Origin of the sequence: Novosphingobium sp. HII-3 (assembly GCF_002916655.1) — a bacterium.
GTDB lineage: Bacteria > Pseudomonadota > Alphaproteobacteria > Sphingomonadales > Sphingomonadaceae > Novosphingobium > Novosphingobium panipatense.
On sequence record NZ_PPSM01000009.1, the window covers coordinates 1 to 54,374 of the forward strand.

At 63.5% G+C, this 54,374-nt stretch carries 61 protein-coding genes, 1 tRNA gene and 1 pseudogene (1 of these 63 running past the window's edge); 18 read left to right on the forward strand and 45 right to left on the reverse strand.

Translation table 11 applies throughout. The features are described from left to right. Positions 1 to 104 precede the first annotated feature (104 nt). Positions 105 to 890 (reverse strand): DUF6538 domain-containing protein, encoded by a 786-nt coding sequence (locus C2R25_RS21250; RefSeq protein ID WP_146049602.1) that lies wholly within the window; start codon positions 888 to 890, stop codon positions 105 to 107. Between the two features lie 11 nt (positions 891 to 901). After that, positions 902 to 988, reverse strand: a tRNA-Leu gene (locus tag C2R25_RS02275). 245 nt (positions 989 to 1,233) lie between these two features. Here C2R25_RS02275 and C2R25_RS02280 point away from each other — a divergent pair. Beyond that, positions 1,234 to 2,190, forward strand: a complete 957-nt coding sequence (locus C2R25_RS02280; RefSeq protein WP_103727741.1) for a complex I NDUFA9 subunit family protein — start codon at positions 1,234 to 1,236, stop codon at positions 2,188 to 2,190. Positions 2,191 to 2,193: 3 nt separating this feature from the next. On the opposite strand, the gene C2R25_RS02285 is transcribed toward C2R25_RS02280, so the two are convergent. Then, the gene (locus tag C2R25_RS02285) at positions 2,194 to 2,673 is read right to left on the reverse strand and encodes a cupin domain-containing protein (RefSeq protein WP_103727688.1); all 480 of its coding nucleotides are present in this window, start codon (positions 2,671 to 2,673) and stop codon (positions 2,194 to 2,196) included. A gap of 98 nt (positions 2,674 to 2,771) precedes the next feature. Between C2R25_RS02285 and C2R25_RS02290 the strand changes: the two genes are divergently transcribed. The 3 genes from C2R25_RS02290 to C2R25_RS02300 all read left to right on the forward strand — a co-directional run bounded on the left by C2R25_RS02290 (position 2,772) and on the right by C2R25_RS02300 (position 6,009). Continuing rightward, positions 2,772 to 3,032, forward strand: a complete 261-nt coding sequence (locus tag C2R25_RS02290; protein ID WP_233203721.1) for a DUF2171 domain-containing protein — start codon at positions 2,772 to 2,774, stop codon at positions 3,030 to 3,032. Positions 3,033 to 3,132: 100 nt separating this feature from the next. Then, positions 3,133 to 3,360 carry a DUF2171 domain-containing protein gene (locus tag C2R25_RS02295; RefSeq protein ID WP_103727689.1) on the forward strand — a complete coding sequence of 76 codons (228 nt, stop codon included), beginning with the start codon at positions 3,133 to 3,135 and terminating at the stop codon, positions 3,358 to 3,360. Positions 3,361 to 3,588: 228 nt separating this feature from the next. Continuing rightward, a complete protein-coding gene (locus C2R25_RS02300) occupies positions 3,589 to 6,009 on the forward strand; it encodes a PQQ-dependent dehydrogenase, methanol/ethanol family (protein ID WP_103727690.1) in 2,421 nt (806 codons plus the stop codon). Between the two features lie 84 nt (positions 6,010 to 6,093). On the opposite strand, the gene C2R25_RS02305 is transcribed toward C2R25_RS02300, so the two are convergent. Further along, complete coding sequence (locus tag C2R25_RS02305; RefSeq protein ID WP_233203726.1) at positions 6,094 to 7,968, reverse strand: ribonucleoside-diphosphate reductase subunit alpha; 1,875 nt, start codon at positions 7,966 to 7,968, stop codon at positions 6,094 to 6,096. 796 nt (positions 7,969 to 8,764) lie between these two features. Between C2R25_RS02305 and C2R25_RS02310 the strand changes: the two genes are divergently transcribed. Next, complete coding sequence (locus C2R25_RS02310) at positions 8,765 to 9,007, forward strand: GlsB/YeaQ/YmgE family stress response membrane protein (protein WP_103727692.1); 243 nt, start codon at positions 8,765 to 8,767, stop codon at positions 9,005 to 9,007. Between the two features lie 51 nt (positions 9,008 to 9,058). Here C2R25_RS02310 and nadB read toward each other — a convergent pair whose 3' ends face one another. Beyond that, positions 9,059 to 10,660 carry an L-aspartate oxidase gene (gene nadB / locus C2R25_RS02315; protein ID WP_103727693.1) on the reverse strand — a complete coding sequence of 534 codons (1,602 nt, stop codon included), beginning with the start codon at positions 10,658 to 10,660 and terminating at the stop codon, positions 9,059 to 9,061. Between the two features lie 105 nt (positions 10,661 to 10,765). Next, entirely contained in the window at positions 10,766 to 11,716 is a 951-nt protein-coding gene (locus C2R25_RS02320; protein WP_103727694.1) for an ABC transporter ATP-binding protein, read from the reverse strand. A 127-nt stretch (positions 11,717 to 11,843) separates the two neighbouring features. Here C2R25_RS02320 and C2R25_RS02325 point away from each other — a divergent pair, with 127 nt between their 5' ends. Next, positions 11,844 to 12,392: a lipocalin family protein gene (locus C2R25_RS02325; RefSeq protein ID WP_103727695.1), complete on the forward strand. Its 549-nt coding sequence runs from the start codon at positions 11,844 to 11,846 to the stop codon at positions 12,390 to 12,392. A gap of 93 nt (positions 12,393 to 12,485) precedes the next feature. Here C2R25_RS02325 and C2R25_RS02330 read toward each other — a convergent pair whose 3' ends face one another. After that, the gene (locus C2R25_RS02330; protein ID WP_103727696.1) at positions 12,486 to 12,794 is read right to left on the reverse strand and encodes a hypothetical protein; all 309 of its coding nucleotides are present in this window, start codon (positions 12,792 to 12,794) and stop codon (positions 12,486 to 12,488) included. 47 nt (positions 12,795 to 12,841) lie between these two features. Between C2R25_RS02330 and guaA the strand changes: the two genes are divergently transcribed. Together guaA and C2R25_RS02340 are read left to right on the forward strand one after the other, a co-directional pair. Continuing rightward, complete coding sequence (guaA, locus tag C2R25_RS02335; RefSeq protein WP_103727697.1) at positions 12,842 to 14,401, forward strand: glutamine-hydrolyzing GMP synthase; 1,560 nt, start codon at positions 12,842 to 12,844, stop codon at positions 14,399 to 14,401. A gap of 318 nt (positions 14,402 to 14,719) precedes the next feature. Next, positions 14,720 to 15,976 (forward strand): tyrosine-type recombinase/integrase, encoded by a 1,257-nt coding sequence (locus C2R25_RS02340; protein ID WP_103727698.1) that lies wholly within the window; start codon positions 14,720 to 14,722, stop codon positions 15,974 to 15,976. On the opposite strand, the gene C2R25_RS02345 is transcribed toward C2R25_RS02340, so the two are convergent. Next, entirely contained in the window at positions 15,966 to 16,235 is a 270-nt protein-coding gene (locus tag C2R25_RS02345; RefSeq protein WP_103727699.1) for an AlpA family transcriptional regulator, read from the reverse strand. The genes C2R25_RS02340 and C2R25_RS02345 overlap by 11 nt on opposite strands. 417 nt (positions 16,236 to 16,652) lie before the next feature. Here C2R25_RS02345 and C2R25_RS02350 point away from each other — a divergent pair, with 417 nt between their 5' ends. Then, a complete protein-coding gene (locus tag C2R25_RS02350) occupies positions 16,653 to 16,940 on the forward strand; it encodes a winged helix-turn-helix domain-containing protein (protein WP_103727743.1) in 288 nt (95 codons plus the stop codon). On the opposite strand, the gene hisI is transcribed toward C2R25_RS02350, so the two are convergent. The 4 genes from hisI to C2R25_RS02370 all read right to left on the reverse strand — a co-directional run bounded on the left by hisI (position 16,902) and on the right by C2R25_RS02370 (position 19,957). Next, positions 16,902 to 17,303, reverse strand: coding sequence for a phosphoribosyl-AMP cyclohydrolase (gene hisI, locus C2R25_RS02355; protein WP_103727700.1), 402 nt, complete (start codon positions 17,301 to 17,303; stop codon positions 16,902 to 16,904). The two genes, C2R25_RS02350 and hisI, sit on opposite strands and share 39 nt — an antisense overlap. Positions 17,304 to 17,447: 144 nt before the next feature. Further along, the gene (locus tag C2R25_RS02360; protein WP_103727701.1) at positions 17,448 to 17,762 is read right to left on the reverse strand and encodes a hypothetical protein; all 315 of its coding nucleotides are present in this window, start codon (positions 17,760 to 17,762) and stop codon (positions 17,448 to 17,450) included. 306 nt (positions 17,763 to 18,068) lie between these two features. Beyond that, positions 18,069 to 19,415: an NAD(P)/FAD-dependent oxidoreductase gene (locus C2R25_RS02365; protein ID WP_103727702.1), complete on the reverse strand. Its 1,347-nt coding sequence runs from the start codon at positions 19,413 to 19,415 to the stop codon at positions 18,069 to 18,071. Positions 19,416 to 19,513: 98 nt separating this feature from the next. Continuing rightward, the gene (locus C2R25_RS02370; RefSeq protein ID WP_103727744.1) at positions 19,514 to 19,957 is read right to left on the reverse strand and encodes a helix-turn-helix domain-containing protein; all 444 of its coding nucleotides are present in this window, start codon (positions 19,955 to 19,957) and stop codon (positions 19,514 to 19,516) included. 77 nt (positions 19,958 to 20,034) lie between these two features. Here C2R25_RS02370 and C2R25_RS02375 point away from each other — a divergent pair, with 77 nt between their 5' ends. The 7 genes and pseudogenes from C2R25_RS02375 (at position 20,035) to C2R25_RS02395 (ending at position 24,240) form a co-directional block, all read left to right on the forward strand. After that, complete coding sequence (locus C2R25_RS02375) at positions 20,035 to 20,427, forward strand: mercuric transporter MerT family protein (protein ID WP_103727703.1); 393 nt, start codon at positions 20,035 to 20,037, stop codon at positions 20,425 to 20,427. A 29-nt stretch (positions 20,428 to 20,456) separates the two neighbouring features. Beyond that, complete coding sequence (locus tag C2R25_RS02380; protein ID WP_199183741.1) at positions 20,457 to 20,756, forward strand: heavy-metal-associated domain-containing protein; 300 nt, start codon at positions 20,457 to 20,459, stop codon at positions 20,754 to 20,756. Positions 20,757 to 20,855: 99 nt separating this feature from the next. Beyond that, positions 20,856 to 21,020, forward strand: coding sequence for a mercury resistance system transport protein MerF (locus tag C2R25_RS20800; protein WP_369825684.1), 165 nt, complete (start codon positions 20,856 to 20,858; stop codon positions 21,018 to 21,020). Then, on the forward strand, positions 21,017 to 22,450 hold the full coding sequence (merA, locus tag C2R25_RS02385) for a mercury(II) reductase (protein WP_103727704.1): 1,434 nt from the start codon (positions 21,017 to 21,019) through the stop codon (positions 22,448 to 22,450). Before C2R25_RS20800 ends, merA begins: the two co-directional genes overlap by 4 nt. 33 nt (positions 22,451 to 22,483) lie before the next feature. Further along, positions 22,484 to 23,302 (forward strand): organomercurial lyase, encoded by an 819-nt coding sequence (gene merB / locus C2R25_RS02390; RefSeq protein WP_103727705.1) that lies wholly within the window; start codon positions 22,484 to 22,486, stop codon positions 23,300 to 23,302. 8 nt (positions 23,303 to 23,310) lie between these two features. After that, positions 23,311 to 23,430 (forward strand): annotated as a pseudogene (locus tag C2R25_RS20805) (LysR family transcriptional regulator); the annotation flags it as partial. A gap of 111 nt (positions 23,431 to 23,541) precedes the next feature. After that, entirely contained in the window at positions 23,542 to 24,240 is a 699-nt protein-coding gene (locus C2R25_RS02395) for a LysR family substrate-binding domain-containing protein (protein ID WP_233203722.1), read from the forward strand. Here the strand turns inward: C2R25_RS02395 and C2R25_RS02400 are convergent. The 26 genes from C2R25_RS02400 to C2R25_RS02525 form a co-directional block, all read right to left on the reverse strand. Further along, positions 24,212 to 24,475: a DUF2274 domain-containing protein gene (locus C2R25_RS02400; protein WP_103727707.1), complete on the reverse strand. Its 264-nt coding sequence runs from the start codon at positions 24,473 to 24,475 to the stop codon at positions 24,212 to 24,214. The two genes, C2R25_RS02395 and C2R25_RS02400, sit on opposite strands and share 29 nt — an antisense overlap. Before the next feature lies 1 nt (position 24,476). After that, on the reverse strand, positions 24,477 to 25,634 hold the full coding sequence (locus C2R25_RS02405) for a TrbI/VirB10 family protein (protein ID WP_199183744.1): 1,158 nt from the start codon (positions 25,632 to 25,634) through the stop codon (positions 24,477 to 24,479). An 80-nt stretch (positions 25,635 to 25,714) separates the two neighbouring features. Then, on the reverse strand, positions 25,715 to 26,764 hold the full coding sequence (gene trbG, locus C2R25_RS02410; RefSeq protein WP_103727709.1) for a P-type conjugative transfer protein TrbG: 1,050 nt from the start codon (positions 26,762 to 26,764) through the stop codon (positions 25,715 to 25,717). After that, a complete protein-coding gene (gene trbF / locus C2R25_RS02415; RefSeq protein WP_103727710.1) occupies positions 26,761 to 27,450 on the reverse strand; it encodes a conjugal transfer protein TrbF in 690 nt (229 codons plus the stop codon). The genes trbG and trbF overlap by 4 nt, the downstream gene beginning before the upstream one ends. After that, entirely contained in the window at positions 27,450 to 28,820 is a 1,371-nt protein-coding gene (trbL, locus tag C2R25_RS02420) for a P-type conjugative transfer protein TrbL (protein ID WP_103727711.1), read from the reverse strand. The genes trbF and trbL overlap by 1 nt, the downstream gene beginning before the upstream one ends. Before the next feature lie 4 nt (positions 28,821 to 28,824). After that, positions 28,825 to 29,154, reverse strand: a complete 330-nt coding sequence (trbK-alt, locus tag C2R25_RS02425) for a putative entry exclusion protein TrbK-alt (RefSeq protein ID WP_369825682.1) — start codon at positions 29,152 to 29,154, stop codon at positions 28,825 to 28,827. A 22-nt stretch (positions 29,155 to 29,176) separates the two neighbouring features. After that, positions 29,177 to 29,941: a P-type conjugative transfer protein TrbJ gene (trbJ, locus tag C2R25_RS02430; protein WP_103727713.1), complete on the reverse strand. Its 765-nt coding sequence runs from the start codon at positions 29,939 to 29,941 to the stop codon at positions 29,177 to 29,179. After that, positions 29,938 to 32,406 (reverse strand): conjugal transfer protein TrbE, encoded by a 2,469-nt coding sequence (trbE, locus tag C2R25_RS02435; RefSeq protein ID WP_103727714.1) that lies wholly within the window; start codon positions 32,404 to 32,406, stop codon positions 29,938 to 29,940. The genes trbJ and trbE overlap by 4 nt, the downstream gene beginning before the upstream one ends. A gap of 12 nt (positions 32,407 to 32,418) precedes the next feature. Next, on the reverse strand, positions 32,419 to 32,700 hold the full coding sequence (locus C2R25_RS02440) for a VirB3 family type IV secretion system protein (protein WP_103727715.1): 282 nt from the start codon (positions 32,698 to 32,700) through the stop codon (positions 32,419 to 32,421). Next, positions 32,700 to 33,032 carry a TrbC/VirB2 family protein gene (locus C2R25_RS02445; RefSeq protein WP_103727716.1) on the reverse strand — a complete coding sequence of 111 codons (333 nt, stop codon included), beginning with the start codon at positions 33,030 to 33,032 and terminating at the stop codon, positions 32,700 to 32,702. Before C2R25_RS02445 ends, C2R25_RS02440 begins: the two co-directional genes overlap by 1 nt. Continuing rightward, the gene (gene trbB, locus C2R25_RS02450; RefSeq protein ID WP_103727717.1) at positions 33,029 to 34,012 is read right to left on the reverse strand and encodes a P-type conjugative transfer ATPase TrbB; all 984 of its coding nucleotides are present in this window, start codon (positions 34,010 to 34,012) and stop codon (positions 33,029 to 33,031) included. Before trbB ends, C2R25_RS02445 begins: the two co-directional genes overlap by 4 nt. Before the next feature lie 168 nt (positions 34,013 to 34,180). Further along, positions 34,181 to 34,621 carry a ribbon-helix-helix protein, CopG family gene (locus C2R25_RS02455; RefSeq protein ID WP_103727718.1) on the reverse strand — a complete coding sequence of 147 codons (441 nt, stop codon included), beginning with the start codon at positions 34,619 to 34,621 and terminating at the stop codon, positions 34,181 to 34,183. Positions 34,622 to 34,629: 8 nt separating this feature from the next. Then, positions 34,630 to 36,621: a conjugal transfer protein TraG gene (locus C2R25_RS02460; RefSeq protein WP_103727719.1), complete on the reverse strand. Its 1,992-nt coding sequence runs from the start codon at positions 36,619 to 36,621 to the stop codon at positions 34,630 to 34,632. A 26-nt stretch (positions 36,622 to 36,647) separates the two neighbouring features. After that, a complete protein-coding gene (locus C2R25_RS02465) occupies positions 36,648 to 38,417 on the reverse strand; it encodes a DUF3363 domain-containing protein (protein ID WP_103727720.1) in 1,770 nt (589 codons plus the stop codon). A 247-nt stretch (positions 38,418 to 38,664) separates the two neighbouring features. Then, entirely contained in the window at positions 38,665 to 39,441 is a 777-nt protein-coding gene (locus C2R25_RS02470) for a lytic transglycosylase domain-containing protein (protein ID WP_103727721.1), read from the reverse strand. 4 nt (positions 39,442 to 39,445) lie between these two features. Then, positions 39,446 to 39,781, reverse strand: coding sequence for a DUF736 domain-containing protein (locus C2R25_RS02475; RefSeq protein ID WP_103727746.1), 336 nt, complete (start codon positions 39,779 to 39,781; stop codon positions 39,446 to 39,448). Between the two features lie 47 nt (positions 39,782 to 39,828). Beyond that, positions 39,829 to 40,374, reverse strand: a complete 546-nt coding sequence (locus tag C2R25_RS02480; RefSeq protein ID WP_103727722.1) for a S26 family signal peptidase — start codon at positions 40,372 to 40,374, stop codon at positions 39,829 to 39,831. Then, positions 40,371 to 40,889, reverse strand: a complete 519-nt coding sequence (locus C2R25_RS02485; RefSeq protein ID WP_103727723.1) for a DUF2840 domain-containing protein — start codon at positions 40,887 to 40,889, stop codon at positions 40,371 to 40,373. Before C2R25_RS02485 ends, C2R25_RS02480 begins: the two co-directional genes overlap by 4 nt. Further along, positions 40,886 to 41,140, reverse strand: coding sequence for a hypothetical protein (locus C2R25_RS02490; protein WP_103727724.1), 255 nt, complete (start codon positions 41,138 to 41,140; stop codon positions 40,886 to 40,888). The genes C2R25_RS02485 and C2R25_RS02490 overlap by 4 nt, the downstream gene beginning before the upstream one ends. Beyond that, positions 41,137 to 41,775 carry a ParA family partition ATPase gene (gene parA, locus C2R25_RS02495; protein ID WP_103727725.1) on the reverse strand — a complete coding sequence of 213 codons (639 nt, stop codon included), beginning with the start codon at positions 41,773 to 41,775 and terminating at the stop codon, positions 41,137 to 41,139. Before parA ends, C2R25_RS02490 begins: the two co-directional genes overlap by 4 nt. Further along, a complete protein-coding gene (locus C2R25_RS02500) occupies positions 41,772 to 42,896 on the reverse strand; it encodes a replication initiator protein A (RefSeq protein ID WP_103727726.1) in 1,125 nt (374 codons plus the stop codon). The genes parA and C2R25_RS02500 overlap by 4 nt, the downstream gene beginning before the upstream one ends. Positions 42,897 to 42,915: 19 nt before the next feature. Further along, on the reverse strand, positions 42,916 to 43,197 hold the full coding sequence (locus C2R25_RS02505; protein ID WP_103727727.1) for an AlpA family transcriptional regulator: 282 nt from the start codon (positions 43,195 to 43,197) through the stop codon (positions 42,916 to 42,918). Between the two features lie 140 nt (positions 43,198 to 43,337). Beyond that, positions 43,338 to 43,652 (reverse strand): DUF2285 domain-containing protein, encoded by a 315-nt coding sequence (locus C2R25_RS21255; RefSeq protein WP_103727747.1) that lies wholly within the window; start codon positions 43,650 to 43,652, stop codon positions 43,338 to 43,340. A 136-nt stretch (positions 43,653 to 43,788) separates the two neighbouring features. Further along, complete coding sequence (locus tag C2R25_RS20815) at positions 43,789 to 44,103, reverse strand: transcriptional regulator domain-containing protein (RefSeq protein WP_369825683.1); 315 nt, start codon at positions 44,101 to 44,103, stop codon at positions 43,789 to 43,791. Between the two features lie 96 nt (positions 44,104 to 44,199). Next, entirely contained in the window at positions 44,200 to 44,466 is a 267-nt protein-coding gene (locus C2R25_RS02520; RefSeq protein WP_103727729.1) for a DNA -binding domain-containing protein, read from the reverse strand. Positions 44,467 to 44,589: 123 nt separating this feature from the next. Beyond that, positions 44,590 to 44,835, reverse strand: a complete 246-nt coding sequence (locus tag C2R25_RS02525) for a hypothetical protein (RefSeq protein ID WP_103727730.1) — start codon at positions 44,833 to 44,835, stop codon at positions 44,590 to 44,592. A gap of 156 nt (positions 44,836 to 44,991) precedes the next feature. On the opposite strand from C2R25_RS02525, the gene C2R25_RS02530 reads away from it, so the two are divergent. Continuing rightward, entirely contained in the window at positions 44,992 to 45,210 is a 219-nt protein-coding gene (locus tag C2R25_RS02530) for a helix-turn-helix domain-containing protein (protein ID WP_024343470.1), read from the forward strand. 199 nt (positions 45,211 to 45,409) lie between these two features. On the opposite strand, the gene C2R25_RS02535 is transcribed toward C2R25_RS02530, so the two are convergent. The 7 genes from C2R25_RS02535 to C2R25_RS02565 all read right to left on the reverse strand — a co-directional run bounded on the left by C2R25_RS02535 (position 45,410) and on the right by C2R25_RS02565 (position 53,276). Continuing rightward, positions 45,410 to 46,456: an IS110 family transposase gene (locus tag C2R25_RS02535; protein ID WP_024343494.1), complete on the reverse strand. Its 1,047-nt coding sequence runs from the start codon at positions 46,454 to 46,456 to the stop codon at positions 45,410 to 45,412. 74 nt (positions 46,457 to 46,530) lie between these two features. Next, positions 46,531 to 47,187, reverse strand: coding sequence for a cation transporter (locus C2R25_RS02540; protein ID WP_024343495.1), 657 nt, complete (start codon positions 47,185 to 47,187; stop codon positions 46,531 to 46,533). A 23-nt stretch (positions 47,188 to 47,210) separates the two neighbouring features. After that, the gene (gene uppP, locus C2R25_RS02545; RefSeq protein WP_024343496.1) at positions 47,211 to 48,083 is read right to left on the reverse strand and encodes an undecaprenyl-diphosphatase UppP; all 873 of its coding nucleotides are present in this window, start codon (positions 48,081 to 48,083) and stop codon (positions 47,211 to 47,213) included. A 118-nt stretch (positions 48,084 to 48,201) separates the two neighbouring features. Beyond that, entirely contained in the window at positions 48,202 to 48,936 is a 735-nt protein-coding gene (locus tag C2R25_RS02550) for a cytochrome c biogenesis CcdA family protein (RefSeq protein WP_024343497.1), read from the reverse strand. A gap of 2 nt (positions 48,937 to 48,938) precedes the next feature. Continuing rightward, entirely contained in the window at positions 48,939 to 49,463 is a 525-nt protein-coding gene (gene lspA / locus C2R25_RS02555) for a signal peptidase II (protein WP_044411231.1), read from the reverse strand. 81 nt (positions 49,464 to 49,544) lie between these two features. Then, entirely contained in the window at positions 49,545 to 52,514 is a 2,970-nt protein-coding gene (locus tag C2R25_RS02560; RefSeq protein ID WP_233203725.1) for a cation-translocating P-type ATPase, read from the reverse strand. A gap of 213 nt (positions 52,515 to 52,727) precedes the next feature. Continuing rightward, the gene (locus C2R25_RS02565; RefSeq protein WP_024338471.1) at positions 52,728 to 53,276 is read right to left on the reverse strand and encodes an MAPEG family protein; all 549 of its coding nucleotides are present in this window, start codon (positions 53,274 to 53,276) and stop codon (positions 52,728 to 52,730) included. Positions 53,277 to 53,512: 236 nt separating this feature from the next. On the opposite strand from C2R25_RS02565, the gene C2R25_RS02570 reads away from it, so the two are divergent. After that, positions 53,513 to 54,374, forward strand: partial view of an NAD(+) synthase gene (locus C2R25_RS02570; protein ID WP_103727731.1) — the beginning only. 1,184 nt of this gene lie beyond the right edge of the window; 862 of the gene's 2,046 nt are visible here — the first part of the coding sequence; the start codon lies at positions 53,513 to 53,515; its stop codon lies beyond the right edge, outside the window.

The following is a 54,374-nucleotide window of genomic DNA, read 5'->3' on the forward strand; positions in this document are numbered from 1 at the left end:
ACACCTGACGGTGCGCGTCGTCGTCCGTGGGCCCCTCCTATCGACTACCGGGATAACCGCCAGACTACCGAAAGGTGGGGTCAATATTGGACGCCGATAGGGGGTCAGTTTTGCGCGCCGGTTGACATGTTGGACATCAGCGAGTTGGCGTTTGCCGCGCTGATGACCTTGATGTCGCCGCGCAGGCGGGCGCGATCTGCCGCCTCGCGCGGCGAGAGCTTGGGGAACAGTTTCCCTGCGTTTGCGGGGAGGAAGCGCAGCACATCCAGCATATCGCGGCAGTGCGCGCGCGAGATCGACGCGACAGGAACGGCTCCGCCGATCACCGCGATGGCGAGCTTCCGGCTCGTCTCATACGCCTCCCGCGTGTTGGCGGTCCAACCGCGCGTCGGATCGTCGATGTAACTGCGGTATGCCTCGGCGAGCGTGAGCGGGCTATCAGGCTTGATGCTGGCTACGGTCGAAAGCGCGATCGGGATCGGGCGCTCGACAGGATCGTCTTTCAACGGTTCAATGAGCATCGCATCGACCGGCATGCCCGCCATCGCGCGGGCGTGTTCGATCTCCATTTCGATCCGAGCGACAACTCCCGGTAATCGACGCACGGCAACGGAAAGGCTGTCAGTCCTCAGCGAGCGCCAGATTTCGAGCCGATTCAGTAGCCGCTGAGCGTCCACCGGGACAGTGTGCCGATAGTAGAGTTTTTGCCCCCGTCGAAGCACGCCACGGGGCAAATCCCGTAGCAGCTTACCGTAGCAAACACGTCCCTCAACAGGCACGCTTTTGCGGGATTTTCGGCCCGATGATGGGCCATTTTCCCGTAGCAGTTTGGGGTAGCAGATGCTCTCTGGGGACCGTTTTTTGGACGATCCCCGAGAGATTTCAAGCACTTGAGAAGTGCTGGTGCCCAGAAGAGGACTCGAACCTCCACGCCCTTGCGAGCGCCGCCACCTGAAGACGGTGCGTCTACCAATTCCGCCATCTGGGCACACATGCGAGGCGCCGAAGTGCCGTCCTCGCTGGGTAGGAGGGCGCCTCTAAGGGTAGGTCAGCGGCTTGTCAACACAGGCAGGCAACATTTTTCATTTCGTGCGTTTGACCCGTGCAGATCCTGCCGGTGCCGCTGAGACGAACTGCCCGGTTGCCCGCTTCGAGGCCTTGTGGCAGGGGCAGACTGCATGTGCTGCTGCGCGGGACACGGCGCCCGCAGCGACCCGAGGACCGATTTCGACCATGAGCACCCTAGATACCCTCTCCGGCAAGATCGTCACCATTCTGGGTGGCAGCGGCTTCGTGGGCCGCCACCTGGCGCAGGAGCTGTTCGCCCGGGGCGCCCGGCTGCGGATTGCCGCGCGCCATCCGCGCAGGGCCTTCTCGATCCGCACCCTCGGCAATCTGGGCTATGCCCAGTTCGTTTCCGTGGACATCACGAAGCCTCAGTCCCTTGCCGCAGTGTTCGCGGGGTCGGACGTTGTGGTGAACCTGGTCGGCGCTTTCTCCGGCAACCTGGATGCCGTGCAGGGAAAAGGTCTGAACGAGGTGGCAGCCGCCGCCAAGGCAGCAGGTGTCGCCGCCTTCGTCCATGTCTCCGCACTTGGCGCGGACGCCGGTTCGGACGTCGCTTATTCCCGCACGAAGGCTGAAGGTGAAGCGGCTGTTCGCGCGGGGTTCCCCGAGGCCACGATCATGCGTCCCTCGCTGATGTTCGGCCCGGACGATCGCTTCCTCAACACCTTCGCGGAACTGATCTCGCGCCTGCCCGCGCTGCCCGTTCTCGCAGCCGGGGCCAGGATCCAGCCGGTGTTTGTCGATGACGTGGCCCACGCCATTGCCAATGCCCTGTGTGAGCCCGCCGCCCGTGGCAGGACCTTCGAGTTGGCCGGGCCCGAAGTCATCACCATGCTGGAGCTCAACCAGCGCATCGCGCGGGCACAGGGCCGATCACGCAAGTTCATCGATTTGTCGGACGGCATGGCCGGCGCATTCGTCAGCGCGACCGGCTGGTTGCCGGGCGCTCCCATCACCGGCGATCAGTTCAAGCTGCTGCGCGCCGGCAGCGTCGCCAGCGGCTCCGCGGCCGGGATCGAGGAACTCGGCGTCACGCCGCGCCCGCTGGGTCTCTTCCTCGACCGCTGGATGGTGCGTTTCCGCAAGCACGGCCGCTTCGGCACCAAAGTGGCCAACGCCTGACCTTCAGGACGAAGGTTCTTCCCGGGCCGCCCTCGTCGCCGGTAGCACGAAAGTGATCAGCCGCGCGGGGGTGTCCGAAAGATTGCGCCACCCATGAGTGACGCCACGGCAGATCCCGCAATCGCCCGCCCGCAGGACCACCTCCTCCTGCTCCAGCACCAGCACGACCTCACCTTCGAGCACGTAGAAGTGATCGGCCGTGTCGGTGAAGTGCATGCCAGGATCGTCCCGTCCCAGCCCCGGTGCATATTCCGCGATCATGAAGCCGTAGACCGGCTCCGACAGCTGCTCGAAGCGGAAGGGAACGCCCGACCTGCCCTCGGCTGAGGCATTGTCGGTGCGGCATGCGATCGATCCGACCCACGGCTGAGCTATGGAGATGGGCCCCTGGGCCTGTGCCTCAACGGACCCGTCGCTCACCACCCGGCTGCGTCCGTCTTCCCCCAACCCGGCCACCACGCACCGGTGTCGCGTTATCTCCATCGACCTCTCCCTGCTCTTCCCGGAACCGCTTGCAGCGGCGGGGCATTGTCGTGTGGGCCCCTGGGCGACACGCGCCCCATAGCCAGAGGAGTAATCCCGTGAACACCCCAGCAACGCAACCGCCCTTTTCGCAGGAAGCCTGGACGACTCCTCAGGGCACGATCCGGCGCGGCATGAAGGTCATCGCGGCCGATGGCACATGCATCGGCACGGTGGCGAGGCTGGAGGGGGACGAACTCATGCTGGAGGAGGGCTCCGGCAGCTTCGTCGCCTTGACGCAGATTGATGGCGTCAGCGCGGACTCGGTCCTTCTGGAAAACCGCGGCGACGCGACATTCGGTCTGGGTGCAGAGCCGTAACAGGCGTACCTGACGAGGCGTTTTGGCTCCGGGACGAATGCCGGAACGAGGCCGCTTCCACCTCGTTCCCTCAGTGAGATTCCGGATTGAAGGAAGCGCCATGTTCGAGAAACTGCGGATTCGTGAACACATGGAAGTCGTCACCAGCACCGGCCAACATGTCGGCACTGTAGACGAAGTGAAGAACGACCAGATCAAGCTCACGCGCTCCGACAGTTCGGACGGCGCCCATCATTATATTGCCTTCGAGAACGTGGATCATATCGCCGAGAACCGCGTGTGCCTGAAAGAGGGGACCCCGGTTCCTATGGGCGCGGGCGCGAACTGACGGAATCCGACAATCAGCCGCCGAGCGAGCGCCGCGTAAATCCCCTTCGCGCGGCGTCTCGAAGACCCCGGCCCTCTTCATGAGGGCTGGGGTCTTTTGTATCGACAAGCGCGCATCCCCCCGGCGATGCCTGCTGCGATGTGATACAGTGTGGGTAGCATCTCTTCCCAAAGATATACGGCCTTGATAGGCCTGCGCGTTCAGCACAACGGGGCGAGGGAAGAGCGCGTGATCTCTGGTATCGGTAGAGTGGCGATCGGGCTTGCGTGTCTGCTGGTTCCTCTTTCCCTCTCATCCTGCAATCGTCACGCTCACCCGGTGGAGGAGCAAACGGTCGTCAACCCGGACGAGTGGCCGAGCTGGGGCCGCACGGGAAGTGAGACACACTATTCCCCGCTGGACGAGATCGACACCGGCAACGTGGGCAAGCTCAAGCTCGCATGGCATTTCGATCTGGAGCCGGGCTACACCCCATCGACCCCTCTCATGGCAGAAGGCAAGGTGTTCATCACCATCGGGCATTCGCATATCCGGGCTCTCGACGCCGTGACCGGCAAGCCGCTGTGGGAGTACGATGGCGGCACGCGGGATCGTGCCACATCCTCTCTCCAACTGACATGGGGCAACAAGGGCATCGCTTACGATACCGGGCATGTCTTTTTGGTGACCACGGATGGCTTCGTCATCTCCCTGGACGCGAAGACGGGCAAGGAAGTCTGGAAGACGATGGACTTCCCTGACACTGCGCCGCGTAACGCAAACGGGGCGCCGCGCGTATTTGGCGGGAAGGTCATCACCGGCTTCGGGGGCGGCGACATCAGTCCGGCGCGCGGCTTTGTCAGCGCGTACGATGCGGCGACCGGCAAGCTGGCCTGGCGGTTCTACACCACGCCGGGGGATGAGGTGACGCCCACGAACCGCAAGGCCGAAGACCTCATGCGCAGGACGTGGCCCGGCGGATGGAAAAATCCCGACGGCACCCGGCGGGGCGGTGGCGGAACCGCGTGGAACGCCTTCGCCTACGATGCGGATCTGCGACTGGTCTATTTGGGCGTTGGCAACGGCTTTCCCTACAACCAGAAGCTGCGCAGTCCGGAAGGGGGAGACAACCTGTTCCTGGCCTCTGTAGTGGCCGTCGACGTCGATACCGGCGAATACCGGTGGCACTACCAGATCTGCCCTGCCGAACAGTGGGACTGCACCGCGACCGCCGACATGACCCTCGCCACGGTCGAACTCGAGGGCAAGGCGCGCAAGGTCCTGATGCAGGCGCCGAAGAACGGCTTCTTCTACGTGCTGGACCGCGCAACGGGTGAATTCCTGTCCGCCGAGAAGATCGCCAAGGTGACCTGGGCCGAGCGGATCGACGCAAAGACGGGCCGTCCGATCGAGAACCCCGGAATTCGCTACAACGGCAAGCCCGGCATGTTCGAGATGTGGCCCGGGCCGACCGGCGCCCATTCGTGGCAGCCGCAGGCCTACAGCCCGCAGACGGGGCTCGTCTATGTTCCGATCATGGAACTGCCTGCCCTCATCGGCGAAGGACAGGAGGGCGGCGGCGAAGTTTCGGCGGGCATGGGCGTGACGCTCATCCCCGAAGTGGAACTGCCCGGCGGCCACAAGAGCTACCTCAAGGCCTGGAATCCGGCCACTCAGGCGGAAGCCTGGCGCGTGGACCTGCCGGGCACCTGGCCGGGCGGCGTCATGGCCTCGGCCGGTGGCCTGGTCTGGCAGGGCCAGATGGACGGCAAGTTCGTGGCCCGCGACGCGAAAACGGGCAAGGAACTCTGGTCCTTCAAGACCGAAAGCCCCATCGTGGGCGCTCCCATCACTTACCGCGTGAACGGCCGGCAATACGTCACGGTTCTTACCGGAGCGGGCGGTCAGGGCGCGGGGATGCAGACCCTGGGCAACGCGATGTACCGCACCGACTATCGCCTCCCCCGCCGCGTCCTGACGTTTGCGCTCGATGGTCGGGACAGCATTCCGCCTTTCGAGATGCCGCCACTGGTTCCCGTGTCCGATCCTGACTTCAAGCCCGACCTTGCCCGCGCGCAGGCCGGTGCCATGCTGTTCGGCACCCGCGCCTGCATCGTCTGCCACGGTTGGAACGCCGTCGCCGGAGGCGCCGCACCGGACCTGCGGTACTCGCCGGCGATCACGGACGCCGCGACCTTCCGCACGATCGTGAAGGACGGCGGCCTCAAGATGAACGGCATGCCCCCCTTCCCGCAGATCACCGATCCCGAACTGGAGACTCTGCGTTTCTACCTGCGCTCCCGCGCCCAGTCTGCGCCTGCGGAACAGAAGGCACTGCTGGAAAAGGCAAAGGCCGCGCGCCGGAGCAACGCCAAGCCGCAGGACTTCGCGGGCAAGTGGAACATCACGATCCAGTCACCCGTGGGGCCGCAGAAGGCGATCATGGACCTGAATGTCAGCGGCAACGTCATCACCGGCAAGGTCGTCGCCGAACAGGGTTCAGTAGACCTTGCCGGCGGGTTCAAGAATGGCCGCGCGAAGCTTGAGGGCAAGGCGTCCATGCCGATGCCGATCACCATCACCTACGACGTGACGGTCCGCGATGGAGAACTGACCGGCGACAATTCGAACGGCCCGTTCGGAACATTCCCGGTGACAGGCGTTCGGTGACAGGCGTTCGGTGACGGCGCGCGCCAGAACCGAAAACGGCCTCCCGGCGAACCGGAAGGCCGTTCTCGGTGGAACTTTACCGCCTTACTGGCAGGCCAGGCACTCGTCGTAATCGGTGGTCGAGGCCGCCAGTTCGAACTTGGGAAGCTCACTGGTATTGTCCGCTTCCACGCCACCTGCAAACCCGGCGCGCTGAACCGACTTGGAGCGGAGATAGTAGAGCGACTTGATACCCCTTTCCCAGGCCTGGAAGTGCAGCATCATCAGGTCCCACTTGTCCACGTCCGCAGGGATGAACAGGTTCAGCGACTGGGCCTGATCGATGTAGGGGGTACGATCCGCCGCGAATTCGAGCAGCCAGCGCTGGTCGATCTCGAAGCTGGTCTTGTACACGGCCTTCTCCTCGGACGTGAGGAAGTCGAGGTGCTGGACCGAGCCGTTATGCTCGAGGATGGAGTTCCACACGTTGGTGGAATCCTTCGACTTCGACGCCAGCAGCTTCTGGAGATACGGATTCTTCACCACGAAGGAGCCCGAGAGCGTCTTGTGCGTGTAGATGTTCGCCGGGATAGGCTCGATGCAAGCGGAGGTGCCGCCGCAGATGATCGAGATCGACGCCGTGGGCGCGATCGCCATCTTGCAGCTGAAACGCTCCATCACGCCGGTATCGGCCGCGTCGGGGCAAGGCCCGCGCTCGTTCGCCAGCAGCATCGAGGCCTCGTTGGCCTTTTGATTGATGTACTGGAACATCTGCAGGTTGAGCGCCTTGGCCATCGCGCTTTCAAAGGCGATCCCGCGCTTCTGCAGGTACGAATGGAAGCCCATGACGCCCATGCCCACCGAACGCTCGCGGGCGGCGGAGTACTTGGCGCGCGCCATCTCGTCCGGGGCCCGGTCGATATAGTCCTGAAGGACGTTGTCGAGGAAGCGCAGCACGTCTTCCACGAAGCGCTTGTCGCCCTTCCACTCTTCCCAGGTCTCCAGGTTGAGCGAGGACAGGCAGCACACGGCCGTGCGGTCGTTGCCCAGATGGTCCCGGCCAGTGGGCAGCGTGATTTCCGAGCACAGGTTCGACGTCGAGACCTTGAGGCCAAGATCGCGGTGATGCTTGGGCATCGTGCGGTTCACGGTATCGGAGAAGACGATGTAGGGCTCGCCCGTCGCAAGGCGCACTTCCACCAGCTTCTGGAACAGCGAGCGTGCATCAACCTTGCCGCGCACGGAACCGTCACGCGGGCTGCGCAGCGCGAATTCCGCACCGTCACGGACCGCTTCCATGAACTCGTCCGTCAGCAGCACGCCATGGTGCAGATTGAGCGCCTTGCGGTTGAAGTCACCCGACGGCTTGCGGATCTCGAGGAACTCCTCGATCTCGGGATGAGACACGTCGAGGTAGCAGGCTGCCGAGCCACGGCGGAGCGACCCTTGCGAAATCGCCAGGGTCAGCGAATCCATCACGCGCACGAAAGGGATGATGCCGCTGGTCTTGCCGTTGAGGCCCACGGGTTCGCCGATGCCGCGCACCGCGCCCCAGTAGGTGCCGATGCCGCCGCCGCGTGACGCCAGCCACACGTTTTCGTTCCAGGTTGCGACGATGCCTTCGAGGCTGTCATCGACGGAGTTGAGGTAGCACGAGATCGGCAGGCCGCGACCAGTTCCGCCGTTCGAGAGAACGGGAGTGGCCGGCATGAACCACAGGCGCGAAATGTAATCGTACAGCCGCTGGGCGTGCGCCTCGTCGTCGGCGTAGGCGTCGGCGACGCGGGCGAAGAGATCCTGGTACTTTTCGCCGGGCAGCAAGTAGCGGTCGTCCAGCGTTTCCTTGCCAAAATCCGTCAGCAGCGCATCGCGCGACGGGTCGGTGACGATGGAAAAGCGCCGCGCATTGATCGTCTTGGAATCAACGGGCTTCCGGGGTGCGGAGGGAGCCGGCGCAGCTGCTGCCGCAGTCTTTTCCATGGTGACGGCCCGAGCCTCCTTCTTTGCGCGAGGGGCAGGGTCATGGGAGGCGAGAAGCGCCTCCATGTCGACCTGTCCGGTCTCCGCATAGTTCACATCCGAATCAGACACGTGTCCGTCGCTTCCGTTCCTGAAATCCACTGGTGCGCCCCCAATGTGCATTCAAATTGATGTCGAACCGCGCCATGCGGCCCAAGCTGCTATTCCGGACGAGCCAGCCGACCGAACCCGACTGCGCGAATAGACCTTTCGGATATCCACGCCGCAGGGCCGGTACGAAGAGGGAGGCCTAATCTCCCTGCCGGACCGCCGACGCGCACCTGAGAAAGACACTCCTGCAGACCTGAGGCGCGCCAAAGCCGGCCTTTCGGCTCCAGCGCGACGTCCCTAGGTGTTGAGGCCCCTCGATCGGCGCGACACAACCTATAGTGCCCTTTCCGCCGGAAGGTTCAAGAGGGAGGCGTCACGAACCTTCACCCTCCCCTGCCGTCTGCAGACGCCGAACCCGCCTCGCGACGCGCAAGGTTTCTGCCACCTTCGAGATGCGCAAGAGGATGAATCGCCTCGCGTCCCGCTTATTTTTCCACATCAATTTGCCGACGAGCGGAATCGCGCTTGCGGTGAATGGAGCACCGTCAAGCCTCGTAAAGCAGCTATCCCCGCGTGCAGCCACCGAAGCGGCGGAAAAGCCTTTCGCACGCAGGGACGGCAACCCTCAGGGGGGCCAATGTTTATAGCTGTGCTACCCTGCCAGGGTACAAGCGATCAGACACCGCGAAGGGGGTTTCTCAAGGTCATGCTCAACATCATCGGTGCCATCATCAGCGGCCTCGTCATCGGCGCTCTGGCGCGCTGGTTCTATCCCGGAACCGTTCCGATGAATTGGCTCACGACGATCCTGCTGGGCATCGGCGGCTCACTGCTGGCCGGTCTGGTGACGAGCCGCGGCAGCCGCGATTTCAGCCGCGCAGGCTGCCTGGCCTCGGTCATCGGTGCCATCGTGCTGATATTCCTGGGTCGCCTGCTCCACATCGGCTGAGGCGCTTCACGGCGCGGTTGCCTTTGAGAGGCCGCCGCGCCGGAACTGTCGTCAGGGCACCAGAACCGTGTCCATGGGCTCCGCATCGGCCGCCGGGTAATCCAGCGTGTAGTGCAGCCCCCGGCTTTCATGACGCTTGAGCGCGGACTCCACGATCAGCTCCGCGCTCTGAAGCAGGTTGCGAAGCTCGATCAGATCGGTCGAAACCCGGAAATGCCGGTAGTACTCCTCGATCTCGCCGTTCAGCATCTGGATGCGGTGCATGGCGCGCTCCAGCCGCTTGGTCGTGCGCACGATGCCGACATAGTTCCACATGAAACGCCGGATCTCCGTCCAGTTCTGCTTGATGACGACTTCCTCGTCCGAGTCCGTCACGCGGCTCTCGTCCCACACCCGCACGGGCGGAGGCGCTTCGAAGGTTTCCCAGCGCGCCATGATGTCCGCTGCGGCCGCCTCGCCGAATACCAGGCACTCCAGTAGCGAATTGGAGGCCAGACGGTTGGCGCCGTGGAGACCGCTTTCCGTGCACTCCCCGGCCGCATAGAGACCCGGCAGGTCCGTCCGCCCGTCAAGGTCGACCAAAATGCCGCCGCAGGTATAGTGCTGCGCCGGTACGACCGGGATCGGCTCGCGCGTCATGTCGATGCCGAGCCCGATCAGCTTCTCGTAGATGTTCGGGAAATGGGACTTCACGAATTCGGGAGGCTGGTGGCTGATGTCGAGGTGGACGCAATCGAGGCCGAAGCGCTTGATCTCGGAATCGATCGCGCGGGCCACGACGTCGCGCGGGGCAAGCTCCAGCCGCTCCGGGTCGTAGAAGGCCATGAACCGCTTGCCGGTGCGCGGGTTGATGAGGTGTCCACCCTCCCCGCGGACGGCCTCGGTGATAAGGAAGTTCTTGACCTGAAGATTGTACAGGCAGGTCGGGTGGAACTGCATCATCTCCATGTTTGAGACCCGCGCGCCCGCCCGCCAGGCCATGGCGATGCCGTCCCCCGTCGCACCGCGCGGGGCCGTGCTGAACTGGTAGACGCGCCCGGCACCACCGGTTGCCATTACCGTGGCGCGGGCCGTGAAGGACTCCACCCGACCCGTTTCCTCGTTGAGAGCGTAGACGCCCCAGACGCGGCCCGAACCGGAATAGCGCTGCTCATGCCGCCCGGTGATGAGATCGATGCAGGAGCGGCCCGCGAGCAGGGTGATATTGGGGTGCGCCTCAGCTGCCTGGAGAAGGGCCTGCTGCACCGCCCATCCGGTGGCGTCGGCCACGTGGACGATGCGCCGATGGGAATGCCCGCCTTCCCGCGTGAGGTGAAGCGCCTCCCCTTCCATGTTGAAGGGTACGCCGAGTTCGACCAGCCGCTGGATCGCGTGCGGCGCACGCTCGATCACGAATTCCACCGTCTCGCGGCGGTTGAGACCGGCGCCGGCCACCATCGTGTCGCGTATGTGCTCGTCGAACGTGTCGCCGGCGTCCAGCACGGCGGCGATACCGCCCTGCGCCCAAGCGGTGGAGCCTCCGGTGAGCGTGCCCTTCGCAAGGACCGCGACCTTGACCTTCTCCGCCAGCGCGAGCGCCGCCGTAAGTCCGGCCGCACCGGAACCGATCACCAGGACATCGAATGCGCCGCCGGCGCTGGATGGCGTTTCCATGACCCGCCTCCTAGCCGCCGTGCCCGCCTCACCGCAACTGTTTGCGCGGCCGCGTCGCCAGGTACCGTCCAAGGGCAGCAGCAGCCCGGCGACGAGGCAGCTGGCTCAGGCCGCAGCGCGCGCCTGGCTGGTGAGCGTGACGAACACGTCCTCAAGGTCGGCTTCGCGCGTGCTTACATCGACGATGGCAAAGCCCTGCGCCTGCAAGGCGGACATGATCTCGCCGGCGTTGGCGCGATCCTGATCGTAGGTGATCTCCAGCACCCGCTCGCTCGCCTGTACGCATTTCACGAAGCCGGGGTGCGCGGGCAATTCGGTGAGGTCACGGTCAAGCGTGAGCACGATGATCTTCTCCCGCGCCATGCCGACCAATTCGCGTGTCGGCTTGTTGGCGATCAGTTCACCGTGGTTGATGATCGCGATCCGGTCGCACAACTCCTCGGCTTCTTCGAGGTAGTGCGTCGTGAGCACGATCGTCGCGCCCTCGCGGTTGAGCTCCGTCACCAGCTCCCACAGCTGTCGCCGCAGTTCGACGTCGACGCCTGCCGTGGGTTCGTCAAGGACGAGCACGGGCGGCCGATGCACCAGCGCCTTCGCGATCAGCAGGCGGCGTTTCATGCCGCCCGAGAGCGTGCGGGCATAAGCATTGCGCTTGTCCGCAAGGTGGACGGCGCGCAGCAGATCCTCCGAGCGACGCAGCGCCTTGGTGATGCCGTAGAGGCCGGCCTGGATCTCCAGCACCTCGAACGGCGTGAAGAACGGGTCGAAGACGATTTCCTGCGGCACGATGCCGATCGCGCGCTTCGCGTTGCGCTGGTCGCGATCGATGTCGAAGCCCCAGATGTCGACGGAGCCGGACGTTTTCATGACCATCCCCGCCAGGATGTTGATGAGCGTCGACTTGCCGGCTCCGTTGGGACCAAGCAGCCCGAAGATGCCCCCTTCGGGCACATCGAACGAGACGCCCTTGAGCGCCAGCTTTCCTTCGCCGCCGCCCGCCGGGGCGTAGCGCTTCACAAGATCACGGATGGCGATGGCAGGCGAGGATGTGCTCATGAGGGCAGCATGTGGGCCATGATCGTCCGCGCGTAAAGCCCTGCGGATCGGCCCCTGCCCGGAACGTGGGATCGAAACATGTGCGGCTTCCGAACGTAACTAGCCTGTGTCACGAAAAGGACGATCGATGGGAAAACTCGGCATGGTTGCCGTTGCGCTGGGCGCATCTGCCATCCTTGCAGCCTGCGCAAAGATCCCGCGCCCGGGCCCGGTCGGCAACCGGGCGGTTCCGGAGCCCGCGAAGCCGGTCTCCGCAGACCGCTACATGGGCCGCTGGTACGAGCAGTTCCGATACGAAGCCTCGTTCCAAAAAGGGATGGATGGCGTCTTCGCCGACTACAGCCTGAACCCGGACGGTTCGGTAAAAGTGGTGAACAGCGGCCGCGAGGGCGGGCCCGGCGGGACGCTGAAGGTTTCCAGGGGCAAGGCCAGGATCGTCGATCCAGACACTGGAGCCAAGCTCAAGGTTTCGTTCTTCGGTCCGTTCTATGGTGACTATTGGGTGCTCGATCACGGCGACGACTACGAGTGGTCGATCGTTGGCGAACCTTCGGGACGCTACCTGTGGGTCCTCACGCGTGAACAGCGCCCGGATGCGGTGATGCTCGCCAGCCTTGAGGCGCGGGTGAAACAGCTTGGATATCGCTGGTCGCTGATCCGCCGAACCCGTCAATAATGACGATCGCCTCGCAAACGAAAAAGGGCGGTCGTGAGACCGCCCTTTTCGTGGGTAATTTGGGTAACTCGGGTATCGTCTCCCAGCCTCGAATCAGGCGAGGGTGAGCGCGAAGACCAGCGCGCTGGTGCTCAGCGCGGCTGCGATCCCGACCGTCCGGTGGACGAGGGTCATATAAAACTCCTGCATTTCTTCTTGTTTTGTCGCAAACAGAGCACTGTTGAACGCGTTCATGCTGCAGGTGCGAAATAGGATGCGTGCGAATTGTTGCAAATGCTCAAGCAACAATATTGCTTGCGTTTTCTGCAACTTCTGCAGGAGCGTGATGCGTCGGGAACAATGGGTGTCGTGGGCTCGCCAAGCGGAGTAGCGGCTCACGCGGACCACTTTGGTTGCTGCCATCCTGATGGACACTGGACAGCGCGCGCCCGCGCGATTACGTGCCCGCCATGAGTATCCAGACCTCCGAATCCGTCCTGATCGTCGATTTCGGCAGCCAGGTGACGCAGCTCATTGCGCGCCGCGTGCGTGAAGCCGGCGTCTACTCCGAGATCGCACCGTTCAACGCTGCCGAGGAGGCGTTCCATCGCCTGAACCCGGTGGGCATCATCCTGTCCGGTTCGCCCGCTTCGGTTCTGGATGAGAACGGTCCGGGAATCCCGGAGGTCATTCTGGAAAGCGGCCGCCCGATCCTCGGCATCTGCTACGGCCAGCAGTCGCTCATGCACCAACTCGGCGGCGAGGTACTGGCGGGCGACTCGGGCGAGTTCGGCCGCGCCTTCATCGAGATTGCTGACGAGTGCGCCCTCTTCAACGGTCTGTGGAAGGTCGGAGAAACGCACCAGGTCTGGATGAGCCATGGCGACAAGGTCACCAGCCTCGCTCCGGGTTTCCGTCCGGTGGCCTCCAGCCCGGGCGCGCCCTTCGCGGTCATCGCGAACGACGAAAAGCGTATCTACGCGATGCAATTCCACCCCGAAGTCGTGCACACGCCCGATGGGGGCAAGCTGCTCAAGAACTTCGTACGGCATGTCTGCGGCCTTGCCGGTGACTGGACCATGGCGGAGTTTCGCAAGACCAAGATCGAGGAAATTCGTGCGCAGGTCGGCAGCGGACGAGTGATCTGCGGCTTGTCCGGCGGTGTCGATTCGGCCGTCGCGGCAGTGCTCATCCACGAAGCCATCGGCGACCAGCTGACCTGCGTCTTCGTGGACCATGGCCTGATGCGCATGGGCGAGGCCGATCAGGTCGTCAGCCTTTTCCGTGGCCACTACAACATCCCGCTGGTCCATGTGGACGCCTCGACGCTGTTCCTGAAGGGCCTGGAAGGCGTCACCGACCCCGAAGCCAAGCGCAAGTTCATCGGCAAGACCTTCATCGACGTCTTCGAGGACGAGGCGAAGAAGATCGGCGGCGCCGAGTTCCTCGCGCAGGGGACGCTGTACCCCGACGTCATCGAAAGCGTTTCGTTCACCGGTGGCCCCTCGGTCACGATCAAAAGCCACCACAACGTCGGTGGCCTTCCCGAACGCATGGACATGAAGCTGGTCGAACCGCTTCGCGAGCTGTTCAAGGACGAAGTCCGTGAACTGGGCCGTGAACTGGGCCTGCCGGAGATCTTCGTCGGCCGTCACCCGTTCCCCGGGCCGGGCCTGGCGATCCGCATCCCCGGCGAAGTCAGCCGCGAGCGTTGCGATATCCTGCGCAAGGCGGACGCGATCTACCTTGAGGAAATCCGCACCGCAGGCCTTTACGATGCCATCTGGCAGGCCTTCGCGGTGCTGCTGCCGGTCAAGACCGTTGGCGTCATGGGCGATGGCCGCACCTACGACAACGTCTGCGGCCTGCGCGCCGTCACCTCGACCGATGGCATGACCGCAGACATCTATCCCTTCGACGCCGGCTTCCTCAGCCGCGTTGCCACCCGCATCATCAACGAGGTGAAGGGCATCAACCGCGTGGTTTACGACTACACGTCGAAGCCGCCCGGCACCATCGAGTGGGAATGATTCTTACCCCTCCGGCGGTATCCATTTGTACGCTAGGATACGGCATAAGCCGTTGATAGAAAAGGACTATCCTAACTAGGTCTATCGACATCTATCGAGGGGTAGTGCTCCGATTTGACGGTATAGCGGACGGTATGGGGAATCTTGTTCGATCAGCAAATTCGGGATACCGTCACGGCCAAGAGAGCTGCTGACGGTATTTTTTTCTGGCATAACAGACTGATTTCAAAAAGGAATCATGCTTCCAGCATCGTCTGTTTTGGCCTGGCGGTATAATTGGCGCTTCTCCCCGATTTTGGGACGATTTTGGAGGCCCCCATGCTTACTGACATGGCGATTAAGGCGCTGAAAGCACAGAAGAAATTGTATAAGGTGAGCGACCGTGACGGTATGTACGTCGTGGTGCAGCCGTCGGGTGCGATCGTGTTCCGGTACGACTACCGCCTTAACGGCCGCCGCGAGACGCTAACGCTCGGTCGGTACGGGCCGGAAGGCCTTTCGCTGGCTCGCGCTCGGGAAAAGCTGATCGATGCCAAGCGGGCCATTTCAGAGGGGCGGTCTCCGGCCCAGGAGAAGCAGCACGACAAGCGGCGACTGAAGGAGGCAAAGAGGTTCGGCGAGTTCGGCGAGAAATGGTTCCAAGAGTCGCGCATGGCTGATAGCACGCGTGCGATGCGGCGCTCGATCTACGAGCGCGACATCCTACCAACGTTTCGAAACAGGCTTCTGACGGAGATTGCGCCAGACGATCTCCGCGTGATGTGCGGGAAAGTGAAGGAGCGCGGTGCTCCAGCCACGGCCGTCCATGTGCGGGATATTGTGAAGCTGATCTTTGCGTTCGCGATCCTGCATGGCGAGAAGGTCGCCAATCCGGCGGATGAAGTTGGGCCCGCGTCTATCGCGACCTTCGTGCCGAAGGACCGTTCGCTGTCCCCTGGGGAAATCCGCGTCATGCTCGGGCAGCTCGAGCATGTGCCAACGCTGCCGACCATACGGTTGGGAATGAAGCTCTTCCTTCTGACGATGGTCAGGAAAAGCGAGCTACAGGATGCGACGTGGGATGAAGTCGATTTTGAGAACTCCGTCTGGTCGATCCCAAAAGAGCGAATGAAGCGGTCGAAGGCACACAACGTCTACCTGTCGCAGCAGGCCATCGACATCTTCATCGCGCTAAAAACCTGTGCGGGCAATTCGCGCTATGTCCTTCCTTCGCGATACGACGCTGACGCACCGATGTCGCGGGCGACATTCAATCGGATCACGACCGCGGTCGTCGTCAGGGCAAAAAAAGAGGGGCTGCCGCTCGAACCGTTCACTGTTCACGATCTGCGGCGCACAGGTTCTACCCTGCTGAATGAGCTGGGCTTCAATAGCGATTGGATCGAGAAGTGCTTGGCGCATGAGGACGGAAGGTCGTCGCGTGGCGTCTACAACAAGGCGGAGTACGAGCATCAACGCCGCCATATGATGCAGGAGTGGTCCAACCTGTTGGACGCGTGGGTTTTGGGTCAGAAGTATCGTCCGATGCTGCTCCCGGCCACGATGGAGTTGCTTGAGTTGGAGCCTAGTGTTTGACGGGCCGCGAACGGCGCAGCCTCACGTCGGGGCTTGGAGCACGTTTGACGGCATTTGCGCGAGAGGCATGGCGCCGAGCGTCGAGCCAGGCTTCGACCTCTGCCAAGTCCCAGACGACGCAGCGTGAGGTGAGATAGAAGCGCTGCGGGAATTCTCCTCGCTGCTCCATGTCGTAGATCGTGCTGTCGGCAAGCGGCACGATCTCTCGTAACTGCTGCCGGCGAATTGTTCTTCGGGCGACATGTGGGGCAGCGCTCATACGGTATCTCCACTTCTTTGCTCTTGTGGAGATAGAAGGCGATAGATCTTCCGCTTTGAAGCCCGCGCGTGAACGTGTGCGGTAATATCGGGCTATAGCGTGTAAATCGGACGGGTGGTCTCAACGGGCAAGTGTCGTCTGGGAGCGTCGGCGGACCCTTCGGCTCTTGTTCGAACCGGCGCCAACCGTGGAATTTCAATCCGGTGGAACCCGCGATTCACTTCAAAATCCAGTTCCGAGAGGAGTGCCGGTTCGACCCCGGCCACCCGCACCATCACTTAGTGTTGCTCTCCGAAAATGGAGGCCACACGTTCGAATCGTGGCGGGCTTAGCCACTCAAATATGTCACCGCCTGGTCGCTATCGGCGGTTCCCAGCTTCATTGCTGAACTGACGGCAGCCGCCTATGATTTCGGCGATGCCAGCAACTGAAACCATTGGACGCTGGAGCTTCGATGTAAGCGAAGCCGTGGTGCGCAGCGGCGGGGAGGAACGACGACTCGAGAACCGTGCTGCCCGGACGCTGGCTCTTCTTTGCGAGCACAGGGGTCGTGTCGCCGGCAAGGAAGAACTCATCTCTTTAGTTTGGCAGGGGCGCACCGTCAGTCCGAACTGCGTCGCGGTCGTCATCGGGAACCTGCGTCGCGTGATCGAGGATGATCCCGGCTCACCCATACACATCGTCACCGTCAACAAGCGGGGCTAGCCGTTGGAGCGTCTGGCCCTCCGACCCGGTCACGATTCGGCGATAGAAACAACTGGTCCGGCCGGTGTGACAACAGCCGCCGTTGCCCGCGACGCGCACCTTGAGCCAGACCGCGTCCTGATCACAGTCGATGCGCAGTTCTTCGACCTGTTGGATCTGCCCGCTGGTCGCGCCCTTATGCCAGAGACGCTGGCGGGACCGGCTCCAGTACCAGGCCTGGCCGGTCTCGATCGTCTTGTTCAACGCCTCCGCATTCATCCACGCTAGCATCAGCACCACTCCACTCGCGAGGTCTGTCGCGACAGCGGGAATGAGCCCGTCCTCATTGAACCCTGGCAACAGGTCCGAGCATTCTTCGATCATCTCCGCAGGGTCCGCTCTTAATGGGTCAGGTCGCTGATCTTCCAGCGCATTGGCATTTCTTGATTGGGACGTACAAGTTCTACGGATGATCGTCCGGCCTGAGCGATCGCCACCGTGCGCTGCGGACCGCCCGAATCCTTGCGATTAACGGGTCTGCCGTTCGGTCGCAGGCTTGACGACATCAAGCTCGACGTCCTGCCGCACCTCAGATACATCGCATGCGCAAGTCGGGCCGGCATTCACTCGATTGGATGAAGCCCTGCGCCAACGCATCACGGCGTAGCCGATGGCTGCGGCCAAGAATGCCAGCACGGCGGTCAATGCAAGACCCTGTCCGCTAAGCCAGCTCACGACACCACCTACTGCCGAGCCGATAAAAAGCGGCCCAAGGCAGCAAAGCGCGACCAATGGCGCGACGACAATCGCGGTCACAAGCCCGGCTGCTGGCTTTTCGTTCACGAGACCTCACTTTCCGCGCTGGTGGCGCCGCCAAGCCATCTGTGCGGCGCTGCTCGTTGGTTCACATTGACGATCATCACATTAGGACTGCTACACCCTGTACTAAATACAGGGTCAATACGGAAGTTTGATCCGATTGGCTGGCCCACGAGCTTCGCCATGTGTGCGCCCGCGCTCTTGGTTTGGCGCATCGCCGACGAAGCGTCTAGCTACATCGAAGCTCCGCGTGTGCCGGTTCGGCGTCCTTCAATGAGTAATAGAGCCAGATGCGTCCGTCCTCGATGATTACAGAAGACGCAAAGGCATTCAGAGCATGTAGCCGATATCCGAGGCGCCGGTGGGATACGCGAACATCGTCGTCTTCAGATTGTCGGCCGTTAGGTCGTGGCGGATCGCAAGGGCAAACAGATTGATCACTTCATCGGCGTGCGGTCCGACAAGATGTGCGCCTAGGATACGCCCGGTGTCGTCCTCCACTATCACCTTGAAGCCATAGGTCTTCTCTGCGGCCTGGCGGGCAGTAAACCAGTCGGACGCCTTCTGGGACTTGGTCTGGAATTTCAGGCCCTGCTGACGTGCTTCGTCCTCGCTCAGTCCGACAGCAGCGATCGGCGGGATCGTGAAGGCCACGCTCGGCACACCGCGATAGTCGGGTGTATGCCGATTACCCTCCAGAAGGTTAGCGGCGACCATCTTGGCGTCGTGGCTAGAGACAGGAGTGAGCGGAGGCCCCTTTTGTGCCGCATCGCCGGCGGCGTACACGGCTGGGTTGGAGACGCTCTGCAGGTGCTCATTCAGCTTGAGCCGGCCGTTCTCCGTGGCGATGCCGCCGACCTCAAGATCAAGCCCGTCCAGCGAGGGTGCCCGGCCGGCCGCATGAACAACGAGGTCGGCCTCAAAGATTGCGCCTCCACCTTCTGATGAGGTGTGGACGACAAAGCCCGCTCCGTTCTTCTCAATCGCCTCTACGGTGGTCCGCAGGCGCACATCGACCCCGATCTCGGCGAATTTGTCCATGAGCCAGCCGACAAGGTCAGGATCAAAGTGCGTAAGCATCCGCTCGCCACGTTGAAGAATGGTCACTTGCGCGCCTGCGCGAGCGGCGATGTGGGAGAATTCTGACGCTATATAGCCGCCGCCGACCAATACGATGCGTTGGGGCAGCCGCTCCATTGCCAGAAAATCCTCATTGGTGGCGAAATACTCTTCACCGGGAATGTGCAGCTTTATCGGCTCGGCGCCCGCAGCAATCAGAACGTGACGGGCTTCAAGGCTCTCACCACCCACTGTCAGACTGTTCTGGCCTACGAAGCGCGCATGACCATGATAGCTATGGATGCCCTTTTCTTTGTAACGATGTTCGTGCTTTTCGGGGACCGGGTCGGTGAAGGTGCGCTTGAAGGCGATCAATTCGGGCCAGGCGATATGGACGTCGCCGGCAACGCCATTGCCGCTCATGCGCCGGACATGGTCGACAGCCGAGGCGCCGCCGACAAGCATCTTTTTCGGGTCGCAGCCCCGCAGGGCGCAGGTGCCGCCGAAAGGCCGGTGGTCGATGACAGCCACGCTCCAGCCCGCTGCGCGCACGCGCATCGCGGCGACCATGGCTGCCGTGCCGGTTCCTATGACTACAAGGTCGAATTGGTTCGCCATTCGTCTCTCCTACTTATTCGTCGTGGGCGCATTACCGAGCTGACTTTCGCAGCCGCAACCAGGCTCCAACGGCGAAACGGCCGACAATTTCCGCGGCCTCAACGGTGCCCCGCATCGCCAACGTCTGGATATGACGAAAGCGCATCGAGGATCGGGCATTCCGGAACGGCGTCACCCGAACACTGTGCGGCGGTTTGGGCTAGAATTTTTTCGATCCGCCTGAGGTCTGCGATCTTTGCGCGAACATCACTGAGGTGGTGCTCGGTGCGCTCTTTGACCTCCCCGCACGTCTGTTTGCCGCCGTCGACCAACTCCAAAAGGCCGCGGATTTCCTCGATGCTGAAACCGAGTTCGCGTCCACGCATGACGAAGCGGAGGCGCCGGACATGGGCTTCGTCATAAATGCGGTAGTCGTTGGCGCTGCGCGGCGGCTCGGGAATAAGCCCAATTTTTTCGTAGTAGCGGACTGTCTCTAAATTAGACCCGGTCCGACGCGCTAACTCACCACGTTTGAAACCCCGTCCGATCGCGCGATCCGTCATCGCCAAAAAAAACCTCTTGAGCCTGTAGTCACTACAGACCTTATCGTATGCTCGACTCAAATTGAAGGGCTTTTTTCATGAGCGATATCAGTACCAAACCGGTCGACTCGCCGGATGCGGGAAAGGTTAAGACGCAGGGGTGGCTTGCAGCTGGTGGGGTCATCGGTGCGATCCTTGCGTCTAGCTGCTGCGTGGTACCTTTCGCCTTGTTCACGTTGGGAATCAGCGGCGCCTGGATTAGCAACCTGACGGCCCTCGAGCCCTATCAGCCCATCTTCGCCGCCGTGACGATCGGTTTCCTAGGCTACGGATTCTATCTCGTTTACCGGAAGCCTAGAGTCGCCTGCGCCGAAGGCTCCTACTGCGCCAAACCCAGCTCGAGTCGCATCGCAAAGATCGGGCTTTGGACGGCTACTGTGCTCGTTATCGTCGCACTCGGCTTCCCGAAACTGGCGCCCTTGTTCCTCTGACCGACCGCTTAACCTGAAGGAGAAAATCTATGTTCCGACGTATCCTCGCAGCGACTGCACTTATTGTCATGCTTTCGCCTTTCGCGGCCCAAGCCGCCGAAAGAACCATTGTCCTAAACGTCGATAACGCGACGTGCGAACTCTGTGCCCCGATTGTCAAGAAAACGCTCTCCCGCGTCTCGGGCGTAAAGGCAGTAATGGTCCAGGAGGCGAATGGAACGTCGCCCGCCGTGGCGACGGTCACCTTCGACGATGCAGTCACTAATGTCGCGACGCTCATTGCGGCGTCGACCAATGCTGGATATCCGGCGCGCGCGACAAAAGGCTGATGACGTGAATAGTCGCGCCCTTTTTCGAACCGGCATCATTGGGGCGGTTGTGGCGGCGCTCTGCTGCGCGACTCCAATCCTTGGCTTGCGCTAGCAGCGATCGGGCTTTCGGCGCTCGCGGGCAAAGCCGATTATGTCCTGATTCCGGTTCTTGTCGCCTCGCTCGGGCTGGTCGGGATCGGGCTCTACCGACGCAACGCATCTACCCCGGCCGTCATCGACTGCTGTGAGACGGATAAGAACACAGGAAAGTTCAAGTCATGAGTGATTGCTGCGCTCCGAGCGCAAAGAACGGGAACGGCCGCTACGACCTCATCGTCGTCGGCGCCGGCTCGGCCGGGTTCTCGGCCGCGATCACGGCGGCCGAACAGGGGGCGCAAGTTGCGTTGATCGGCCACGGCACGATCGGAGGGACGTGCGTCAATGTCGGCTGCGTCCCGTCGAAGGCCCTTATCCGGGCCGCAGAAGCGGTGCACCACGCCAACGCCGCACCCAGGTTTGCCGGGATCGCCGCGCAGGCGCGGGTGGCAGACTGGGGTGCGCAGGTCGCCCAAAAGGATGAACTGGTCGCGGGTCTGCGTCAGGCGAAGTACGCCGATCTCCTGCCATCTTATAACAGCGTCGCATATCATGAAGGCCGTGCCCGCCTCATCGATGGCGGCGTCGAAGCCGGTGGCAAGAGCTTCGCGGCGGATCGTATCATCATCGCCACCGGGACCCGGCCTGCGTTGCCAGCGATCCCGGGCATAACGGACATCTCAATCCTCGATAGCACCACGGCGCTGGAGCTGACCGCGCTGCCACGCTCGATGATCGTGCTCGGCGGCGGCTACATCGGCGCTGAGCTGGCGCAAACCTTCGCTCGAGTGGGGGTCGAGGTGACGCTAGTCTTCCGCAGCCGCCTCCTGCCGGAAGCGGAGCCTGAGATCGGGGCGGCTCTCGCCGGCTATCTCGCCGACGAGGGTATCAAGATCGTCGGCGGTCTGACCTACGAGTCGATCCGTCGGACGGAGGATGGCGTCGCCCTCACGGTGGTTCGGGACGGACACGCGGAGACGCTTGCGGCCGAGCGGGTCCTCGTCGCGACCGGTCGCGCCCCGAACACCGAAAGCCTTGGCCTTGAACGAGCTGGTATCGCCCGGACGCCCGTGGGCGCCATCGTGGTCGACGACCGGATGCGCACCTCCAAAGTGGGCGTCTACGCGGCCGGCGATGTGACGGGCAAGGACCAATTCGTCTACATGGCGGCCTACGGCGCGAAGCTCGCGGCGAAGAACGCGCTGAATGGCGACAGCCTGCGCTACGATAACGCGGCGATGCCCGCCGTGGTCTTCACCGATCCGCAGGTCGGAAGCGTCGGGCTTACGGAGGCGCAGGCGCGCGCCGTCGGGCACAACGTCCGTACTTCGGTGCTTTCACTCGATAACCTGCCTCGCGCGCTTGCCGCCCGGGACACACGCGGGCTGATCAAGCTTGTGGCGGATGGCGTCACCCGCAAGCTGCTTGGAGCACATATCCTTGCGCCTGAGGGCGCGGACAGCATCCAGACGGCGGCGATGGCAATTCGGTGCGGTCTGACGATTGATGACCTCGTGGAGATGATTTTTCCCTATCTGACCACGGTCGAGGGCCTCAAACTTGCTGCGCAGACGTTCGACCGGGATGTCAAGATGCTGTCCTGTTGCGCCGGCTGACGATTGGCCGGGCAATCAGTCGAGGATGACGTGATGGCGATCGACGCGACAACATCGGAAGAGTTCAGTGTCGAGATCAGGCCGGGCGTATGCCGCCCGGACTGGTCGGCCGTCACCACGCCGGCCGCGCGGCATGCGCTTAGCGGGTGCATGGCGGCGCGGGCGGGACTTCTGGACAAGTGGTCGCAAGCGCTCGAACCGAATGAGGATCTGGTGTGGCGGATGGCCCTCGGCCTCTACGCCGAAAACGGTCGGCCGCCTCGCGCCAGCGAGATCGCCGCCTGCTCGGACATCCCAGAGGAACGCGTGCGCGTCGTTCTGCACAAGCTGCAACTGCGCGATCTCGTGGGCCTTGAACCCGGCACGGACGCGATCCGCTATGCCTACCCTTTCACGGAGACACAGACAGGTCACCACGTCGCACTGAAGAGCCACACCTTGAACAGCCTCTGCGCCATCGACGCGCTCGGGGTCGCTAGGATGTATCGCAGCGACGTCACGGTCGAGTCCCGCTGCCGGCTAAGTGGTAGAAGCGTCCGGGTGACGACAGGCGATGAGGGTCGTACCTTGCGTAACGTGTCTCCCGCTGGCGCCGTAGTCTGGTACGACTTTGCCTATGAAGGAGGTGCGGCGGCAAACTCTTGTTGCCCGTCGATCGCCTTCTTTTGTTCGGAAGAGCAATTGCGGCGTTGGCTTGATCAGCAGACGCCATCCCGGCACGGCGTCACGTTGGTGATGGAAGAGGCCCTGGAAGTCGGCAGCGCGATCTTTGGTCCAGTTCTGACAGTGCCCGGCCCAGTGTCGGATGAAGAGTCGCAACCACCTTCTAAGTCGAGGAAGGTGGTTCGCTGACAATCGAGCTGCGCCATCTTCGCTACGTTGTTGCCGCTGCAGAGAGCGGGAGCTTTCGACGCGCAGCGAAGGCGCTTAAGATTCAGGAGTCCGCCATCAGCCGGCGTATTCGGGATCTGGAAGATGAACTAGGAGCGGCTCTATTCATTCGCCACCATGGTGGTGTGCATCTCACGCAAGCCGGCCAGAGATTTCTCGTCCGCGCTCGCAAGGCCATCGCTCAGATCGGTCATGCCGCCATGGACGTTGGTTCGTTTGGGCGCGGCGAAGCGGGCACCGTGCGCATCGGGATATTTTCGTCGCTCGCATCCGGCTTTCTCGCCGATCTCCTCCGCGCCTATGCTACGGCAAACCCAACCATCCGCCCCGATCTGATTGAAGGCGGGCCCTCCGGCCACATTGCCGCGATTCAACGGCATCACTTGGATGTCGCCTTCCTTACCGGTGAGCCGGTCGCGGACGGGTGCGATCTGGCGCATCTTTGGAATGAACGTGTCTTCGTAGCATTGCCGAGCGATGACGTCCTGTCTCGGAAGCGCGAGATTTCTTGGACGGACCTGCGAGACCGACACTTCATCGTCAGTGAGACCGACCCGGGTCCGGAGATCCACGACTACCTGGTGAAGCACCTCGCTGACCTTGGGCATCGCCCCAACGTCGAACGCTACCGTGTCGGTCGAGACAACCTCATGAATCTCGTCGCCATGGGTCAGGGCCTCACGCTGACCAGCGAAGCGACTATCGCGGCGCGCTTTCCCGGAGTCATCTACCGCCCACTCAGCGAAGAGATTCTGCCGTTCTGCGCGATTTGGTCGCCGCACAATGACAATCCGGCTCTACGGCGGTTGCTGAGCCTGGCCAGGACAATGTCGCGACGATCAAGCGCCGTCACAGTGCCGGGACTGATCGCTAATTCTGCGACGTCGAGCCTGAGCTAGCGGACGGGCGCCTGCGTTCGCCGTCGCGTCGCGCCTTCGCGAAACCTCGGTCGGTCGCCATGAATCGCTCGATCATCGGCGAAATCAGCTTCACCGGATCGCCCACGGATCTTCCTGTCTCGCGGGCGAGTACCTGGGCATAGGCCACGAGATCGCGGTGAACCGTGGCCGGCAGTTCGAGCGAGACCTTGACCGGCTTGTCATCGGTGATCGGGCCGAGTTTCAACTTCGCCACGTCAGCCTCCGTAGGGTTCGAGCACCAGATCGCGGGTGACGATCACGCGGACCGGGTATCCAGGTCGAATGGTGAGCGTCGGCGCAATGTTGAGCTGGCGGCTAACGATCTGCTGACCGGTCTGATTGACGCTGTCCGATGCGCCTTGACGCAGCGCCCGCACGATGTCGCTGTCTTGGCCAGACGATCCTGCCTCTGCACCGACGCTAAGGATGGTGGAGAGCGCGGCGGCCTTGAACAGTTCGCCCCAGTGATAGTCGACACCATCCTCTAGGCCGGCATATCCCTCGGAGTCGGTGCCTGGTTGGCGTTCCAGTACGATCGAGCGTCCGTTCGGCATGATGAGCCGGTTCCAGACCAGCAGCACGCGGCGCTGGCCGAAGCCCACGCCGTTATCGTACTGGCCGATCAATCTGGTGCCTTGGGGCACAAGCAGGATGCGGCCGGTCGGGCTGTCATAGATGTTCTCAGTGACCTGAGCAGTGATCTGGCCGGGCAGATCGGAGCGGATGCCGGTAATCAGCGCGGCCGAGATCACCGCGCCGCCCTGAAGAATGTTGGGCGATGCCGGCGCCATGACGCGGTCCGGGGAGACAGTCCGCCGATCGGCGGCAGCGTTGAGGAAAGCGAGTTGGCGATCCTGCGCGGTCGGCGTGGCCGGCTGCGGCGCAAGGCCGAGGCGTGTTAGATCGGGCAGAGGCAATTGGGCATTTGCGGGCGGCGTCCCGCTTGGTGATGTCGCTGTCGGCGTGGACGTCGGTCGTGTCTCGGTCGAGGCGAACAGTCGTGCCGTCCGTGCCGCTTCTAGCTCCTGAAGCCGGCGCTGTTCCTCGGCGTTGAGGCCGGGGGTGGGTGTCGCCATGCCAGGAACCGGGACGGGTTGGCCCCGGTTCTGCGCGTCGAGGATGGGACGGCCAAGGTCGCCGGGCAGCGGAGGACCCAACACCGGCCCCGTATAATCACGCGGCAGGCCGGCAAGGCCATCGGCGGTCGCCCGATTGTCGGTCGAATATAGCTCCTCATTCGCGCGGCCGCCGTCGCGGGTCTGGAGAGCGTAGATCAGTGCGCCGCCGATCCCGACGCTGGCGACGAGACCGAGACCGGCCAACACCTTCCTCGACAAGCGCGTGACACGCGGCGCCTCGGCGCGCAGCCGCATTGGCGCCGCCGGTTCGCCGGTCAGGGGTTGCTCGACGTTTTCCGGCTCAGGCCCTTCCTCTTTCCGGGGATCGATGTCGCTCACGATGCCGGCCTCCCGTCGGTGCGGGTGATGCGCACGCGCTTCTGGCGGTCGCCCGCGCCGAAGCGCAGCTCGGCGGCGGCGAACAGGCGATCGACAATCATGTGGTTTCCGCGAACCCGGTAGTTCACCAACTCGGACGTGTTGCCTTCAGGGCCGACGACGAAGAGCGGCGGGATCTCTCCCTGACCAATGCCGCGCGGAAATTCGATGAACACCTGGCGGCCATCATCGAAGGCGCGGAGCGGTCGCCACGGCGCGCGGTCGCCGTCGATCTCGTAGCGGAAATTGACGCGGGAAATGTCGATGCCGGTGGCGACTGGCTGGACTGCTTGGGCCTCGGTGTTCTGACGGCGCAGCGCGATGAGCTGATCCTGCGGATACTGCCAGGAGACGGACGCCATATATGTCCGCTCGGTCGAGCGCAGCTCCATGTAGTAGGTGCGCAAGTTGGTGTTGATGACCAGGTTGGTCATCAGCTCGGCGCGGGTCGGTTTCACCAAAATATGGATCTGTCGCGTCGCGCCCGTTCCGCTTTCGGTGTCACCGATGATCCAGCGCACGGTGTCGCCCGCGGCGACGGGACCGGAGCCGACGAGCTGCTCGCCGGGCTGGAGCGCGATGTCGGTGATCTGCCCGACGGCGGTGTAGACCTGATACAGTGCGCCTTGTGTGAACGGATAGACCTGCATCGAGTTGATGAAGCCGTTGCGTACTGGCTGAATGCGAGCAGCGGCGTTGGCCTGGTTGACCCGCGCTGTCGGATCGGACGCCTCAGGCGCGCTCCGCGTCGTCTCGACCGGCTTCATCTGGCCGGGTAGCGGCAGTGGCCGGGGAAGTTCGACCACGGTGACCGGCGCCGGCGGATCGACCGTCTGCACGGCCGGCGCGGCGTCGTCATAGCTGATCTCGGGCGGTTTCTGCGTCGTGGCGCAGCCGGCGAGTGCGGTTGTCGCGAGGAGAATGAGCGGCAACCCGGCTTTGCGCAAAACCGACGATGCGGATGTATGTGAAGCCGGGTTTCCGGCTTTACGGAAAGACGACTTCATTGTCCCAACTCCCGTGACCAATTGATGGCGTTGACGTAGATTCCGAGTGGATTGGCCCGGAGTTTTTCGGCGTCGCGCGGCGGCTGCACGACGATGGTGAGGATGGCAGTCCAGCGTGATGTCTCGGCAAGCGCGCCGTCCTGATAGCGGCGCTCGACCCAGGCGACGCGGAAACTCGTGGGCGACGCGCGGATGACCGACGAGACATCGACCGAGATCTGCTGCTTGCCGACCTTGGTGAAGGGGTCGTTGGCGCGGGCATAGTCGTTGAGCGCCATCGCGCCAGCAGAGGTCGTGAACTCATAGGCGCGCAGCCAGTTCTGCCGCACAATGATGGCGTCGGCCGGGATCGAGCGAACCTGCTCGATGAAGCGGGCGAGATGCCAGGCCATCTGCGGATCGGTCGGTTGATAGTCGGCGGTGGCGGGCGCGACGGCTTGCGCCTGCCCGAGGCGATCGATCTGCACCACCCAGGGCACGATCGTTCCGCGCGCCGACTGCCAGACCAGCGCCGAAGCGAAGCCGGCCGAGAGGATCAGCGAGCCGAACGCCATCCAACGCCAGTTCTTCGCCTGCACACGGGCCGAGCCGATGCGTTCGTCCCAGACCTGGCCGGCGCGCTGGTAGGGCGTCTCGGGCCCGGGTGATTTGCCATAGTGGGTTGCCGGTCGTTTGAAGAGGCTCATCAGCGTTCGCTTTCGGATAGGTTGATGGAAGAGCCGCCGCCATGGCTGTCGCCGGAGCGGACGGCATGCGCGGCGGCCTGGACGCCGTGCGTGATGTTCTGAGAGCGCTTCATGCGCTTGGCCCAGTCGGGCGGCCCCTGACGGGAAGACGCGCTCTGACTGGTAGAGGAGTCGTTAGCCGTCTCGGTGTCGCCGCCGATCGTGCCTGCGGTCGAAGAGCCGCCGGTTGCCTCGAAGGCGGACTTGGCGCCGGCGGAAAAGCTCGACTTCATACTGTCTGCCGTACGCGACGCGGCGCGTTTCAGCGGAGAGGCTGCAGCGGACGCGCCGGCGCGGGCAACGCCACCGAGGCCGGAAGCGACACCCGCCGCACCGGACTGGCCAGCCGCGCCGAGGCTGTAGGCGCTGGACGCTCCACCTGCGATAGCGGCTCCGCCGCGCGCGGCGGCGGCCGCGCCACCGATCGCGGCAGCACCTCCGGAAGCAACAGCTCCCACGGTGGCGGCGCCGGCGGCGACCATGCCCCCGGCGGCAAGGCCGGTGCCGATCGCCGCGCCCGCGCCGAGCTGCGGTCCACCGGAGACGAGGCCGTTGGCGACGCCGGGACCGAAGATGCCGAGGCCCAGCAGCGAGAGCGCTGCGAGCACGATCGCCATGGCCTGGTCGATCGTCGGTGTCGCGCCACCGAAGCCAGCGGTGAATTCTGAGAACAAGGTGGAGCCGATACCGATGATGACGGCGAGCACGAGCACCTTGATGCCGGACGAGATGACGTTGCCGAGGACCCGCTCCGCCATGAAGGCGGATTTGCCGAAGAGGCCAAAGGGAATGAGAACAAAGCCAGCGAGCGTCGTCAGCTTGAACTCTATGAGCGTCACGAAGAGCTGGATAGCGAGGATGAAGAAGGCGAGTAGCACCAGTGCCCAAGCGAAGAACATGCAGGCGATTTGGATGAAATTCTCGAAGAAGCTCCAATAGCCCATCAGGCCGGAGATAGAATCGAGGAGCGGCCGACCAGCATCGAGCCCGGTTTGCGCCACCTTGCCGGGACGCAGCAAATCGGCGGTCGTGAAGCCGGTGCCGCTCGCCTTCAGACCGAGCCCGGCGAAACTCTCGAAAACGATGCGGGCGAGATTGTTCCAGTTGCCGATGATGTAGGCGAACACCCCGACGAACAGGGTCTTCTTCACCAGCCGCGCAATGATGTCGTCGTCGGCACCCCAGCTCCAGAACAGGGCGGCGAGCGTCACGTCGATGACGATCAGCGTCGTGGCGATGAACGCGACTTCACCGCTCAGCAGCCCAAAGCCTGTATCGATGTAGCGGGTGAAGACCTCCAGGAAGTGGTCGATGACGCCGGTGCCGCCCATGATGTTACCTGACTTCTTCGGGTTGAAGCGGAACGGCGGTCGCCGTCGGGTGCGGCGACTGCGGCGCGTCGGGCAACCGCTCGGCGGGGCGAGATCCGGGAGCCAGGAAGCGGCGACGGTTCTCGGCCCAGGCGCGCAGACAGGATGGGTCGCGCGGACCGGCCTCGCCGATCCCTGCGCAGCGGATGAGTTCGGCCCGCAGAGGATCGGCGGCCTCGTCACCGGGGCGATCGACACTTCGATAGATCGGCGCGTCCTCGTGTCGGGTCATCTCGACCGCCGTGGCCGTCACTGCCACGGCGATGAAGACGATGGCGCCGAGGCGAGCGAACATCTTTCCATCCATGATCGCACCCTCAGTTGCCGCTCTGGAACATCCGGGCGTTGCCGGGCTGATAGCCGGAGCCGGGGGTAAGGAAACGACGGCGCTGCTCGCGGCCCTGTTCGGCCGCCGTGGCTTGCTCGGCGGACTGGAGCGCCTGCGCCCGGCCATTGGCGGCGACGACGGCCGTGAGGTCGGCGAGTTGCTGCGCCTGCAGCGCGAGGAGCTGGTTGCCGGCCTGCGTCGCCTGAAGGGCGCCGGTCGCGCCCTGGCTTTGACCGACCAGCGCCGACATCTGTGTCCGGTTGCTGTCGATGTTGCCGACGACGCCGGCCTGGACGCGCATGGAGTCCTGCAGGCCTCCGACCGTGTTCTGCCAGCGCGAACGCGCGTCAGCGACAAGCTGTTGGTCAGATGCTGATAGTGAGATGTTGCCGTATTTGGTCTGGAATGCCTTGTCGATATCTTGGACGCTGTAGGCGATGTTCTGCGCTTGGGTGAGGAGCTGTTGCGTTCGCTGGACGGATTGCTGAAGCTGCTGGAGCGATGAGAAGGGCAGACTTGCGAGATTGCGGGCTTGGTTGATCAGCATCGTCGCTTGATTTTGCAACGAGGTGATCTGGTTGTTGATCTGCTCAAGCGCGCGGGCCGCCTGAAGGACATTTTGCGCGTAGTTGGTGGGATCGTAGACGATGATGGCGTGCGCCGGCGTGGTCAGCAGCGGCGACAGCGCTATCGGCGCCGCCAGGATGGAGAAGGCGAGCCGAGCGCCGTGCGTGCGGGAGCGAAAACGGTTCATGACGATACCTCCTGGCTGGTGGGAACGACGGTCTGAGGAATGACGTTGGTGAGATCGGCGATGACATCCGCCGCCCAGCCGAGCGAACATTCGGCGAGCCACTCGTGCAGGAAGCCGTCACGGCCGGACCGGGCGAACACTTCGGCGATCAGCGCCTGGTGCTGCTTCGAGGACGCGGCGCAGAGCGCCAACGCGACGTCGGACAGGCCCAGCTCGAACAGTCGGTTGCCGCGCCGTGACTGGCAGTAATAGTCGCGCTTCGGCGTGGCCCGGGCGAGAATCTCGATCTGGCGATCGTTGAGACCGAAGCGGCGATAGATCGCGGTGATCTGCGGCTCGATTGCCCGTTCGTTCGGCAGCAGCAGGCGGGTCGGGCAACTTTCGATGATCGCCGGCGCGATGGCAGAATTGTCGATGTCCGACAGCGACTGCGTGGCGAAGATGACGCTGGCGTTCTTTTTGCGCAGCGTTTTCAGCCACTCGCGGAGCTGGCCGGCGAAGCCCTCGTCGTCGAGGGCGAGCCAGCCTTCATCAACAATGAGCAGTGTCGGCCGTCCGTCGAGCCGGTCCTCGATGCGATGGAACAGATAGGCGAGAACGGCAGGCGCGGCGCCGGTGCCGATCAGGCCCTCGGTCTCGAAGGCCTGCACCGACGCTTCACCCAGATACTCGGCTTCAGCGTCGAGCAGCCGGCCATAGGGGCCACCGACGCAATAGGGCCGCAGCGCCTGTTTCAGGTCGTTCGATTGCAGGAGGACGGCGAGGCCTGTGATGGTCCGCTCGTTGACGGGAGCGGAGGCCAATGAGGTCAGTGCCGACCAGAGATGCTCCTTAACGTCGGGCGTGATCGGAACGCCCTCGCGCAGGAGGATCGCGGCGATCCAATCCGCGGCCCAGGCGCGCTCCTGTACCTCGTGGACTCCCGCCAGCGGCTGGAGCGAGACGGAGGTGTCCGGTGCCTCGGTCAGGCCACCGCCGAGATCGTGCCAGTCGCCGCGCATGGCGAGCGCCGCCGCGCGGATCGAGCCGCCGAAGTCGAAGGCGAAAACCTGGGCTCCGGCGTAGCGGCGGAACTGCAACGCCATGAGCGCCAGCAGCACTGACTTGCCGGCGCCGGTCGGGCCGACGACAAGCGTGTGGCCGACATCGCCGACATGAAGGGAAAACCGGAACGGGGTACTTCCCTCGGTCTTGCCGTAGAGCAAGGGGGGCGACCCGAAGTGCTCATCCCGTTCCGGCCCCGCCCACACCGCCGAAAGCGGAATCATGTGGGCGAGATTGAGCGTGGAGATCGGCGGTTGCCGCACGTTTGCGTAGACGTGCCCGGGCAACGACCCGAGCCAGGCATCCACCGCGTTGATCGTCTCGGGCATCGCCGTGAAGTCACGGCCCTGGACGATCTTCTCGACCAGTCGGAGCTTTTCGGCGGCGATGCGCGGATCTTCGTCCCAGACCGTGACGGTCGCCGTCACATAGGCCTGACCGGCATAGTCTGCGCCGAGTTCCTGGAGGGCGAGATCCGCGTCCGCCGCCTTGTTGGCAGCGTCGGTGTCCACCAGGACGGACGCCTCGTTGGTCATCACCTCCTTCAGGATGGCGGCGATCGACTTGCGCTTGGCGAACCATTGCCGCCGAATCTTCGTCAGCAGCTTGGTCGCATCGGTCTTGTCGAGCAGGATTGCGCGGGTGGACCAACGATAGGGAAAGGCGAGTCGATTGAGATCGTCGAGCAATCCGGGCGTGGTCGCTGTCGGAAAGCCGACGACGGTGAGCACGCGCACATGCGCGGTGCCCAGTCTCGGCTCCAACCCGCCAGTGAGCGTCTGGTCAGCGATCAGGGCATCGAGATACATCGGTGTCTCGGGAACGCGCACGCGGTGGCGTTTGGTCGAGACGCAGGAGTGGAGGTAGGTCAGCGTCTCGCCGTCGTCGAGCCAGACACATTCGGGCATAAAACCTTCGACGAGCTGCAGCACGCGATCGGTGCGGTCGATGAAGCCGCGCAGGATCTCATGGGCATCGACGCCCGACTGCTCGCGGCCTTCGTAGAGCCAAGCCTCGGCGCGCGCGGCATCCTCGGCCGGCGGTAGATAGAGGAAGGTCAGGAAGTAGCTGGACTCGAAGTGCGTGCCCGCCTCCTCGAAGTCGGCCTTGCGCTCGGCATCCAACAGACCCGACGCTGAATCCGGAAACATGCCGAAGGGATAGGTAGCGGCGGCATGGCGCTGCGCTTCGACGAAAATCGACCAGCCGGAGCCGAGACGCCGGAAGGCGTTGTTGAGGCGGCCGGCGACGGCGACCAGTTCGGCCGGCACGGCGGAATCCATATCGGGGCCGCGGAAGCGGGCTGTGCGCTGGAACGATCCGTCCTTGTTGAGAACGACGCCTTCGCCGACCAGGGCGACCCAAGGCAGGAAGTCGGCAAGCCGGGTGTTGCGATTGCGATATTCAGCAAGGTTCAACATCGATGCCGCTCCTCAGACCGCCAAGTGGCCGGGGATGCGCAGATGGCGGCGCACCACATCGACGAACTGCGGATCGCGTTTCGCCGCCCAGACGGCGGCGAAGTGGCCGATGGCCCAAAGGCCGAGGCCGACCAGCCAGAGACGCAGCCCGAGACCGAGCGCCGCCGCCAGTGTGCCGTTGAGGATCGCGATCGCGCGAGGGGCGCCGCCGAGCAGGATGTGCTCGGTCAGCGCCCGGTGGACCGGAACAGAGAAGCCCGGCACCTCGCCGGCATGATCGGCAGGACCTGCCATCAGACGAGCGCCCCACCGCCGAACGAGAAGAACGACAGGAAGAACGAGCTGGCAGCGAACGCGATCGACAGGCCGAAGACGATCTGGATCAGTCGGCGGAAGCCACCCGACGTATCACCGAACGCCAGCGTCAGACCGGTGACGATAATGATGATCACCGCGAGAATCTTCGCCACCGGGCCTTCAATCGACTGGAGGATCTGCTGGAGCGGCTGTTCCCACGGCATGGATGAGCCCGACGCGTGCGCAGCGGGCGCCAAAACGATCGACAAAAGGGTGACGGACGCCGCTGTCGCGATGTGACGGCGTATGCGGAGCGGATGATGGATCATGCTGGATCTCCCGATGGCTCGGATGCTGCGAGGGTGATTGCGTAGTCGCCGGTCGGGCCGAGCCCATCGACACGCGCGAGTTCGGTCAGGCGTCGCTGGGCGCCACGGCCGGAAAGGACGGCGACGAGATCGATGGTCTCGGCGATCAGCGCGCGCGAGACGGTGACGACGGCTTCCTGGATGAGTTGCTCGAGGCGGCGCACTGCACCGATCGCCGTGCCGGCGTGGATGGTGCCGATGCCGCCCGGATGGCCGGTGCCCCAGGCTTTCAAAAGGTCGAGGGCTTCAGCGCCGCGGACCTCGCCGATCGGGATCCGGTCGGGGCGGAGCCGTAGGCTGGAGCGCACCAGATCGGAGAGCGAGACCACGCCGTCCTTGGTGCGGAGCGCCACGAGGTTGGGTGCGGCGCATTGCAGCTCGCGCGTGTCCTCGATCAGGACGACGCGATCGTCCGTCTTGGCGACTTCGGCCAGGAGCGCGTTGGTGAGTGTCGTCTTGCCGGTCGAGGTGCCGCCAGCGACTAGGATGTTTTGCCGAGACGCCACGGCGTCGCGTAGCGCCTTGGATTGCGCCTTCGTCATGATGCCGGCGGCGACGTAATCATCGAGAGTAAAGACGGCGACCGCGGGCTTGCGAATTGCGAATGCGGGCGACGAAACGACAGGGGGCAGCAGGCCTTCAAACCGCTCTCCCGTCTCGGGCAGTTCGGCCGAGACGCGCGGGCTACCCGCATGGACCTCGGCGCCGACATGGTGCGCGACCAGGCGCACGATGCGCTCGCCATCGGCGGGCGAGAGCCGCTCTCCCGTCTCGGAAAGCCCTTCGGACAGTCGGTCGATCCAGAGCCGCCCGTCGGGGTTGAGCATCACCTCGACGATCGCGGGATCTTCCAGGAACCGTGCGATCGCGGGGCCAAGGGCGGTGCGCAACATGCGCGCGCCCCGCACGATCGCTTCGGATTTCTGGTGAGTTGTCGCCACGTCGTCCCCGTTCTTTCGCGGGCGCGCACAACACGCGCCCTGGATCGGGGAGATTAAAAGAGCCAGAAATCAGGCCGGTTCAACAAGATTAGATCGTCGTAGTAGCCTAGCGTGCAAATACAGGAGAACGGCGGAATCGGCTCGGACTTGATTGGCTACAGGCAGACATTATCGGTCCTCTGGTGGCGAATCCTCGTCGCGAGGCCTTCCGGCAACATCGTCCGGGATTTCGCGAAGAAAGCTCTGGCCCTTCTGGAGCCTTTTGCCGAGCGTCTCGACGAAACCCTCAAATCGCTCGCGACCCTTGATCTGCGCAGCCGCTTGCGCATCGCCCGGCAATGGCGGCGTGATCGTCAGCCAGAAGCGCACGAACAGCGCCAGCGTTTCGGCCGTGACACCGAGATCGCGCTCGATGCGTTGTGCCTGGCGCGAGAGCCGATCCATCCGGCGGGTGAAGGCGGCCTCGCGTCGATCGGCGGCGTCGGGCGACAGGAACGACGCCACGGCCGCCTCGACGATGGCCGATCGCGGTATCTTCTTGCGCTCTGACAGCTCGTTGATCCGCGAGATCATCTCGACGGGCAAGGTGAGGTTTAGACGGTCGCGCATCGATCCCCCTACAGGTCCATTCCGTCATTGGGATCGAGGGAGACCTGGCGCGCCACCCCGGTCATCTGGCGACGCAGCGCCTGACGCTGGCGCGCAACATCTTCCGGCTCGTCGTCTAGCAGAGCCGCGAATTCCTCCGTTGGAGCTTGGTCGGTCGTCTCCTTGACGATAGCGACATGGTCGGGAAGCTCGGGTTCGCGGCGCAGGCCGCTATTGGCCGGATCGCCCTCCGCCTTTTCCATCTCGGCTAATAGCACGGCATCTGGCTTCTGGGGGACAAGAGCCGACCATCCGTCTGCGCGGGGGGGTCGCCCGGACTTCTGCGGATCGGGCGGCGACAGCACGCGCTCCTTGAAGCGGGCGTCCTCATAATAGCGCGCCTTTTGCGCGTGGATCGGCGCGGTTCCAGCGATCATGACGATTTCTTCGGTCGGCGGAAGCTGCATCACCTCGCCTGGGGTCATCAGCGGGCGAGCGGTTTCGGAGCGCGAAACCATGAGGTGGCCGAGCCAAGGCGAAAGCCGGTGCCCGGCATAGTTCTTCATGGCCTTCATCTCGGTCGCGGTGCCCAGCGCATCGGAGACGCGCTTCGCCGTCCGCTCGTCGTTGGTCGCGAAGCTGACTCGGACATGGCAGTTGTCGAGGATCGAGTTGTTGGCCCCGTAAGCCTTCTCGATCTGGTTCAGCGACTGCGCGATCAAAAAGCTCTTGATGCCATAGCCCGCCATGAAGGCGAGTGCGGACTCGAAGAAGTCGAGGCGACCGAGCGCCGGGAACTCGTCGAGCATCATCAGTACGCGATGCTTGCGCTCCTTGGCGTGCAGGTCCTCCGTCAGACGGCGGCCGATCTGGTTCAGCACAAGACGGATGAGCGGCTTGGTCCGCGAGATGTCGGATGGCGGCACCACGAGGTAGAGCGTCGCCGGACGCGGATCGGCGATCAGGTCGGCGATGCGCCAGTCGCAGCGTCGCGTCACCTGGGCGACGACGGGATCGCGATAGAGGCCGAGAAACGACATGGCGGTGGAGAGCACACCGGAGCGCTCGTTGTCGGATTTGTTCAAGAGCTCGCGCGCCGTGGACGCGACCACGGGATGCGGCCCGGCTTCGCCGAGATGCGGCGTCGTCATCATCGCCTTCAGTGTCGTCTCGATCGGCCGCTTCGGATCGGACAGGAAGCCGGCGACGCCGGCGAGCGTCTTGTCCGCCTCCGAGTACAGGACATGCAGGATTGCACCGACCAGCAACGAGTGGCTGGTCTTCTCCCAGTGATTGCGCTTGTCGAGCGAGCCTTCCGGGTCGACCAGCACGTCGGCGACGTTCTGGACGTCGCGGACCTCCCAATCGCCGCGGCGCACCTCGAGCAACGGATTGTACGCGGCGGATTTCGGGTTGGTCGGATCGAACAGCAGCACGCGGCCGTGCTTCGCCCGGAAGCCGGCGGTGAGCTGCCAGTTCTCGCCCTTGATGTCGTGGACGATGGCCGAACCCGGCCAGGTTAAGAGCGACGGCACGACCAGGCCGACGCCCTTGCCGGAGCGTGTCGGCGCGAAGCACAGCACATGCTCGGGCCCATCATGTCGGAGATAGTCGCGCTCCAGCTTGCCAAGTACCACGCCATCCGGGCCGAGCAGCCCGGCCGCCTTCACCTCTTCCTTCGCGGCCCAGCGCGCCGAGCCATAGGTCTCGACATTCTTGGCTTCTCGCGCCCGCCACACCGACATCCCGATGGCGACCGCGATCGCGATGAAGCCGCCTGAGGCGGCGATGAAGGCGCCGTGTGTGAAGATCTCCGGCGCATAGGCGTCATAGGAGAACCACCAGGCGAAAAAGGCCGGCGGGAAATAGACCGGCATGCCGGCGAGCCTGAACCAGGGCGCTCCGAGCTGGGCCTGAAAGCCGAGCTGCCAGGCGACATACTGCGTCGCGCCCCAGGTCGTGGTCAGCACGATCAGGAAGACGATGATGATCTGGCCCCACAGGATTTTGGTCGCGGACATGGGTGGTGAACCTTTCTTGTTGGTGGCTAGAGACCGAGATCGCGCTTGCGCCCGAGGCTCCACTCGATGCCGCCGCCGCGAGCGACGCCGGTGATGTGCTGGCCGAGCTTGCGTTCGATCTCGCGCGACCAGGGCACGAGCTGGAAGCCGAGGCCCCCATCTGGTCCCGCGCCTTCGATCATGGCGAAGCGGCCCGAGGAGAGCGTCAGGCGCTGGCGATATGTGCCCGAGACATTCTCGCCGGCTGCGACCTTCACATGCGGCAGACCCGTCTCGGCCGAGAGCTTCTCGCCCACGGCGTCCAAGTCGCGGCGGCGCAGCGTGCTGAGAAGATCGCGCTGGAGCATGATGCGCTGGCCTTGGCGGCGACCGAGCCCTTCGTCAGCGAGATGTTCGGCACGGGCCTGCATGGCGTCGCGCACCTCGCGGCCGAAGCCACCCATGGAGAGAGGCATCTGCTCGCGCTCCACGAGACGATGGTCGATCCAGGTGGCGCCCGGCGCGGTGATCTGTGTGCGCAGATCCAGATCGGAACGGGTAGCGAGCACGAGTGTCGGCCGCTGCTCCTCCGGCGACCCGAAGCGGCGGACCTCGACGATGCCACCGACAGGGGGAGCCTGTTCGAAGGCCTCGATGCCACGGAAGCGGACATGATGGGCGCGGCCGTCGGTGCCGTCGATCACGGCATAGGCTTCGCCGGTCAGCTCATCATGCAGGCCCTTGTCGACCAGACGCCCGATGATCGGTGAGCCAGCGCCGCCGTCGGTCACATAGTCTGCGACGCTCCGATCCTGGCCGCGCTCGGTGAAGGCGCGGTGCATGGTCTTGATGACGTCACCGCGCATGCCGAGATCGCGAAGATGCCGCTCGGCTTCCAGACCGACCATCCACTCCCCGGAGCCAGTCGAGGTGGCGAGCCCCATCTTCTCCAGACGCTGAAGACGGCCGATCATCAGGCGGCGGATCTCGGAATCCGCCGGGCCGTCTGATCCAGGGCGCAGGTCGATGGCGCCGACGTCGTCGGCATGGCTACGGATCTCGACATCGAGGCGGGTCCACCGCTCGGCGGTGACTTCCTTCTCCAGGGCGCTGCGAATTTCGTGCTCGGGTTTTGGCCCAAGCTCGATCGCCACCAGATCCTCGGCGCGGGACCGAAGGCCGCGGCTTATATAATCGCGCGAGATGACGAGATCAGCGCCGGCCTCATCCACACCGCGCACGAGCAGATGGACGTGCGGATTGTCGGTGTTCCAGTGATCGACGGCGACCCAGTCGAGCCGTGTCCCCAGATCGGCTTCCATTTGGCTCGCAAGATCGCGCGTGAACGCCTTCAGGTCGGTCATCTCGCTGGCGTCCTCAGGCGAGACGATGAAGCGGAAATGGTGCCGGTCGTCCTTGCACCGGTCGGCAAAGGCGAGATCGTCGGTGCGATCGACGCCGGCATCGAACATGACGCCCTTCTCGCCGTCCCGGTTGACGCCGTCGCGCTTCAGGTAGGACAGATGCGCGGACAGCGGCGCGGACCGAAAGGACCGGCCCTGATGACGCACAACGCGCGCCTTGACGACGACGCGGCGCGTCGATGAGTACAGGCGGCTGCGGCTGAAACTGCCGCGCCCCCGGCCGAAGGTCGAGCGGCCATAGCCGGGTGCGCGTCTGCCGGACGCCGGCGCACCGGTATGGCCAGCCTTCTTCGCGGCCCGCAGTACCCGATTGAGGAAGCTCTTCGCCTTCGGTGCGCGCGTGGTTTTGACGCGGCCAGGCCGGATCCGAAAATCGCTGTCGCCCTCGCTCATATCGAGCCTCCGGGCAGCGGCAATTCAGGGCCGTGCATATGGAAGCCTTGGAAACCCTCACTAAAATTGGGCTTCATGCCCACGACCGACCGCCATGCACAGGAAAACACGAGCCTCTTCAGAGGCTTGGAGTTTTTCGGGCATGCGCTTTTATCTCGCCGTCTGTTGGTCGTGTTTCCCTGACATCCCCATCCTTCCGCCCAACCTGACCAGAAGCCCGCCACGGTGCGCCAGAGCGCGAATGGCATCATCGCGGCTCTCCCGGTTGATTGCGGGCGACGAAGAGGCCGGCCGATTGCGGAACAGAGGCTGAGGCATCGCGCGCAGACGTTGTTGTTGGGGCATCGTCTGGAGCACCGCCGCGCTGCACAGAATCTGCAACCGGTGTGCGCTCGGGCTGCGCGATGAACAGCGGCGCTCTGGTCCAGGCTTGCGGATCGGCGGCGGCAACGACGGACGCAGGAGCGGTCAGATCACCGCCGCCGATGATAGGGAGGAGCGCAGCCACATAGGTGCGGGTCTCCACCGGCAAGGGACGGCCGGCGAGATATTCCTCATATCGGCCGGGACCCGCATTGTAGGCGGCGAGAAAGCCGGGTGACCCGTATCGATCGTACATTTCGCTCAGATACGCCGCGCCTGCCAGAATGTTGTCGCGCGGATTGAAGGGGTCTAAACCCAGCGCGTATCGGGCACGCAAAGCCGTCCATGTCACGGGCATGATCTGCATCAGGCCCATCGCGCCCTTTGGCGAGACGGCGCGCACGGCATTCGCGCTCTCGACGCGCATCACCGCCCTGATCCATGCCGCCGGAATGCCGAAGCGTTGTGCGGCCTCCGCAATGTAGGCGGCATAAGGATCGGTCGGATCCGGACGTTCCATCGGCGCGCTCTGCGCCAGCGTGACAGCCGATGGCGCGCCAACAAGAAACAGGCCGGAAAGGAGAAGGAGACCGGCTTGCCGGGCGACGCGATGACGCCCGGCAGCGGTGACACGGCGGCGGAATGGGACGTGCCAGAGCATCGGCTCAATCCCGCTCGCCGCGCTTCGGCGGGCGGTTCCAGTGTAGTCCCCAAGCGCTCTTATCGTCGCCCGACTGGAACAGGTTGGCGCGGATCGGATGGGCGAAGACGGGATCGTCGAGCTGCAAAGAGACGTAGTCCCCGGCACGTTCGCCGGTCCGTTTCCAACCGGCGCCGACCTCCGGCCCGTCTTCATCGCGGATGTGGATACGATAGTCGGGCGCGTTCTCGGCATCAGACGGTTCGGCTGGAACGACCGTCAGTTCGATGTCGAGTGAGAGGGTGCGGATACGACCGGAATAGCCGGACGTCGTGCGGGAGAATTCTCCGATCTGAGGCATGACAAGGCTCCTTTGTTGTGCGGTGGAGGACGGGATGGACGCGCGCGTCACCGCGTCGGTGCGTGCCATTCGAAGCGGCCGTTGCCGTCTTCATCGGTGTAGAGAGGCGTCGCCCGGCCGATGACCGTGTCGGTCGAGACAGGGCCGAAGTAGCGGCCGTCCAGACTGTCGCGGACCTGCCAGTTCATCAGGAAGATCTCGCCAACGCCGAGCAGTCGGCAGCCTTGCCAGCTTGGCAGGGTCCGGCCCAATCGGTCGCGCTCAAGCGCCTCGGCCATGTCGATGCCGTCGACCGACACCATGCGGCCTGTGCGACAGACGCGCTGCCCGGCGATACCGGCGACGCGCTTCATCAGCGGCACGCCGCGCGGCAGATAACCGCGATCGGCGAGGAAGGTCGCGAGCGGTTCGGGCGCATCGACGGCGACCAGGTCGGTAACCTCGGGCAGCTCGTCGGAATCGATCGAGTAGAGGCCGATCGGCACGCTCGCGGACGCGTTCCAGATGAGTTTCAGCGGCAGCGGGAGGACGGCTGCCATGACGATGCCCATCGTCGCGAAATACGTCGCCATGACGTAGCTGAAGCGGCTCATGGCTCTGCCCTCCGGCGCAGCAGGAAGGCGCGATGCTGCTCGGCGCTGTAGGCGCGCGGCTCCTCGCCAGCGGTCAAGCGGTTGTGAACGTGGCGCCAGTGATCGGACGATATATCCGCCGGATCGACGCCGATCGCCTCGATCGCGTCGACCGCCTGCAGCACCCGCTCCACCTTGGGCCAGCCTTCGATCTTCAGCAGGATGTCGCCGCCGGGCCGCACGAAGGGCAGCGTCTGGAACGGTTCGCCGGCGCCGACAGCGCGCACGATGTCGATGCGCGAGATGATTGTGCCGAACGCGTTCGACGCCCAGCGGACGAAGGCGAAAACGCTGTTCGGCGCAAAGCCCATGACGCGGCGGCGACGATCGAGGATCTGTTCGTGGATGTCGCGACCGAAGCGGATCCAGTTCTCTTGTTTCTTCTCGATCCAGGTCAGCTCCACCAGCGTTGTGGACGCAGGCGGAATGGCCGGCGCAGCGCCGCTGCGCAGGCGCGGGCGCGCGATGCCGGTCATGACGGGTCTCCTTTGACGGTGGGAAATTCACGCGCGAGCAGCTCGCGCAGCATGTCGGCAACGGTGACGCCGCGCTGGAAGGCGGCGATCTTGATGCGCGCGCGCTGATCCGATGTGACATCGATGGTCAGTCGGGCGCTGAACCCGCCATCGTTCGAAGCGCGTATGGAGGACGCGTCGGAAGCCTTGACCCAACTTTCGGGGTCGGCGGGACGCGCGGCGAAACCGCGCTTGCGCGGTCGCTCGGTCATGGCGCGATCCTCCCGATCTCGGCGCAGAGCGCGGCGATCTCACGGGCGGCGGGGCTATCCTCATCGACTTCGGAAACGAGGCGGCCGGATTGCGCGGCGTCCGCGAAGGCAACGCGCTGGCCGATGGTGGCGGCGAGCACTGGCGGATCGTGATCGGCAAGCGTCTCGGCCGTCGCGCGGGCGATGACGGTGCGCGCGCCACAGCGGTTCAGCACGAAGCGGGCGACGAGTTGCGGGCGATAGATACGGGCCTCGCCAAGCAGCGACAGCATCTCGGCCGAGGCCCAGCCGTCGAACGGCGAAGGCTGCACCGGGATCAGCACCAGGTCGGCGGCGAGCAGCGCCGAGCGCATCAACCCGGCGACACGCGGCGGACCGTCGATGACGATGTGATCGACGTCGCGCGCCAGCTCCGGAGCCTCGCGATGCAGTGTGTCGCGCGCAAGGCCGACGACGCCGAAGAGCCTCGGAAGGGCTTCGCGAGCGCGCTGCTGTGACCAGTCCAGCGCGGAGCCTTGTGGATCCGCGTCGATCAGCGTGACGCGCTTCCCCTTGGCGGCCCATTCGCCAGCGAGATGCAGGGCCAGCGTCGTCTTGCCGACGCCGCCCTTTTGATTGAGGAGCGCGACGATCATTCCGACTCTCCCGATGCTTGATCGAGAGGGAGTTGCGGCGTGCTGGAGGGATCGATGCGCGTGCGTTTCGACGGTGTCGCGGATGGTTTTTCAGCACGGCCGGCGATGTTTTCCACATCGCGCGCGCGTCTTCTAATGTTAGATTCTTGGTTAGACTCTAAGTTAAGGGCGCGATTCCGGGCGTGTTTTCCGGGGCTTAACCGCTGTTTGGGTTCCTGATAGCACGAGCCTGCGGTTCCCGATGGCACGATAGTCCGGGTTCCTGATAGCACGAGGCCATCCACAGTTTGTCCACAGGGTGCCGAGGGTTCGAAGGCGAGCAGTACGCGGCCGCCGCGCTCGACCTCGATGAACAGCGTGTAGCCCGGCAGTGGCTGGCGGCGGATGATGTCGCGCAGCTCGAAGGCGAAGCGTTTGAATGGGGAGAGGCTGCCGGACTTCTGATAGAGATGGCGGAAGTCGAAACGCCAACCGTTGCGCTGCTTGCCGCCGTGTTTGCGCACCAGGCGGTAGAGCCAGCGGTCGAGACCGCCGGTGAGACCGAAATAGGCTCGTTCGATGGTGAGCACGAGCGCGTCATCGAGAACGGCGCGGTAGAACCAGTCGGGCACGATCAGCTCGATACCAGCGGGTCTGCCGCTACGATCGGTGCGCTCCTGCCATTCGTTGATCCAGGAGAAGCGATGCCGGCGACCTTCGGCCGGCTGGCGGATCGAGGTGGCGACGGTCGTCGACTGGAGCCGATCGAGCGCGGCCTTGAGCCGCTGGTAATCACGTAGGCCGACGCCGCGGCCTATGAAGTTCAGGATCTCATAGGGCGTCGCGGCCATCAGGCGCGAGGTGCGCAAACCGGCGTCGCGTGCCTCGACGATCTGGCTTGCCGCCCAGATCAGGATGTCGGCGTCCCAGATGGTGGCCATGCCATGATCGGGCACTGCCTCGACGCGGATCGACACGTCGCCGGCAACGAAGTCGATCGGCGCTGTGCGATGGGATTTGGAGAGGGAAAAGAACGGATAGGCCATCAGATCCTGCGCGTCGCGAGGCGCGAAATCCCCGGGGAGCGCGTGGAACAGATCGAGCTGTCCGCGCTCCGAGATCGGGCGATGTCGCGCTGTCATTGAGAGAGAGCCCGAGCGGTCAGCGCGCGAAGCGGCTGGCGTTCGCGGACGGCGCGCTCTCTTGGCGTTTAGCGGGCAGCACAGCGCCGCGCGGATCGGAGGTCGAGGTGACCGCGCCGCGTTCGGTCCAGGCCTGGAGATCATCGACCGCGTAGACGACACGGCCGCCGAGCTTGCGATAGGACGGGCCGGTCCCGTAGGTGCGATGCTTCTCTAGCGTGCGCGCGGACAGGCCCAGGAAATGGGCAGCTTCCTTGGTGCGTAGAAAACGCGGCGGCAATGCGCTGAGATTGGGTGTCATGATCGGGCCTCCGTGGTGTCCGTGGGTGCCGCGGGCGTTCAGCGGCTGACGAAGGTCACGATGGCGAAGGGAAACCGGCGAGTTGCAGCGGGATTTTGGGGGGTACTAAATCCCCACACCAAGAGACGCGTGCGATCCGGCTAGGATCGGCGGCGATGACGAAGCAGTTTGCGATAGCCACCCGAGATCATGGCGCGGGCATCCCCGAGGAGGCCTGCGACGACGTGGCGGGCGGAAGCGGCTTGCCATTCATCACGGGTGAGTTTGCCGATGCGGAGGATGACCTCGGCGATCTCCTGCTGGGTCGCTCCGGCGCGATATCCATCGATTGTTTGCAGCATGCGCCGCGCGCGGGCCAGTTGCTGACGCGTGAGGCGCGTGTCGGGTGGAATGGCGCGGCCGTGAAGAGAGGCAAGCAGCCGAGCAACGGCTTCCATACGATCGAACCCCTCCATGCCGAGTGGGATCACCGCTACGAGTCGCTGCTCGGCCGATCCGTCGCGGGGAAGCGCCAGATGCAGGCGCTGGCCGTTTCTCAAATCATGCAGGACATGAGGGCTGTGTTCGGGTGAAATCTGTCGGAGGGGCGTGCTAGCCGCAGCGACGGACGCTGGCGCCGGTGTCAGTATAACCGATCCGGTATCTTCCTCCGGAAGCCAGAACACCTGCGCCTCGGTGGACTTGAGAGCTGGGGCAACAGGGAAATCGCAACCCCCACCGCGTACCGACGCGTTCGATCGGCGATGGTGACTCAAAGAGTTCGGCGTAATCGCGCTGATAATCCTCGTTCCGTCGCAACCATTCCCAACCGATATCGGGGGCAGTGAGCTGGTCGACGTAATCGTAACTTGATGACGATCGCCACCGGGATGTGTTGGGCGACATCGAAATCCTCCTAGCTCGCATTATTCGTGCGTTTTGAGCTAGATACGATTCCGAGTTGAGCGACAGTAAGGAAGTGCCTGAACCGGCAACGGGTGTTGCCGTGGCGGCATCACCGCCTCAGTGGCGGAGGCCTTCACGCACGAGTTCGCGGTAGCCGTGGGTTGTCATCCAGCGGGCGCGGGCGAGATGGGTGTCGTGGACGCGCCGCGCGCGGTCAGGATCGCATTCGGGATCGAGACCGAAGAGAATATGGACGGCTTCGCGCCAGTCCGCGCCGTCCGTCGCAGCGTCGAGCAGGCGCAGATAGAGCGTCATGTGCTCGCGATCATATGTCGTGAGCCCCACACTCTCTGGCGGCTCATCTGAAAAGTCTGTCTTGGTCACAACCGTCCCCTGGAATCATTCTTATCCATTCCGGAGGGATTTGTTAACCGTTCGCGGGTTGCACCGCAGCGCAACCCGCGCCGCCGGTGGCAACGCCAAGGCGAGCCAATGGCCAAAGGGGCTCTATCGCTTGTCAGTTTTCCCACGGACCACCATCACTCCTTCGCCCTGGTCGGTCGTCAGGAGGAGGATGCCGTGGCTTTCAAGAGCCCGCCGGACCTGATCGCGCGTGGTCTCATACACCTCGAGACCGCTTAAGGATTCGAGGCGTTTCAGCGCGGTCAGCGATACCTGGGCCTTGTCAGCGAGCGTCTCCTGGTTCCAACCGAGCAACGCGCGTGCAGCCCGCGATTGGTGGGCGGTGATCATGCATTGATCACCTCCCACCGATACGAACGCGCACGCCAGAACTACGACTTCTCTATTCGGGCCAATCGGATAGCGAGGCTTCCCGCGCGCTCCGCTGGCTCATTTACATACTATAGTTGATAAACTCAAAGTATGTAAATCACGATCCTCCTGCGCATGGATATGCGCAAATTGGTCGGCCGGAACTTCGCCCGCCTGCGTCGGGAGAAAGGCCTGACCCAGGAAGAGGTCGAAGCGCGCTCCGGTTTCAGTCAACAGTATCTCAGCAGCCTTGAACGCGGCCGGAGGAACCCGACCGTGATCACGCTTTATGAATTGGCTCAGGCCCTCGGCGTCAGCCACATGGAATTGGTCCGGCCCGACGATCAGCTTTGAGCCGTATTCCCGCGAGGATCATGCTTCTCTTCGTGGTCGGCACGAGGCCGCCACAGGATGGGATCAGAAGAGCCGGCGGAGCAATCTATAATGCGGCTTCGCGTTGGACATGCCGACGCTGCCAAGTCGTATTTGCGAACTCACCGTCCCTCGTCCCCTCGCAGGGAGACGCCTCAGTCAGACTTGCGCCTGACCGAACCTATGTCAGAGGAGCGGCGGCCTCTGGCCGCTTACCCCAGTCGAACTCAGTTCCATCCACCCACATGCGATGCAGTATGACACCGATGCGGCGAGCGAGGGCGACGATCGCCTTCTTGTGGCCTCGACGTCGCGAGACCTGAGCAGCCCAAGCCTTTAGGGTGGACCAGCGTTTTACGCGAGTCAGTAGCACCTGTGCTGCCTCGTAGAGCGCGCTGCGCGTCATGGCGTCACCCCATCTCGAAATGCGGCCGGTGCGATCCACTTCGCCGGATTGGTGCTTGCGCGGCGTCAGACCAAAATGGGCACCAACGGTTCGCGACCGAGTGAAGCGAGATGGGACATCGACCGTTGCCCGGAAGATGAGCGCTACGAGCGGGCCGACCCCCGGCACCGTCATAAACCGGCGCGAAACAGTGTCGTCCCGCGCGAGACGGACAAGCAAATCGTCCAACCGACCGAACTGCTCCCGCAGCGATCGCCGCGCCAACAGGAGCGTATCAGCGACTATGTGTAGGTCGCTTCCTGCGATCAGTTCCCGTACTCGCGGCTCGAAATCGCGCGCCGTGACTTTGCCGAGGTGATATCCGAAGTTTCGGATGAGACCACGGATTTCATTTTCAACATCCTGGAGCTTGTTTCGCAGGAGTTGGCGGGCCGTCAGGACGGTCCGAAGGCGCTGGCTTGTCGGCGTCTTGACGTGGACGGGTTTGAAGAGGCCGACGCGCATCATCTGCGCGATTCCGCGCGCATCATGCCGGTCGGTCTTGTTGAGTTGCGCGGAGAGAGCCGCCTTCATGTGCCGGGTCTCTACACACACGATGGGAATGCCGGCTTCGGCTAAATGCCCATAAATGTGCTGAGACAGCATCCCTGCTTCGAGACCGACGCGGACGACTGGAAGCGGGAGCGACAGGATATGCTGCGCAATCTCTTCCGGATTGGATGAAAGCTTTCGTTCATGCGCTACCTGCCCATCGGCGTTGACAACGCAGAGATTGATTGTTCGGGCGGAAACATCCAGCCCAATATAATAGCTTTGAGACATGCCGAACTCCTCCGAATCAAGAGTCGACACGTCTCATAACCAATCTACAGACCATTTTGTAAACTACGACTATTTCAGTCGTTCTCGGGACTAGACTGGCCCTTGGGCCGCGACGAGCCATCACCTATTGCATCGTGCGCCTCCTTCAGGATATTCCAGCCACCCTTGAGCACGATGCCGCCAACCAGCAACCCGATGATTAGGTCAGGCAGCGGGGACGCGAAGAACATGACCGCGGCACCCGACGCGACAATGCCGGCGTTCGCCAGCATATCGTTCGTCGTAAAGATCCAGGACGCTTTGAGATGCACACCTCGATCCCGATGCGACCGCAGCAGTTTTAAGCAAACTACATTCAGCGCGGCATTGGCGAGAGCCGTGACGATCATGGCGAGGCCGATTGGCTCGGCACCCACGAAGAAACGGCGAAGCACCTCCACGAACAATGCAAGTCCAAAGGCGATCAGAAGCAAACCCGAAAGACGCGCCACTCGCACCTTTGCCACGATCGTCCGGCCGACGGCATAAAGGCTGACGGCATAAACGCCGGCATCTCCCAAATTATCCAGGGCGGCACCCAAGAGACCTGTCGAGTCTGCGATAACGCCGACGACACCGGCCACGATCACCTGCAAGAAGTTTATGGCAAGAACCCAGATAAGAGTCCTGCGTTCGGCGGCATTGCTCGCGTCAAGCTCGATTTCACCTTCTTCTTGTTGTTTTTCACTCATACACGTTTCCGATATTTTGCATCTCAAGTGAAATAGCCCAAAGCAACCGCCCAGATGAGTACGATACCGAGAACACCTCGGTAAATAACAAACGGCCAGGCGGAAAAACGCTCGAGAACGCGCATCAGCCCCCAAATCGCACAGAACGCGGAAATAGAAGCCACGACGAGCCCGACAAGAAGTAGTGACCAGCCGTCGGCGGAAAGCTGCACTTTGTGGAGTTCCCAGAGCTCCTTGAAGCCAGCCAGGGCGATTGCCGGCAGGCCAAGAAGGAATGAGAACCGCGCCGCCTCATCTCGCTTCAGGCCGAGGGCGAGCGCCGCAGTCAAAGTCGAGCCTGAACGCGAAACGCCAGGAATCAGCGCTCCGATTTGAGCAATTCCCACGATCATTGCATCGATGGCCGATGTGTTCTCAAGCGTTCGTCGGTGCCGGGCAAAAATCTCCGCGAGCGCCAGGAGGACAGCCATGACGATGCACGCCCAGCCGATGACTTCGAGAGTACGAAGCGGCGAGCCGCACGCGTTCAACGCTCCAGACAAGGAAAGGCCGGCAATACCGATCGGGATCGTGGCAAGGAGAATTCCGACCGAGAAGCGGAAGTGTCGATCTCGGAAATCCCGATTTGCGACGGCACGCAGCGAATTGGTGGCTAGTTGGCTCACGTCGCTCCAGAAATAACTGACGACTGCAGTAAGCGCTGCAAGCTGCATGGCGGCTGAAAAGGCTGAGCCAGGATCCTGCCAACCGAGCAGCGCAGGCACGATCCGCATATGGGCGGTCGAAGAGATCGGTAGCAACTCGGTGATGCCTTGGACAAGTCCGAGCAGGGCGACCTTGCCATAGCCTAGCGCCACGAATCCGGTGTCGACGCCTTGAGTACACGCTCCCGTCATTCTGGCTCCCGGTTGTTGCGCGGCGCGGGCGCGCCCCGATGAATCACGCGCCAAAGTTCGGCGGGGGTTCTGAAGCCGACTGACGAGTCGCAGCAATTCGCGGCAGCCAGCGAGTCCCTCAACCGATCGCTCCCAGCATCGGAAACGTCATCAGCATCCAAATGGCGATCTCCTGCAACCTCCCGGTCATCATCAAAACGCCGACGCCGATCATGACCGCACCACCGCCGATGTTCAGCGCGGCACCGACGCGGCGCATGCGCTTCAATGCGGCTGCCGCGTTTCCCATGAAGAGGGCCGTGAGGAGAAACGGCACACCGAGGCCGAGGCCGTAAGTTCCGAGAAGAATCGCGCCGTTGCCTGATGACGTCGCGGTTACCGTGAGGATGGAGCCCAATACCGGGCCAATGCAGGGCGTCCAGCCGAAGGCAAAGGCGACACCCAGCAGGAAGGCGCCGACCGGTCCATTGACCTGGCGCGGTCCGTTCCATCGGCGGTCGGTCATGAGTATCGGGAGGCGAAGGAGCCCCGTCATCGCCAAACCGAAGACAATGACCAGAGCTCCGCCGATCAGGTTGGTTTCCATCTGGAAGCGTTGGAGAAGGCCGCCGAGGGCCATCGCGCTGACTCCAAGCAGCACGAATATGGTCGTGAACCCGAGCACGAACAGCAGCGCAGGGCGGAAGATGTGAAGCCGGGATACCGCATCACTGCTGCCGGTCGTGCCGGCGCCACCAGCGACATAGGACAGGTAGCCCGGCACGAGCGGCAGGACGCAGGGTGAAAGGAAGGAGATAGCGCCGGCAGCGGCCGCTGTCGCCAGCCCGAGCAACGATATTTCCAGCGCCGCCATGCTCAGCGCTTCCCGTTGCTAAGCGGCTCCTGCGTGCGAAGCACCGGTTGGGTCGAAAAAAGCGATCCAGCCAGGAGCAGCGCGACGCCAATGCTGATTGCAACATCCGCCATGTTGAAGGTCGGCCAATGCCAGTTGCCTATGTGAAAATCGAGAAAGTCTGTCACCGCGCCTTGATGCACGCGGTCAACGATGTTGCCGGCGGCGCCGCCGGCGATCAAACCGAGAGCCGTTGCTTCAATGGTCCTGCGGGTCCGCATTGCCCAAACGAGAAGACCGACCGTGATCGCCACTTTGATCCCGGCCAACACCAACGGATGCTCGAGGAAGACATCTTGGAACATCCCGAAGCTGACTCCGGTGTTGAAGCCGAGCGTCAGGTTGAAAAAGGGCACAACCTCGATCACGCGTGGCGGGACCATGACGGCATTTATGATCAACCACTTCGTAGCAACGTCGAAAAGAAGCGCGGCCACAAATGCGCCGCCAACCCATATCGCGATATTTCTAGCGGGACGTTCGGCCACGATGATTCCTTGTGTTCTTCGGGTTCTGATCGGCATTTCTGTCGTCAGCGGCCGCCCCAATACAGGGCGGCCGCTATTGGCTCAATGCGCAGTTGCAGGGCGAGCCACAGTGGAATGCTGGCGCTCCTGTGCTCGAACCTTTGCGCCGCCGACTGGGCCACCATCTCTCTGGCGCTGTTCCCGATTGAGGAGCCGCAAACCGTTGAGAACGACCAGCAGGGAGGCCCCAACATCGGCGGCGATCGCGCCCCAAAGGGATGCGAGACCGATCACCGTCAGCACTGTGAACAACAGCTTCACGGCGATCGAGAAGGCGATATTCTGCCGAATGACGGCGAGCGTGGCTCGTGAATGGCGCACGAGCCAGGGAAGTCTGGAGAGGTCGTCCGACATCAGGGCGACGTCTGCCGTTTCGATGGCTGCGTCGCTCCCCATTGCGCCCATGGCAATGCCGAGATTGGCGCGGCCCATGGCAGGGGCGTCATTGACCCCGTCACCCACCATGGCGACGACGCCATAGCGCCGAACCAGGTCCTCGACGGCCGTGACCTTGTCGCCGGGCAGAAGTTCCGCGCGAACTTCATCAATGCCGGTCTGCTTGGCAATCGCCTCGGCGGTGGCCCGATTGTCGCCTGTCAGCATCACCACTTTTTCCACGCCCGCCCGATGCAGCGCGGTGACGATATCCTTGGCTTCAGCCCTCACAGCATCGGCAACAGCGATCAGTCCCCAGACTTCCTGGCCGTCGCCAACGGCGACAATGGTCCGGCCAGCGCCGGAAAGTGTGTCGGCGCGTTCCAGGATGGCCGGTGAGCCGACCGCGCGTTCATCGAGGTAGCGGCGTGACCCAAGCCAGACTTCGCGACCGGAGACGCGGCCGGTCATGCCGCGACCCGTGATGGCCTGGACGGCCTCGGCCGGTTGTGCGGCAATGCCGTTTTCTGTTGCCCTCGCCAAAATAGCGCGGGCGATGGGGTGCTCGCTGCGCGCCTCGAGGGCTGCTGCTAACCGAAGAAGGTCATCCTCGTTTCGGCTGCCGAGCGCCAAGATCTCCACGACCTGAGGACGTCCTTCGGTGAGCGTCCCCGTCTTGTCCATGGCGATTGCTTTCAAGCGCGCCGGCGTCTCGAGATGGACGCCGCCTTTCACCAACACGCCCTGCTTCGCAGCTCCCGCAAGGGCAGCCACAATGGTCACGGGCGTCGAGATGACAAGGGCGCAGGGGCAGGCGATCACGAGCAATACGAGGGCGCGATAGAACCAAACCTCCCAGCCACCACCGAGCAACAGCGGCGGCACCAAAAAAACGGCTATCGCGAGCGCCATAACGACGGGCGTATAGACGCGTGCAAATTTCTCGACCCACTGCTCGCTGGGAGCCCGCCGGCCCTGCGCGGAGCCGACCATGCGGATGATCTGCGCGAGCGTGGTATCGCTTGACGCCTTGGTGGTCACGACGTCCAGCGCGCCTTCGCCGTTGATGGTGCCTGCAAAAACGTCGTCTCCTTCCGATTTGAAGACCGGGACGCTTTCGCCGGTGATCGGTGCCTGGTTGACCTCACTCTCTCCGGCGGCCACACGGCCGTCGAGCGGTACTTTATCGCCAGGTCGAATAATGATGTGCGAACCGACACGGACTTCGGCTGCCGGCACGTCTCTCTCCGTGCCGTCTTCAAGCATGATGCGCGCGGTCGGCGGCGCGAGCTCCATCAGGGCCGCCACGGCCCGCCGCGCTCGGCCGAGGCTCCAGGCCTCGAGAGCAAGGGCGAGCGCGAAGAAGAACGAAACCGTTGCGGCTTCGAACCAAGCGCCAATTCCGATCGCACCCACGACGGCGATCACCATCAGGAGGTTCATGTCGGGACGCAGGCGCCTGGCCGCGAGCCAAGCCTTCGGGGCCACGTAACGCACAGCACAAAGCGCGGCGAGCGTATAGAGAATGACGCTTAGCAGCGGCGTTGCACCTGCACCATGTTCGCCTGCCTCGAAGGCCGCGATGATTCCACCTCCGACCCAGGCGTGAACCGCAAATCCGATCGCGACGAACAGGCCGCTCGCAGCAGTCAGCCATGATTGAATGCGTCTGCGCCGCTCTTCTGCCCGTGCCCCTTCGCTGGTGGCGCCCTCGGTCCAGGGCTCCGCCTGCAGGCCGGCGCGTACAACGGCCTTCTCGATCTTGGCCTCCAAGGCGGCGTCAGGCGCCATGTCGATCGACATGCGGCCGTTAAGAAGGTCGAAAGCGAGCTTGTCCTCACCAACGAGCGGGCCGACTTCGCGCTTCAGGGCGGCGATCTCGTCGGCACAATCCATGCCATGGATTCGATAGACAACGCCGCCAGGCAGATTGATCGGCGGCGGGCTGAGGGCTTCCTTCACGTTGGTCGCGCAACCGCACGCGGATCCTGCGGCATCGCAGGTTGCCTGCTCAGCAACGGCCGGCGCTGTCCACAGCTCAGCCCGCATCCCGGTTCGCGCGACCGCCTGTTCGATCTCTTGGAGGGTTGTCCCGCTCTGAGGTGCAATGGTCATCGCACCCTGCGAAGTGTCGAAGGCGAGCTTATCCTCGCCAACGAGCGGTCCCAGTTCCCTGGTCAGAGCAGCCACCTCATTCTTGCAGTCGAGGCCGCGCACACGCAGGAGCATGGTTTCGGCCGAACCATCCTGGATGAGAGAGCCTGACATCCCGGTTCTTGAGATGCCGCTCACGAGTTCGTCGATCGAGGCACGGTGCTGAGGCGCGACCGTCATCAACCCCTTTGCTGTGTCGAAGGCGAGCCAGTCCTCACCGCCAACCAGAGGGCCGATTTCGCGCTTGAGCATCGCGACCTCGTTTTTGCAATCGAGGCCCTCGACCTTGAACAGCCACGCCGACGCGGAGGACTTATCCAGCTCAGCCAGCAATTGTGCCCTCATTCCAGTGGTAGCGACCGCCTGCTCAATGGTATCGAGTGCCGGAGCGGTCAGGCCCGCGACCTCCATGACACCGCCCTTGGTGTCGAACGACAACTTGTCCTCGCCACCGACGACGGGACCGACCGCGGCACGAAGCATCCGAACTTCGTTCTGACAATCCAAGCCCTCAACCTTGAAGCGTAACGTGCCTAAGGTGCTTCTAGCCTCGGCTTCAATAGTCATTGCGGTCTCCTAAATTTGCTTATTCTCTCGAGCCCGGCTCGAATCCTTTCACGCACCATACATTCTGTAGTGGCTACAGGAGCAAGAGGCCTTTCAATCGTTTTTTGCCGTCCAAGCGAGCGACAGACGTCAGCGTCCGGCGGCTATCAGCCCGACCACAATTCCATAGCTCGCGATTATTGAGGCGCCGGTGAGCGCCATGCCAAAAGCCCGGCCTGAGACTCGTTTGGCGTAGCCGAATGCAAAGGTGATGCGGCCAACCAGAAACAGAGCAACCAGCAGCGGTATGAGCACCAGTTCGGTTTCTCGCAGAAGCGCTGCTAGGGTCAGATGTGCGCCAAAAGCCAGTACTGTCTGCTCCAATGAATTCTGCAGCACCGCGGCACGCACGGCGATTGCCGGGCTGGGTTTGCCGAACGCCGAGCCCCGTATATCCGCCGGCGAATAGAACCTGCCTCTGCTCACCGCGCCGACGCAGCCGGCCAGCCAGAGAAACATGAGAATACTCGCCTTCAACGTGAACGCGATCCGCTCACCGAAGTCCATCTCTGGGCTGAGGCCGAACAATTCAGGAGGCAGCCAGGCATAGCCAACCACAAGGACGACCGCCGCGAAGGCGAGCGCGACGGCTGAGGCTCGGACAATGCCCACCTGGTCAGAACTGAGCCTCTTGAACACTGTCCTTGCTCCTTGTCGTCCTCCGCCGCCTGCCTGTGGTGATGAAAGACCGGGGGCGACCACTCATCGCGCGTGGGTTCACACGCCCCGATCATAGGTATATAAATCCTGTAGTAACTACAGAATCAACCCTTGCGAGGGGTCGAGGCCGTGACTGAACCCGGTCGCCGTAACAGCGGTCACGGCCACTTGGTGCCGAGATCGGGCACCGCAAGAACACGAGATGAGACCGGCGGATGAGCTTCTATTCGATTTATCAGCAGGGTTTCGTTCGCGTGGCTGCCTGTACACCGAAATGCGAAGTCGCCGATCCCAGCTACAATGTCGCTGAGACGCTCGCGCTCGCCCGCGACGGTGCGCGCCAGGGTGTTGCGCTGATGGTGTTCCCGGAATTGGGCCTCTGCGGTTACGCGGTTGACGATCTTCTCGGCCAAGCCGCGTTGCTGCAGCGGGTGGAACAAGCGATCGAGGAAGTCGCGGCCGCGAGCCGCGAGCTTTCGCCGGTTCTGCTCATCGGCGCGCCGCTGGTGCGGGAAGGACGACTCTACAATTGCGCTGTCGCCGTCCATCGTGGGCGCATTTTGGGTGTTGTTCCCAAAGGACATCTGCCGAATTATCGGGAATTCTACGAAAAGCGTTGGTTCGCTTCGGGCCGAAACTTGAAAGGCGCTACCATCGAGATCGCTGGTCAGTCCGTCCCCTTCGGAATGGATATGATTTTCGCGGCCGAGGATTTGCCAGGCTTCGTCTTCCACGTCGAGCTGTGCGAGGACGTATGGGGACCGGCTCCGCCCAGCGACTTTGCCGCGCTCGCTGGCGCTCTCATCCTTACCAACCTCTCGGCCAGCAACATCACTGTCGGCAAGGCCGAAACCCGCCGGCTGCTCTGCGCAACCCAATCGGCGCGGTGCTGGGCTGCATACATCTATTCCGCGGCCGGTCCGGGCGAGTCGACGACGGACCTCGCTTGGGACGGTCAAGCCTGCATTTATGAACTCGGGCAGCTGCTGGCAGAGACCGAACGGTTCCCGCAGGACTCGCAAATGGCCATCGCCGATGTCGACGTTGATAGGCTCAGACTGGAGCGCCTGCGCACCG

What these genes read in the sequence shown, in the direction of transcription:
- C2R25_RS02280 (WP_103727741.1), top strand. Translation starts at nt 1,234, where the DNA reads ATGAGCACCCTAGATACCCTCTCCGGCAAGATCGTCACCATTCTGGGT.
- C2R25_RS02285 (WP_103727688.1), bottom strand. Translation starts at nt 2,673, where the DNA reads ATGGAGATAACGCGACACCGGTGCGTGGTGGCCGGGTTGGGGGAAGAC.
- C2R25_RS02295 (WP_103727689.1), top strand. Translation starts at nt 3,133, where the DNA reads ATGTTCGAGAAACTGCGGATTCGTGAACACATGGAAGTCGTCACCAGC.
- C2R25_RS02305 (WP_233203726.1), bottom strand. Translation starts at nt 7,968, where the DNA reads ATGGAAAAGACTGCGGCAGCAGCTGCGCCGGCTCCCTCCGCACCCCGG.
- C2R25_RS02310 (WP_103727692.1), top strand. Translation starts at nt 8,765, where the DNA reads ATGCTCAACATCATCGGTGCCATCATCAGCGGCCTCGTCATCGGCGCT.
- nadB (WP_103727693.1), bottom strand. Translation starts at nt 10,660, where the DNA reads ATGGAAACGCCATCCAGCGCCGGCGGCGCATTCGATGTCCTGGTGATC.
- C2R25_RS02320 (WP_103727694.1), bottom strand. Translation starts at nt 11,716, where the DNA reads ATGAGCACATCCTCGCCTGCCATCGCCATCCGTGATCTTGTGAAGCGC.
- C2R25_RS02325 (WP_103727695.1), top strand. Translation starts at nt 11,844, where the DNA reads ATGGGAAAACTCGGCATGGTTGCCGTTGCGCTGGGCGCATCTGCCATC.
- C2R25_RS02330 (WP_103727696.1), bottom strand. Translation starts at nt 12,794, where the DNA reads ATGGCAGCAACCAAAGTGGTCCGCGTGAGCCGCTACTCCGCTTGGCGA.
- guaA (WP_103727697.1), top strand. Translation starts at nt 12,842, where the DNA reads ATGAGTATCCAGACCTCCGAATCCGTCCTGATCGTCGATTTCGGCAGC.
- C2R25_RS02340 (WP_103727698.1), top strand. Translation starts at nt 14,720, where the DNA reads ATGCTTACTGACATGGCGATTAAGGCGCTGAAAGCACAGAAGAAATTG.
- C2R25_RS02345 (WP_103727699.1), bottom strand. Translation starts at nt 16,235, where the DNA reads ATGAGCGCTGCCCCACATGTCGCCCGAAGAACAATTCGCCGGCAGCAG.
- C2R25_RS02350 (WP_103727743.1), top strand. Translation starts at nt 16,653, where the DNA reads ATGCCAGCAACTGAAACCATTGGACGCTGGAGCTTCGATGTAAGCGAA.
- hisI (WP_103727700.1), bottom strand. Translation starts at nt 17,303, where the DNA reads ATGATCGAAGAATGCTCGGACCTGTTGCCAGGGTTCAATGAGGACGGG.
- C2R25_RS02365 (WP_103727702.1), bottom strand. Translation starts at nt 19,415, where the DNA reads ATGGCGAACCAATTCGACCTTGTAGTCATAGGAACCGGCACGGCAGCC.
- C2R25_RS02370 (WP_103727744.1), bottom strand. Translation starts at nt 19,957, where the DNA reads ATGACGGATCGCGCGATCGGACGGGGTTTCAAACGTGGTGAGTTAGCG.
- C2R25_RS02375 (WP_103727703.1), top strand. Translation starts at nt 20,035, where the DNA reads ATGAGCGATATCAGTACCAAACCGGTCGACTCGCCGGATGCGGGAAAG.
- C2R25_RS02380 (WP_199183741.1), top strand. Translation starts at nt 20,457, where the DNA reads ATGTTCCGACGTATCCTCGCAGCGACTGCACTTATTGTCATGCTTTCG.
- merA (WP_103727704.1), top strand. Translation starts at nt 21,017, where the DNA reads ATGAGTGATTGCTGCGCTCCGAGCGCAAAGAACGGGAACGGCCGCTAC.
- merB (WP_103727705.1), top strand. Translation starts at nt 22,484, where the DNA reads ATGGCGATCGACGCGACAACATCGGAAGAGTTCAGTGTCGAGATCAGG.
- C2R25_RS02395 (WP_233203722.1), top strand. Translation starts at nt 23,542, where the DNA reads ATGGACGTTGGTTCGTTTGGGCGCGGCGAAGCGGGCACCGTGCGCATC.
- C2R25_RS02405 (WP_199183744.1), bottom strand. Translation starts at nt 25,634, where the DNA reads ATGCGGCTGCGCGCCGAGGCGCCGCGTGTCACGCGCTTGTCGAGGAAG.
- trbG (WP_103727709.1), bottom strand. Translation starts at nt 26,764, where the DNA reads ATGAAGTCGTCTTTCCGTAAAGCCGGAAACCCGGCTTCACATACATCC.
- trbF (WP_103727710.1), bottom strand. Translation starts at nt 27,450, where the DNA reads ATGAGCCTCTTCAAACGACCGGCAACCCACTATGGCAAATCACCCGGG.
- trbL (WP_103727711.1), bottom strand. Translation starts at nt 28,820, where the DNA reads ATGGGCGGCACCGGCGTCATCGACCACTTCCTGGAGGTCTTCACCCGC.
- trbK-alt (WP_369825682.1), bottom strand. Translation starts at nt 29,154, where the DNA reads ATGTTCGCTCGCCTCGGCGCCATCGTCTTCATCGCCGTGGCAGTGACG.
- trbJ (WP_103727713.1), bottom strand. Translation starts at nt 29,941, where the DNA reads ATGAACCGTTTTCGCTCCCGCACGCACGGCGCTCGGCTCGCCTTCTCC.
- trbE (WP_103727714.1), bottom strand. Translation starts at nt 32,406, where the DNA reads ATGTTGAACCTTGCTGAATATCGCAATCGCAACACCCGGCTTGCCGAC.
- C2R25_RS02440 (WP_103727715.1), bottom strand. Translation starts at nt 32,700, where the DNA reads ATGGCAGGTCCTGCCGATCATGCCGGCGAGGTGCCGGGCTTCTCTGTT.
- C2R25_RS02445 (WP_103727716.1), bottom strand. Translation starts at nt 33,032, where the DNA reads ATGATCCATCATCCGCTCCGCATACGCCGTCACATCGCGACAGCGGCG.
- C2R25_RS02455 (WP_103727718.1), bottom strand. Translation starts at nt 34,621, where the DNA reads ATGCGCGACCGTCTAAACCTCACCTTGCCCGTCGAGATGATCTCGCGG.
- C2R25_RS02460 (WP_103727719.1), bottom strand. Translation starts at nt 36,621, where the DNA reads ATGTCCGCGACCAAAATCCTGTGGGGCCAGATCATCATCGTCTTCCTG.
- C2R25_RS02465 (WP_103727720.1), bottom strand. Translation starts at nt 38,417, where the DNA reads ATGAGCGAGGGCGACAGCGATTTTCGGATCCGGCCTGGCCGCGTCAAA.
- C2R25_RS02470 (WP_103727721.1), bottom strand. Translation starts at nt 39,441, where the DNA reads ATGCTCTGGCACGTCCCATTCCGCCGCCGTGTCACCGCTGCCGGGCGT.
- C2R25_RS02475 (WP_103727746.1), bottom strand. Translation starts at nt 39,781, where the DNA reads ATGCCTCAGATCGGAGAATTCTCCCGCACGACGTCCGGCTATTCCGGT.
- C2R25_RS02480 (WP_103727722.1), bottom strand. Translation starts at nt 40,374, where the DNA reads ATGAGCCGCTTCAGCTACGTCATGGCGACGTATTTCGCGACGATGGGC.
- C2R25_RS02485 (WP_103727723.1), bottom strand. Translation starts at nt 40,889, where the DNA reads ATGACCGGCATCGCGCGCCCGCGCCTGCGCAGCGGCGCTGCGCCGGCC.
- C2R25_RS02490 (WP_103727724.1), bottom strand. Translation starts at nt 41,140, where the DNA reads ATGACCGAGCGACCGCGCAAGCGCGGTTTCGCCGCGCGTCCCGCCGAC.
- parA (WP_103727725.1), bottom strand. Translation starts at nt 41,775, where the DNA reads ATGATCGTCGCGCTCCTCAATCAAAAGGGCGGCGTCGGCAAGACGACG.
- C2R25_RS02500 (WP_103727726.1), bottom strand. Translation starts at nt 42,896, where the DNA reads ATGACAGCGCGACATCGCCCGATCTCGGAGCGCGGACAGCTCGATCTG.
- C2R25_RS02505 (WP_103727727.1), bottom strand. Translation starts at nt 43,197, where the DNA reads ATGACACCCAATCTCAGCGCATTGCCGCCGCGTTTTCTACGCACCAAG.
- C2R25_RS21255 (WP_103727747.1), bottom strand. Translation starts at nt 43,652, where the DNA reads ATGGAGGGGTTCGATCGTATGGAAGCCGTTGCTCGGCTGCTTGCCTCT.
- C2R25_RS20815 (WP_369825683.1), bottom strand. Translation starts at nt 44,103, where the DNA reads ATGCGAGCTAGGAGGATTTCGATGTCGCCCAACACATCCCGGTGGCGA.
- C2R25_RS02525 (WP_103727730.1), bottom strand. Translation starts at nt 44,835, where the DNA reads ATGATCACCGCCCACCAATCGCGGGCTGCACGCGCGTTGCTCGGTTGG.
- C2R25_RS02530 (WP_024343470.1), top strand. Translation starts at nt 44,992, where the DNA reads ATGGATATGCGCAAATTGGTCGGCCGGAACTTCGCCCGCCTGCGTCGG.
- C2R25_RS02535 (WP_024343494.1), bottom strand. Translation starts at nt 46,456, where the DNA reads ATGTCTCAAAGCTATTATATTGGGCTGGATGTTTCCGCCCGAACAATC.
- C2R25_RS02540 (WP_024343495.1), bottom strand. Translation starts at nt 47,187, where the DNA reads ATGAGTGAAAAACAACAAGAAGAAGGTGAAATCGAGCTTGACGCGAGC.
- uppP (WP_024343496.1), bottom strand. Translation starts at nt 48,083, where the DNA reads ATGACGGGAGCGTGTACTCAAGGCGTCGACACCGGATTCGTGGCGCTA.
- C2R25_RS02550 (WP_024343497.1), bottom strand. Translation starts at nt 48,936, where the DNA reads ATGGCGGCGCTGGAAATATCGTTGCTCGGGCTGGCGACAGCGGCCGCT.
- C2R25_RS02560 (WP_233203725.1), bottom strand. Translation starts at nt 52,514, where the DNA reads ATGCTTCGTGCCGCGGTCGGTCCCGTCGTCGGTGGCGAGGACAAGTTG.